This window comes from Sphingomonas sp. Leaf22 (genome assembly GCF_001421715.1).
GTDB lineage: Bacteria > Pseudomonadota > Alphaproteobacteria > Sphingomonadales > Sphingomonadaceae > Sphingomonas.
The window spans coordinates 241799-299469 of the sequence record NZ_LMKP01000001.1 but is presented as its reverse complement, the minus strand read 5'-3'; the positions used below and the strand labels follow the sequence as shown (position 1 = coordinate 299469).

The following is a 57671-nucleotide window of genomic DNA, read 5'->3' as shown; positions in this document are numbered from 1 at the left end:
AGACTGGTGGATATCGCTGAAGCCAAACGGCGGGCTCAGGTCGGGCCGAAAGCCTTGCTGGCGCGGCGCGCCTTCACGCTGACGATCTCGCTGGTATCGACGTTCACTATCGCCCGGCTGGTGTCGCCGACCGACTATGGTCTGGCGAACATGTCGCTCATCATGCTCGCCTTCGCGGTCACGCTGCGCGATTTCGGCATGACCAACGCGTTGATGCGCAAGGGCAGCATCAGCCAGGCGGAAATGAGCTTCGTCTTCTGGTTCAATTCGACGACCACCGTGCTGCTGACCGTCGCGATCGGGATCGCATCGCCGTGGATCGCCGAATTCTACGGCCAGCCGATCATCGTCTGGACCATCCTGGCGTCGCTGGTCGGGTTCCTGTTCAGCGGGATCGCGTCGCAGTACAAGGCGATGCTGTCGCGCAACCTGCAATTCAAACGCCTCGCGCTGATCGATTCCGCATCGCTGTTCATCGGCTTCCTGTCGACGCTGGTGCTCGCCTATCTCTACCGCAACGTCTGGGCGATCGTGCTGGGCAACGTCGCGCAGCTGGTCAGCGGCGCGATCATGTATGTCGGCAGCAACCGGTGGAAGCCCGATCGTCCGGCCAGGCCCGACAATCTGCGCGAGTTGCTGGCATTCGGTGCCAATACCTCGATCTATTCGCTGGCGCTGTTCGCTGCCGGCAACGCCGCCCCGATCATCATCGGCCGGTTTCTGGGGGCAGCACCGCTCGGCCAGTTCAACCGGGCCCAGGCGCTGTTCCAGATCCCGACGCTCAACATCGTGCAGCCGATCGCACAGGCCACCCTGCCCTTCCTCGCCCGGATGCGCCCGCATCCCGACGAATATCGCACCGCCTATCTGGGGCTCGTCCGGCGGCTGTGTACCTTCCTGATCCCGGCATCGGCGGCGCTGTGCATCGTCGCGGTGCCGCTGGTCCGCACGCTGCTCGGCGACCGCTGGCATGATGCCGGGCTGGTGCTGGCGCTGCTCGCCCCGTCGCTGGCGGCGGTCGGGTTCGGCTATGCCGCCGGCGACCTGTTCGTGTCGCAGAACCGGTCGAGCGAGCTTCGGACGCTGGGCGTGGTCGACATGATGGTGCGCATCGTCGCCATCCTGATCGGCGTGCAGTTCGGCATCGCCGGCGCGGCGGTCGGGTTCAGCGTGGCGTCGATCTTCATGGCGTTCGTCCGCGTCTTCGCATCGGGCCGGACCGGGCCGGTCGGCGGCCGGGACCAGCTTCGCTCCGGCCTGCCGGGCCTGTTGCTCGGCATCGTCGCCGCGACCGGGGCGGCGCTTGGCCTGCTACTGTCCTATCAGTTCCTGTGGTCCGATGCGGTCACGTCGATCGTCGGCTTTGCGGTCGGCGGCGTCTGCACGCTGACGTTTGGCCTGATCGTCCGGCCGACGCGTGTCGCGCTGATCGATCTGTTCGATGCGATCGGGCTGGGCAAGATCGTGACGCTGACCGGTCTGCGGCGGTTCGCGGTGAAGTAACAGCCCCCGCGGCCCAAGGAGAACCGGACCATGAAGATCGCCCCGCTCCTCCTCGCGCTGTCGATATCGGCCATACCGGCCGCCGCGGCACCACGCCGCGACAGCCATGCGTTTCTGGAGCAGGGCCGGTGGTGGGGCGTGAACGTCAGCGGTCTGGAGTTCAAGGAATCGCTGCCGGTCAGGCCGCAGGACATCGATTTCTACGCCGATGCCGGTGCGAAAAGCATCCGCCTGCCCGTCAAGCGCGCCCGGCTCGACACACCGGAAACGCTAGCGGCGCTCGATGCGCTGATCAGGCGCGGGACGGCACGCGGCATGTTGATGGTCATCGACGAACACAGCTATGGCAATATCGGCGACCCGGAGATCCGCGACTTCTGGCTGCGGATGGGACGCCGGTATCGCGGCCAGCCGCTGGTCGCGTTCGACCTGCAAAACGAACCGAAGGGCGGGACATGGGTTAGCTGGGGCCCCGACGCCCGCGACCTGATCCATGCACTGCGCAAGGCGGGGGTCGACAACCAGCTGATCCTCGAATGGCGCGGATGGTCGGGGTTCGGCCGGGCCGATCGCGGCGAGCCGCCGAAACGGGCCTGCGAAAGCGCTCTGTGCAGCCTGAACCGCGGCGGTATCTTCACGCTGGCCGATCTCGACCCGCTGAAGCGTACCTGGCTGTCGCCGCACCGCTACTTCAATCGTGGCGGCTCCGGCGCGACGCCGGAATGCCGCCCCTATCCGGCGACCGGGCCACTCGGCAATTCCGTGAAGGCGGCGCGTAAGCTCGGCATGCGGCTGTATGTCGGCGAATTCGCGTTCGGCCGGGCCAAGACGGTGCCGAAGACGTGTCAGGCGATGGTCGACGACATCGTCACCTTCTTCCGCGCCACGCCGGAAGTGGTCGGAGGCGCGGCATGGGGCTGGGGTCCGCGCTGGTCGAAAACCTATCTGTTCCGGGGCGAGAGCATCGGCGACCGTGCGAAAAGCTGGGACACCGAAAATGGCTGGCTGATCCGCTCGCTCTGGGCGAAATAGCGCGCTGTCCGCCAGGCGGGACACAGCATCGTCAGCGTATTCACGGCCGCTCCCGATTGATCAACCGTTAGCGATGCGGCGCGACGGGTCGGCATCGCGCATCGCCGCGCGGCGGATTGCCGCTGCCAGCGTATCGGGTGCGCTGGGCTTCGGACACACCATCGCCTGCGGATAGCGTTGCCGCAGATCGGCATCGTCGGCATGACCCGAATGGAAGATCAGCGGTACCCCGGCGGCGTGGAGCCGGTCGGCCGCCTCGAACACCGTACCATCGGCCAGACGGACATCGAGCACCGCAGCGGCGAATGCGGCGTTGAAGCGATCGACCGCCTCCTGCGCCTCGACCAGCGTCATGCACGGCCCTTCGACCGCGAAACCCGCCGCTTCGATCGTCGCCTGTACGTCCAGCGCGATGAACAGCTCGTCTTCGACGAGCAGGACCGGATCAGTCATGCAGCAACACTGCGGTCGGCAGGCGGATTTCCAGCCGGAACACCCCATCCTCGACCATGTTGTGCATCGTGCCGCGAAGCTGCCGCACGCTCGTTTCGACCAGCACGGACCCGAAACCGCGCTTGCCCACTGCCGGCTTTTCGATGCCGTCCGCTTCCTCGGTCCATGTCAGTTCTATTCCCCCGTCCCCAACCCGCCACCGGACCCGAAGGCCCCGTAGGCCGTCGCTGCCCAACGCCCCATATTTCACCGAATTGGTTGCCCATTCGTGTAGAACGAGCGCCAGCGGCGAAAGGCAATTACGATTGAGTGCAACGACCGGACCATCGATTTCGATCCGTGCATGATCGCGATACGGCGCAAGGGTCGTTTCGACGATGTCGTCCAGCCCCACCGCCTGCGGCTGACCCGCCGGCGACGCCAGCGAATGCGCCGACCCCAGCGCCGCGATCCGGCGACGGATATCGTCCGCAAAGCCCGGCACGTCGTCATAACTGCGCGACGCGATCGTGATCATGCCCGCGATGACCGCGAACAGGTTCTTCACCCGGTGGTTCATCTCGCGCAGCATCAGTTCGCGCGTTTCGGCGACGACATATTCGGGCGTCACGTCGATCGACACCCCGACCAGCCGTTTCGGCGCGCTGCCAGCGACGATCCGCCCGAACCCCTTTACCCAGCGCGTCTCCCCATCGGGCCCACGGACGCGAAAGGTCGCCTCGTAATCGCCGCTGCGTTCGATCGCGCGGCGCAGCGCCGCCTCGACGTTGCTCCGGTCGTCCGCGTCGATCCGGTCGAGCAGCGTCGCGATATCGTCGGCATCGTCGTCGTTCAGCGAGAACAGGGCGCGCTCGACCGGATCGAGCACCAGTTCGCCGGTTTCGGGCGCATATTCCCACACGCCGATGCCCGCCGCCTTGATCGCGATGTCGAGCCGCTCGCGCTCGGCGGCCAGTTGCCGTTCCAGCGTCAGCGCATCGGTGATGTCGGTCAGCACCAGCGTGGCACCATCGACGGCACCGCTCTGTTTGCGATAGGGCAGGACGCGCATCGAGAAGACGTGCTGGCCATCGACGGTGTGGACCCGCCGCTGACGAGGCGCGGCACCGCCAACGACCGCGCGGGCATCGTCGAAATGATCGGACCCCTGCAACCGGCTGGCGACGTCGGTCAACGGCCGGCCGCGATCGGTGGGTTTCAACGGGAAGATCGTCGTCGCCGCGTCGGTGTAGCTGCGGACCTTCATCTCGGCGTCGAGCACCACTACCGCGAGTTCGGTCGATTCGAAGAAGTTGCGCAGGTCGGAATTGGCGACGGTAAGCTGGTCGACCTTGCTCTTCAATTCGTCGTTGACGGTCGACAGTTCCTCGTTTGTCGACTGAAGTTCCTCGTTCATCGACATCATTTCTTCGTTCGAGCTTTTCAGCTCCTCGTTCGCCGTCTCCAGTTCCTCGATCGCCGAGCGCAGGCGGTGGCGGGTGAGGCGCAGATCGTCCTCCAGCGCCTCCATATGGTCCTGCCCCGCCTCCAGATCGCGCAGGTCGTCACCATCGGCCGGGCGGAACGAACCGGTTTCGCGGAACACGAACAACAGCGTACCGTCGCCCAGCGGGTCGCAAATCACCTCGATCGGCTGCGTCCCGTAATCGGTCTCGACGTCGACATCGCGCGCGACCGTGCGCCGCTTTTCGTCTCGCGCCTGCCGCAACAGCGGGCCGATGACGGTGCGCAATCCCGGCCGCGCCAGATTGACGGCGCTGCTGCCCCCGGTTCGCGTCACCGGAAATTCGAAATAGCGGCTAAGCTTGCCATAGGCCGACACAATGCCCCCGTCCTGATCGACGATCAGGCTGGGCGGTGCATAGCGTTCGACCATGCGCCGGATCGCGGTCGCCTCGCTGCCCAGCGACCGGCTGTCGGTCCGGTCGCCGCGTTCGCGCCGGACGACGGGTGGATAGGTGTTGGCCGGCAGGTCGATGGGATAGCTGGTCGCGCCCGCTGTGCGGACGAACACCCGCGCCGATGGATCGACCGCCTGGAACAGATGTTCGAACCGGCCGACGCTTTCCGATGGCCCGAGGAACAGATAGCCGCTCTCGCGCAACGCGAAGTGGAACAGTGGCACGACCGATTGCTGCAGCCGATCGTCGAAATAGATCAGCAGGTTGCGACACGACACCAGGTCGATCCGCGAAAACGGCGGGTCCTTGACCAGGCTGTGGTTGGAAAACCGGATCATGTCGCGGATTTCCGGTGTGATCGAGAACCGGTCCGTATGCGGCACCGTGTAGCGTTCGCGCAGCGCCGGCGGCAGGTCGACCAGTGCCGAGATCGGATAATTGCCTGTACGGGCGATGCCCAGCATCTGTTCGTCGATATCGGTCGCGAAGATCTGCACCGCCAGCGGCTGGCCGCTCGCGCGGGCGGCCTCGGCGAACAGCATCGCGATGGTATAGGCTTCCTCACCGCTCGAACAGCCAGGGACCCAGACGCGCAGATCCTCGTCGCCCGGACGCTGCGCCATCAATGGTTCGATGACGCGCACCCGCAATTGCTCGAACGCTTCGGGATCGCGGAAGAAGCGGGTGACGTTGATCAGCAGATCGCGGAACAGCGCCTCGCATTCGCCGGCATCGCCGCGCACCCGCGACAGATACGCACGCCCGGTATCGATGCCCAGCACATGCATCCGCCGTTCGACCCGGCGGACGAAAGTCGATCGCTTATACCCCGAAAAGTCATGGCCGATCGTCGATCGCAGTACCCGGCACAGTTCGTCGACATGATCGGCGACGACACCGGCCTCGCGCTCGGCCGGATCGCTGCGCCGCCGCTGGAAAAAGCGTTGCAGGCATTCGAGGATCTCGCCCGGCGGCCGGACGAAATCGGTCATGCCGGTGCCCACCGCCGACAGCGGCATTCCGTCGTACCGCGCGCTTTCGGGCTGTTGCACGACGCAGACGCCGCCATTTTCCTTGATCGCGCGCAGCCCGGTGGTGCCATCGGCACCGGTGCCCGACAGGATCACGCAGGCGGCGTTCGATTGCTGGTCGCTGGCCAGCGACAGGAAGAAATCGTCGATCGGCCGGCGAAGCCCGCGCGGCTGCTGGAATTCGGTCAGCTCCAGCACGCCGTCACGCACGGCAAGGCCCCGGCCGGGCGGAATGATGTAGACGGTATCGGCCTCGATCCGTTCGCCGCCCGCACTTTGCAGCACCGGCAGCACGGTGGTGCGGTCGAGCAGTTGCGCCAGCATGCTTTCGTGATTGGGGTCGAGGTGCTGGACGATGACGAAGGCAAGCCCGGTCGGCAGCGTCGCCGGAGCCAGCATCTCGCGCAGGGCCTCCAGCCCGCCGGCCGACGCACCGATGCCGACGATCGGCACCGCCGTCTGCGGCGCGGCATCGGGCCGCGACGTCGTCACATCATGCACCGGGGGCGGACTCCAGATCGGCGAGCATCATTTTCGCCTGTGCCACGATCGCGGCGCTGTTGGCGATGGTCAGCAACGTACCCTCGATCACGATTCCGGCATCGCCCGCGATCGGGACCAGCTTGCCCAGCGTCGCGCGCAGTTGCTCGTCATACTCGGCCAGCAATTCGGGCTGCGACCGGCTGACGTCGAATTGCGACGCGAAGACGAAATCGCACCGCCCGTCGATCCCGCGCAACCGCGACATATATAACAGGTTGACGAATGGCCGCCCATCCTTGCGGAAGTTGACGATCGGCGTCCGCACGTTGGTCTGGTCGGACTGCGCCAGAAACTCGCGCAGCCGCGCACGCGGCTGGACGTTCGTCGCCTCGCGCTGGAGCAGCCGGCAATTGCGGCCGACCACATCGTCGGCGCTATAGCCGGTCAGCGCGGAGAACGGATCGTTCACCATCAACAGATGGTGGTCGTCATGCGCCGAAGCGACGGCCAGAGCGACGCGCGACTGTAACAGATAGTCGACGAGCGACCGGGGCAGTTCCTGTTGCACGGGCACTCCTTCTTCGGTCGCGGATTACCCGCAAAGCCGGAGGGATAACAACCCGCGTCGCGGATGTGGACGGAACCGCGTCGCCGATGGACATGCCATGACCGCAAACCCGGCGAATGAGAATTTAATCCGGATCATATTTGCGGTAGGAACATTACATATAGCGAGCATTTACTGGCGAAACCGGCGGGCCATGCCCAGATCAGGATCACCTACCCGCATGTTGGACATTCCCGCCGCGTCGGCGCTGGATACGCAGGCCCTGCCGGGCTTCCTAGCCGGTAGCGGGGACTGTGCCGCGCTGATCGCGGCGCATGACTGGTCGCGGACGCCGCTCGGACCGATCGATGGGTGGCCGCAGCCCCTGCGCACGACGCTCGCCCTCGCGCTCCGCTCACCGGTTCCGATCGTGCTGTTGTGGGGCGCGGACGGGGTGATGTTGTACAACGATGCCTATTCGGTCTTTGCCGACACGCGGCACCCACGGTTGCTGGGGTCGAACCTCCGGGAAGGCTGGCCGGAAGCCGCCGCCTTCAACGACCATGTCATGGACGTCGTGCTGGCCGGCGGGACGCTGCGCTACCGCGATCAGGAAATGACGCTGGCCCGCAGCGGCCGGCCCGAACGGGTCTGGATGGACCTCGATTATTCGCCGGTACTCGACGAAGCGGGGGTGCCGGCGGGCGTCCTCTGCATCCTTGCCGATACGACCGAACGGTTTGCCAGCGTCCGCCACAGCCAGTTCCTGCTGTCGCTGTCCGACGCGCTCCGGCCGCTAACGACGCGCCGGGACATCACGACCGTCGCCTCCGAACGCATCGCCGAATGGCTCGATGCATCGCGGGTATTCTATGCCGAGATCGGCGTCGATGGGCGGATGGTCGTCGAACGCGATTATTGTCGCGGCGTGCCGTCGCTCGCCGGCGTCCATTCGCTCGACGCGTTCGGCCCCGGTCTGCTCGACGCCTATCGCAGCGGCGTGCCGCTGGTCGTCGCCGACGTGGCGGGCAACATGGCCCTGAACGACGAAGCCCGTGCCGGTCTGGCCGAACGGCAGGTCGGGGCGTTCGTCGACGTCATGCTGTTCGACAAGACCGATCGCGTCGGCGTGCTGGCGGTCCAGTCGGCCCACCCCCGCGCGTGGACGGCGGCCGAGGAACATCTGGTCCAGGAGGTTGGCGAGCGGGTCAAGAGTGCGGTCGAACGCGCCCGCGCCGAGGAAGGGCTGCGCCGGCTGAACGAGACGCTGGAGGAACAGGTCGCGATCCGGTCCGCCGAGCGCGACCGGCTGTGGAACCTGTCGCAGGACATGCTGGCCCGCGCCGATTTCGCGGGCATGATGTCGGCGGTCAGCCCGGCATGGACGCAGATCCTGGGATGGAGCGAGGCCGAACTGCTGTCGCGCAGTCATGCCAGCTTCACGCATCCCGACGATATCGCCCACACGGCGGCGGCGATCGCCGGCATGGCGAGGACGCGCCAGCCGACCCGGTTCGAAAACCGGTTCCGGACCCGCGACGGCGACTGGAAGCATATCGAATGGACCGTCGCGCCCGAAGCCGATGGTAGGAACTTCGTGGCGGTCGGCCGCGACCTCACCACCGCCAAGGCCCGCGAAGCCGATCTGGAAGTGGCGCGCGAGGCATTGCGGCAGAGTCAGAAGATGGAGGCGATGGGCAGCCTGACCGGCGGCGTCGCGCATGATTTCAACAATCTGCTGACCCCGATCATCGGCTCGCTCGACATGCTGGTCCGCAAGGGCGTCGGCACCGATCGCGAGCGGCGGCTGATCGGCGGTGCCCTGCAATCGGCCGAGCGTGCCAAGACGCTGGTCCAGCGCCTGCTGGCCTTTGCCCGCCGCCAACCGTTGCAACCGACCGCGGTCGATGTTGCAAGGGTGATCGACAGCATGGCCGGGCTGATCGGATCGACGCTGGGCCCGACGATCGCGATGCGCATCGATCTGGCCGACCTGCCCCCGGCGCGCGCCGACCTGAACCAGCTCGAAATGGCGTTGCTGAACCTGGCGGTGAACGCGCGCGACGCGATGTCCGACGGCGGCACGCTGACGATCAGCGCGCGACACGAAACCGTCGTTTCGGCAACCAGGGGCGATTTCGCGCCGGGCCGGTATGTCCGGTTGAGCGTCGGCGACAGCGGCATCGGCATGGACGAGGAAACCCGTCGCCGCGCGATCGAACCGTTCTTTTCGACCAAGGGCGTCGGCAAGGGGACCGGGCTGGGACTGTCGATGGTCCATGGCCTGACCGCGCAGCTGGGCGGCGGGCTGACGATCGACAGCACCCCCGGCCACGGGACGGTGGTCAGCCTGTGGCTGCCGGTCAGCGAGACGGCGATCTGCGCCGACGAACCGATCGTCGACATCCAGCCGCTATCGGGGCGGCGCGGCACCGCCCTGCTGATCGACGACGAGGAACTGGTCCGTATGAGCACGGCGCACATGCTGTCCGACCTCGAATACCGCGTGGTCGAAGCCGCGAGTGCCGAAGATGCGTTGCGGATGATGGGCGACGGGCTGTGCCCCGATATCGTCGTCACCGATCACCTGATGCCGGGTATCAGCGGCGCGCAACTCGCCCGGATGCTGAAGGTCACCCATCCGCTGCTGCCGGTCCTGATCGTATCGGGCTATGCCGAGGAAGACGGCATCGATTCCGATATCCCGCGCCTTACCAAACCGTTCCGCAACGACGAGTTGCAGGCGAGCCTGACGGCGCTCTCCGCGACGGTCGCGGCCAGCGAGGACCTGATCCGGATCATCGAACTGGCCTGATCTGGTCGGTGGTCCGCGCGGCGACGGTCCGCCGAAAGGCGACCATGACCGGCGGCGGACGACGGCTACCGGGTCGGGCGTGAGAGGATGTAGGCGGCGCAACCCGCCATCAGCACCGCCACGCCGCCGCCGAGCAGCAGGCCCGGCCGCGCGCTCCACAGGAACATCGCATAGCCGATCGCGATGCCGCCACACGCCATAGCCTTCGCCCGTCGGCCGACCGCCCCGTGCCGCCGCCATGCGGTCAGCGTCGGCCCGAAGCGCGGATGATCGAGCAGCCACCGCTCCAGCCGCGGCGACCCGCGCGCGAAACAGGCGGCGGCCAGAATCAGGAAGATCGTCGTCGGCATCACCGGCAGCAGCGCGCCGATCACCCCCAACAGGACGAAGCACCAGCCAAGCACGATCCAGCCGAACCGCACCAGCCGTATCCGGCGCTTCATCGGTTCAGGAAAAACGGGCGGCACCATGATCGACACCCTACCGCGTGCCCAACGATCCCGATACCGCCGAAGCTGAACGGAAGGTTGATCCGGCAGGGCTAAAGACGATTCGCGACAATCGCGCGACGCCAGTCATGGTTTAAATCGATTAACACCTGCCGATTTCATCGTTTCGGCCATGGATTGATCGGATACCGCGAACGCTTCGTCGCCGATGAACGGCGGTTGCGTTGACACGTCGTCGCATCACGGCGAAGAGCCGGTCCGAGTTTAGCCGGTCCGGCGATTTGCGCTTTCGAGAAGCAGGTAACGGACGGCGAGACGTGGGGGTTCCTGACGGCCGCTCTATTTTGTCCGCGTTTCTGCGGCCGATGGCGGGCACCCTTGCGCACTAGCAGTGAGTGGGAATGAATAAGCGCTGGTCCGTACTGGTTTTGTGGAGCCTGACCGCAGTAAGCGGCGTCGCGAGTGCCCATGTCGCGATGAGCACGGATTCCGAACCAGCGGTTGCCCTGCAACCGACACCAGTTGCCGACGTCCCTGCCCCCGTCGCCTTTGCCGCACCCGTCCCGGTGGTACAGGCCCTTCCCGAGGCCGAACCGGCCCTCTCCGAAACCTCCAGCCTCGACAAGCGCGAAGTCGAATGCATCGCCAAGGTCGTCGTGCACGAAGCCGGCAACCAGCCGCATCGTGGACAGGTCGCCGTGGCGCAGGTCATTCGCGCCCGCATCAACAGCGGCCGCTTTGCAGACAGCGCCTGTGGCGTCGTCAAGCAGCGCGGTCAGTTCTTCAACGTCGACGCCTATGACCCCCCGCGCAACAATGGCCGCTGGGACAACGCCGTCGACATCGCCAAGCGCACGTTGAGCGGCAAGGGTGAAGACGTTGCCCCCGGCGCACTGTTCTTCCATTCGGCCGGCGCGTCGATGCCGAGGCGCACGCGCGTCACCCAGATCGCCGACCACACCTTCTACCGCTGATCGACGCCACCTGCCCCGGCAGGATCGCGTTTCCGCAACGCCCGCGCTGAGCCACGCTCGAGCGGGCGTTGCTGTTTGCGGGGTAGCGCGGTGACCCTAGCGCCTTTCATTGCCGTCACCGTTCGGCGTCTTTCCCTCTCCCTGCGGGAGAGGGAGCGAGCGGCGCAGCCGCGGAAGGGTGAGGGCGATCACGTCTGACCGAACGGGACTTCGGAAGAGAAACGGACACCCCAAGCCCGTCCTCAGCGCGCGCTGCCATCCTCGCCCGGCTGCTCGTCGCCGAACCGTGCCGCCTGCGCCGCTTCCCAGCGCCTGCACACCGCCGCGCGTGGCGCGTCGAACCCGAGCTTCCCCGTCAGCGCCACCCATGACGCGATCGGCGCGCGCAACGGCTCGGTCAGCGGCGACGGCGGCAGTTCGTCGAACCACGCCCCGATCGCGTGTGCGTTGAAGACGCTCAGCAGCAGCGTCGCCGTCGCGATGACGCCGGTCATCCAGCGCCACGGCCGCACCGTGTCGATCGGGTCCGCCGGCACCAGCACCGGCGATCCGACTTCGGCGATCTCTCCCTGTTCGGCACCGGTGGTCATCCTCGTGCTCCGTCAGAACTGGTAATAGATGAACGGCGCGACCCCTTCGGGACGCATCGCGTCGACGATCAGGATCAGGGCGCCCAGCGCCAACCCTATGACCGGCGCGGCATGGGCCCGGACGCGCACCGCGATGCCCGGCAGGATGCCGACCGGCACGGCATGGATCGCCAGCCCCAGCGCGACCAACCCCAGCGACAGCGGCGTCACCAGCGTGTTGCGCCAATCGCCGGCGAACAGCTGACCGAGATAGGCGAACGCCTCCCCCTCCCCCTGCGCACGGAAGAATATCCAGCCAAGCACGACAATGTGGAAGGTCAGCAGGATGCCGGCCCAGCGCGGTGCCACCGGCAGTCCGGCCGGGCGATGCCGCGACCAGAATCGTTCGATCGCCAGCCAGCCGCCATGCAGCGCGCCCCAGATCACGAAGCTCCAGCTGGCACCATGCCACAGCCCGCCGAGCAACATGGTCAGTAACAGGTTCAGATAGGTGCGCACCTGCCCCTTCCGACTGCCGCCCAGCGGGATGTAGAGATAGTCGCGCAGCCAGCTCGACAGGCTGATATGCCAGCGCCGCCAGAAATCCTGCAACGAGGCGGCACGATAGGGCTGATCGAAATTGCGCGGAAAGGTATAGCCGAGCAGCGCCGCCAGCCCGATCGCCATGTCGGAATAGGCGGAGAAGTCGCAATAGATCTGCACCGCATAGCCATAGGCCCCCATCAGCAGGTCGAGGCTCGACCGGCTGACGGGATCGAAGAACGCCGGGTCGACCAGCGCCCCGGCCAGCTGCGATGCGATCACCGCCTTCTTGAACAGGCCCCACAGGATCAGCAGCAGGGCGGCGGCGGCGGTGCCGCGATCGATCGTCGGCACGCGGCGAAACTGCGGCAACAGGTCGGCACCGCGCACGATCGGCCCGGCGACCAGATGCGGGAAGAACGACATCAGCAGCGTCAGGTCGAGCAGGCTCGCCGCAGGCACGCGTCGGCGATGCACGTCGACCAGATACGATATCGCCTGAAAGGTGAAGAAGGACACGCCGACCGGCAACACCACCTGCAACAGCGGCAGGTCGCGGCCGAACCCCAAGGGCTGCAACAGCGTGGCCAGCTGTTCGAGGAAGAAGCCGGCATATTTGAAATAGCCGAGCACGCCCAGATTGGCAGCGACGCCGATGGTCACCAGCGCCCGGCCGCGCCGATCCTCGCTGCGCACGATCGCCGCCGCCAGCGCCCAGTTGACGAACGCCGACACGAACAGCAGCGCGACGAACCGCGCATCCCATGCCCCGTAGAAGAACCAGCTTGCCAGCAGCAGCGCGATCTTGCGCCACTCGTTCGACCGCCCCAACGACCAGGTGATCGCGTAGACGATAAGGAAGAACAGCCCGAAGCTGAGCGTGGGAAACAGCATTTAACGAACCGTCAGCGCAGGAACCGTGGGTGCCGTCAGGCTGGTCATGGCAAGGTCGAGATCGGCTTGCAGCAGCCGCGCGATCTCGGCCCCGCCCCGGCTGGTGAAATGCACATGGTCGCCGCGCATCAGCGGCGTCGCCCCCTGTGTCCAGCCATCGGCGACGCAGCGCCCGCCCATCGCCTGTGCCCAGTCCCAATAGGCGATGCCGAACGCCCTTGCCTGCCGCCGCTGGATCGCCTGAACCGATGCCAGTGCCGCCGTCGGACGCCACAGCGCGGGAGAAGCGCAGGGCAGACTCGCGCCGCTCTCGCCGACCTGCAGACTGGGGATGCGGGTCGCGGAATCGGGTGCGCCGAACAACAGCATCGGCACGCCGGGGGCCAGCTGTCGCAACCGGGTCAGGTCGGCGCGCAACGTCGCTTCATAGGCCGCGGCGGAAAAGCCGGGGCGGAATGCCTCGTTGGTGCCGAACGCGACGACGATCAGGTCGGGGCGATAGGCGGCGAGTTCGGTCGCGACGACGCGGTCGTCGGTACGGTCGAAATGGGTGAATTGCGCACCGACGGTGCCCAGGTTCGACAGGATCACCCCGCCGCCCCAGGCGCGTTCGGTGCCCCATGATGTCAGCGTCACCGGTCCCGACACGACGGTGACCGACGCGGTCGCGGCATCGGCCCCGGCATCGAGCGTGCGACAGCGGCTGCCGGGTTCGATCGCGACCAGCGGCCAGTCGACGACGGCAGCACCGATGGCGAGTTGCACCGTTCCCGCCCCCGGTCCGGTCAGCGCGCAGACGGTCAGCCGGTCGAACGTCCGTCCGCCATCGGCACCCAAGGTGATCGAGGCACCCGGCGTGTAGCTGGTGAGGCTATAGGCGCTGACGCCCATTCGCACACTACTGGCCGATTGATAGGCCGAACCGAAAATGCCGTTGACGCTCCAGCCGGCCGACTGGGTCGCGGTGATGTCGCGTGTCAGATATCCGGCGTAAGGCCTTCCGGGAGCGAGCATTCCGCGTCCGGCCCGACCGTAGCGATCTTGCAACAGCGTCCGCCAGCTGCCGGTGATCTGATCGCCCGCGGTGTGGCTGTCGCCGATCTGAAGGATGCGGACCGGTGCCGGGCTGCTGCGCGCGGTGGCCAGCTTTTGCAGGAACGGGCGGATGCGGTCGGCGTCGCACAGTGCCCCTTGGCAGGTCGCGGTCGCGGCGGCCTGCGCCATCGCCCATGCGAGCAGCGCGGACATCAGTTGGCGCTCCCGGTCGGCGTCGCGGTCGGTGCCGGACGGCCGACGGCCTGTCGCACCCGATTTGCATAGCGCCGCAGGTCGGTGGCGACGCCGTTCGTCAGCCGCTGATACCCGACGCCGATCATGTGCAGCCCGTCCCCGGTCCGCATCAGCACCGGCTTGCCGGTTTTCAGGTCGGGCAGATAGGCATTGTACTTGCCCCCGGCATCCAGTGTCAGCGGCCGCGAATCAATGAACGGCACGCCCAGACGACGCATACGCTCTTCGTAGAACGCGTCCATCGCTTGCATATCGGCATCCAGTTGCGCGTCCCGCATCACCGGCAAACCGACCCAGTAAACGACCGCACCGGTCGAACGGACCGCCGCCACGAAGCTGTCGATGCGGTCGCCGATCACCTGTTTCCAGCCATCGCTCATCAACGGATGGAGATGCCCGTCGGCAAACACCGCCTGATTGTCGTTCGCGCCGAAGCTGATGACGACCGCATCGACGGGCTGCTGCCGCAACTGTTCACGGGCGCGCTGTTCGAGATCGAGGGTGCGATACCGCGTGAAACCAGTGGCTTCCTTTGCGAACTTCAGAATTTCGAACCCGTCGCTCTTCGGCAATTGTCGGTACAGTGCGTCCCAGATGCCATTGCCGAAACTGTCGCCGAAGACGCCCACCCGCAGCACGCCGTCCCGCCGCATCCGGCCGATCACGCGCGGGTCGAGCGCGCCGTCGACGGTACGCGCCGTGGTCGCAGGGAGAAGCGCTGCCGGGGCGACGGTATCGCGCCCGGTCGATGACGCGCCGGGCACCTGCGGCGGCATCGGTGCGGTCGTCGGCGCGGGTGTGTCGGGCAACTCGATCCGCCCATGCCCGGCAAAGGACAGCCCGACCACGAACCCCGCGATCAGACCAAGGACGAGGACCGCCATCCGGTCCCCCAGCCACCACAGCCTGGAATCCGTCGCGCGAGAGACAGCAGTCACGTTCGATACTCGTTCAGGTCAGGAATAGGCGCGCATCGCAGCGCGCGGGTAGTGCGATGCGCGTACCCCGTCCCGCAAATTCCGGCAAGCAGACCGAGCGCGGTCCAACCGGCGGACCGGTCGATCCGTCTTTGACTGGGACTAGGCCGGATCGACATTCAGTTCGCTGGGCGCAGGAATAGCGTTCCATCCCCTCTCGTCACTCCCGCGCAGGCGGGAGTCCATATACGCCAGCGTCGCGGATCGAGCCAAACCCTCGGCGTCTATGGATTCCCGCCTGCGCGGGAATGACGAAATCCCGTGGTTATCGTTGAATGTCGATCGGTCCTAGCTGGACGACGATCGGACATGGCGTGCCAGCAGGAAGGGGCCGACGCATCGCCGGCGGAGGCATGGTTGGCACTCGATCGCCAACAGTCGGAACGCGATCTACCCGATACTTGGCCAACCGCCGATCGGACCGATTGTGATAGCGGTATCGGGGTGGTGATTCGGTGGGGGTGTTAGGGATGAGGATGTTCAACCGGTTGGGCGCGGCTGCCGCGCTGGCGACGATGGCGATGCCGGCGCATGCCGGACCGTGGGTCGCTGGCTGGACGACGTCGCCGGTCAGGCCGAGTGCCGAACAGGCCCTGAGCGACGCGCAATATCGCGGAGCGACGGTGCGGCAGGTGGTCCGGGTGACGATCGGCGGACGGGCGGTGCGGGTGCGGTTTTCGAACCGGTTCGGCGCGACGCCGTTGCGCATCGCCGGTGCCGGCATTGCCCTGGCGACCGGGCCGGCGGCCGCATCGATTCGTGAGGATAGCCACCGGGCTCTGACGTTCGGTGGAAAGGCGGCGGTCGAGATTCCGGCGGGAGCGGATTTCTGGTCCGATCCGGTCGCGTTGCCGGTCACCGCGCTCGCCGATCTGGCGATCAGCACCCGCTTCGCCGACCTGCCGCTGCAACAGACCGGCCATCCGGGCGCGCGGACTCGCAGCTGGATCGCGCAAGGCGAACGGTTGTCCGATACCGCCTTCGCCGGTGCGGCACCGGTCGAGCGATGGTTCCAGATCGCGGCGGTCGACGTCGACGCCGCACCGACCGCGCGCGCCATCGTCGCGCTGGGCGATTCGATCACCGACGGGTACGGCGTGAAGGACGGTCGTAACCAGCGCTGGACCGATGGCCTTGCCCGACGGCTGGCGGCGAACCGGGCGACGCGTGGCGTGGCGGTGCTGAACCACGGGATCGGCGGCAATTGCCTGCTGGTCGAATGCCTTGGCCCCAATGCGCTGTCGCGGTTCGACAGCGACGTGCTGAGCCAGCCCGGTGCGCGGTACCTGATCCTGCTCGAAGGGATCAACGACCTGGGCGGGCTGGCGCGCGAAACGCCGGCCAGTGCCGAGGAACGACGCGCGCATGTCGACCGGATGATCGCCGGCTATGCGCAGGTCGTCGCCCGCGCCCGTGCCAAGGGGCTGAAGGTCATCGGCGGCACGGTGATGCCGTTCATGGGCAACGCCTATTACCACCCCGATACAGCGGCCGAGGGTTCGCGGCAGACGGTCAATGCGTGGATCCGTACGCCCGGCAATTTCGACGCGGTGATCGATTTCGACCGCATCGTCCGCGATCCCACCCAGCCCGACCGGCTGTTGCCGGCCTATGACTCGGGCGACCATCTCCATCCGTCGATGGCGGGGTATCAGGCGATGGCCGACGCCGTCCCGCTGGCGTTGTTCGCGAAGTGACGGTTCGCGAAGCGACGCCGACGCTCGATCGCGACGGCGCGATGCTGATACCGGGCGTGGTGGCGAGCGTCCTGCCGACGATCGAGGCGGCGCTGGCCACGGTACCAATCGAACGGGCGGGGGTGCGGCTGCACGGCGTTGCGGCACTGCGCGACCTGCTGGCACCGGGCGGCGCGATCGGTGCGATCGCGGGTGACGTGCTCGGGCCTGAAACCCGGCCGGTCCGTGCCCTGCTGTTCGACAAGTCGGCGGCGACCAACTGGGCGCTTGGCTGGCATCAGGACCGGACGATCGTGGTGCGCGAAGGGCGCGACGTGCCGGGTTTCGGTCCGTGGACCGTCAAACAGGGGTTGCAGCATGTCGCCCCGCCCTTCGCACTGCTCGAAACCATGGTGACGTTGCGGGTTCATCTTGACCCGGTTCCGCTCGATAACGCTCCGTTGCTGGTCGCGCTCGGGTCGCACAGGCTAGGACGGATCGCCGAGAGCGTGGTGGAGGCGGTCGTCGGTGCCAGCCACGTCCATGCCTGCCTCGCGCAACGTGGCGATGTCTGGCTTTATGCGACGCCGATCCTGCATGCCTCCGACGCCGCCAAACGCCCGACCCGGCGGCGAGTGTTGCAGGTCGATTTCGCCGCGCAGCCGCTTCCCGGCGGGTTGGCGTGGCTGGGTGTCTGACCCTTGGCGCAGGCGGGAGCGGCCCCCATGTGCGGCGCGAACCAATCGGAGCCTGCTTCATGATCGACCTGCACTACTGGCCGACGCCCAATGGCCACAAGATCACGCTGTTCCTTGAGGAAGCGGGGCTGCCCTATACCATCCACCCGGTCGATATCGCCAATGGCGAGCAGTTCCGTCCGGAATTCCTCGCCATTGCCCCCAATAACCGGATGCCGGCGATCGTCGATCACGAACCGGCGGGCGGCGGCGGTCCATTGGCGATCTTCGAATCGGGGGCGATCCTGTTGTATCTGGCGGAAAAGACCGGCCGGTTCCTGCCTGCCGATCTGCCGGGGCGGTATGACGCGATCCAGTGGCTGATGTGGCAGATGGGCGGGCTGGGGCCGATGGCCGGGCAGAATTTTCATTTCAACGTCTATGCGCCCGAGAAGATTCCCTACGCACAGGACCGCTATATCCGCGAAACGACGCGGCTGTACGGGGTGCTCGACAAGCGGCTGGCCGACCGGGCGTTCGTCGCGGGCGACTATTCGATCGCCGACATGGCCGCCTATCCGTGGATCGTCCCGCACGAGGCGCAGGGGCAGAAGCTGGACGACTTCCCCCATCTGAAACGCTGGTTCGATACGATCGCCGCGCGTCCGGCGACCATCGCCGCCTATGAGAAGGGCAAGGCGGTCGGCTATCGCGAGCAGCCGATGACCGACGAGCAGCGTCGCGTGCTGTTCGGAACGCCCGCCCCGCGCTGAACGGGACCTGCGACAAACTGCGACAAAAAGGGGCGGCGGCGACATAGGCTGACGACAAGTCGCAGCGATATGGGGGCATCATTCACCGGGGGTGCCCCCGTTTTCGAAAGGTTCGTCATGCAATCGTTCATCGTCGCCGCTTCTTTGGCCGCCATCACCCTGCCCGGCATTGCGTTCGCCGCACAGACCCCGCCGCCCGGCCCCGACCGTGTCGTCACCCGCGCCGAGGCGATGGCGCGCGCCGACCAGCGCTTCGATGCGCTCGACACCGACCGCGATGGCAAGATCAGCGCGACCGAACGCGCCGTCGCGGCAGGTCCCGCGGGCGAGGACGGGTCGCGCCGCCGCCGCGGTGGCCGGATGCTCGAACGGGCCGATGCGAACCGCGACGGCGTCGTCACCCGCGGCGAGTTCCGCGCGATGGCCGCTGCCGGGTTCGACCGGCAGGACGTCAATCGCGACGGCAAGGTCGATGGGGCCGAACGCCGTCAGGGGCGCGAACAGCGGATGAGCCGGCGGGGGCAGCAGGGCGGCACCATCACCCGCGCCGCGTTTCAGGCGCGCGCGCTCGCCCGGTTCGAGCGCATGGACGTGAACAAGGACGGGCAGATCGATCCGGCCGAACGCTTCATGGTGCGGGAAAAGCGGATGCAGCGGCGCGCGCCGCATGTCGCCGGCTGATCCCGCGCCGGACGGCGGGTGTCGCCCGCCGTCCGGCGTTCCTTTCAGGAGCTTCCGCGCATAGCATGTCCGACATGGCCGATATCCCGCACCTCCTGCTGGTCGACGACGAACGATCGATCCGCGAACCGCTTGCCCAATATCTGACGAAACAGGGGTTTCGCGTGACCCAGGCGGGCGATGCCGAGGGGGCGCGGGCGCGGCTCAACGCCTATGCCATCGATCTCGCCATCCTCGACATCATGATGCCGGGCGAGGACGGGCTGTCGCTGTGCCGCCACATCCGCGAGACCAGCGAGACGCCGGTCATCCTGCTGACCGCGCGGACGGAGGAGACCGACCGGATCGTCGGGTTGGAGATGGGAGCCGACGATTATGTCGTGAAGCCCTTTTCCCCGCGCGAACTGGCGGCGCGGGTCAAGGTGGTGTTGCGGCGGACCGCCGGCGGTACGGTCCGGCAACACGCCCCGGAGGCGGGATCGTTCGCCTTTGCCGGTTGGGTGCTGAAGACCGGCGAGCGGGCACTGGTCGATCGCGAGGGCGTGTCGGTGCCGCTGTCGACCGGCGAATATAATCTGCTCCATGCGCTGGTGACGCGGCCGCGGCAGGTGTTGACCCGCGACCAGTTGCTCGACCTGACCCAGGGGCGCGAGGCCGCCGCCTTCGACCGGGCGATCGACAATCAGGTCAGTCGGCTGCGCAAGAAGATCGAGACCGACGTCCGCAACCCCGACATCATCAAGACCGTGTGGGGCGGCGGCTATACGCTGGCGGCCGAGGTGACCCGCCTGTGAGGCGCTTGGGGCCGACCAGCCTGCCCGGCCAGATCGCGCTGCTGGTCGCGGTCGCGCTGTTCGTGGCGCAGGCGCTCAATTTCACGCTGTTGCTGCGCGAACGCCGCGCGTTCCGCTTTGCCGAGATCACCCTGCCCGCCGTCACCCGCCTGATCGATGCGGCGGAACGGACCGGTGCGCCGCGCCGGACTGGCGACGACCGGATGCGCGGCGTTCGGCTGGTGACCGACCGGGTGCCGCCTTTGCGCGGCGCGGTCGAGACCGACGTCGAACGAACGATCCGCAGCAATTTCGCGGAAGCCGGCATCCGCGTCGGCCGGATCGCCGCCCGCATCCGCCCGATCGACGAAGCCGAAATCCGCGATCGCGGCATCGGCGGACGGCGGGCGGAGCGGTTGCGGCGGATGGGCGCGTTGCTCGACGCGGCGGTCGAACTGCCCGGGCGCGGCTGGCTGGTATCGCATACACCGTGGCCAATGGCCGAGCGCGGGCTGTTGTGGCAGCTGCTGGCGCAGACCTTTATTCTCTACGTCATCGTCCTGCTGCCGGTGTTGTGGATCGGACGCCGCATCGCCAAGCCGCTGCGACGGCTGGCGATGGCGGCACGGGCGTTTCATCCCGGCCGCCCCCTGCCCGCGATCGAGCCGTCGGGGCCGCAGGACGTGCGGCTGCTGATCTCCGCGTTCATCGATCTGGGGCAGCGGGTGAATGCGATGGTCGATGAGAAGGACCGGATGCTGGGCGCGATCGGCCATGATCTGCGCACGCCGCTGGCCGCGCTGCGCGTCCGGATCGAGTCGGTCGAGGACGATACCGACCGCGCGCGCATGGCGGAAACGATCGACGAGATGAACGCGACGCTCGACGATATCCTGTCGCTAGCGCGGCTCGGCCGACCGAGCGAGGCCGCGACCGATGTCGACGTGGCCGCGCTGGTCGATGCGGTGGTCGACGATTTCCGCGACCTCGGCCACGACGTCGATTTCGTCGAGGCGGCGCGCGTACCGCTGCACCTGCGCCCCAATCTGATGCGGCGGGCGGTGCGCAACCTGATCGAGAACGCCATCAAATATGCCGGGGCGGCGGAGGTGCGGGTCGAAACGGGCGCGCACGCGGTGACGATCGTCGTTGCCGATCGGGGGCCGGGCATCCCGGTCGACCGGCTGGACGCCGTGTTCGATCCGTTCATCCGGCTGGAAACGTCGCGCAACCGCGATACCGGCGGGATCGGTCTGGGACTGGCACTGGCGCGGGCGATCGTTCGCGATGCCGGTGGCGAGATCGCGCTGGCCAACCGCGACGGCGGCGGGCTGAACGCGACGATCCGGTTGCCGCGCTGAACGGCTGCGAAACGAAATACGATACCGCGACGTTGTGCGCTGAACGATGATAAAAGTAGCCAGCTACAACATACGCAAGGCGATCGGCACCGATCGTCGCCGGATGCCCGAACGGACGCTGGAGGTGCTGCGCGAGATCGATGCCGATATCATTGCCTTGCAGGAATGCGACCGCCGGCTGGGCGAACGCGCCGGAGTGATTACGGCCCATCTGCTGGACGAACACAGCCCATGGGTCGCGGTGCCGCTGGCGATCCGGGCGCAGTCGATGGGATGGCATGGCAACGCCCTGCTGGTCCGCAAGGATGCGAGCGTCAGCGGGCAGCGACGGATCGAGATCCCCGCACTCGAACCGCGCGGGGCGGTGCGCGCCGACGTGACCACCCATGGCGTGACGCTGCGGGTGGTCGGCATGCATCTCGACCTGTCGGGGCTGTGGCGGCGCAAGCAGGCGCATGCGATCCTGAGCGAGGTCGATGGCTGTACGCCGAAACTGCCGAGCGTGTTGATGGGCGACCTGAACGAATGGATGCCGCGGTCGGGCTGCCTGCGCGATTTCGGACGGACGCATAGCTTTGCCGAGACCGGCCCCAGCTTTCACGCGCGCCATCCGGTCGGGCGGCTCGACCGGATCATGGTGTCGGGCGAACTGACGATCGTCGATGCCGGCGTCCATCACAGTGCGGCGGCGCGCAAGGCGTCCGACCATCTGCCGATCTGGGCGACGCTCGCACCGGCATGAGCGACGCGCCGCTGCACGAACGCGAACTGCGCCTTGCGCTGGTCTGCTATGGGGGGATCAGCCTTGCCGTCTATATGCATGGGCTGGTCAAGGAAATCTGGCACATCGCCCGCGCCAGTCGGGCGGTGCAGGAAGATGGCGATCCGCTGACGGGCAGTGCGGGGGTGTATCAGGCGATGCTGGCGGATCTGTCGGCGTCGACCGGCATCCGGCTGCGCGTGCTGGTCGATATCGTCGCGGGGGCCAGCGCGGGCGGGATCAATGGCGTGTTTCTGGCGCAGGCGGTGTCGACCGGCCAGTCGCTCGATCCGCTGACCGACCTGTGGCTGAACGGTGCCGATATCGAGGCGCTGATCGATCCGGCACAGGGTCCGGCCAGCGCCTTGTCGCGGCCATGGGCGCGGCCGATCGCGTGGATGGCGCTGGGCCGTGAGGGCGAGGACGCGTCGAGCGTCGATATCGCCGCGCGCGACGAACTGCGCGCCAAGCTCGATCGCTTCGTCCGGGCGCGCTGGTTCGAGCCGCCCTTTGGCGGGCGGGCGATGGTCGACATGCTGCTCGATGCCTTTGCCGCGATGGCGGCGGCACCCGCCGGGCCGCGACTGTTGCCGCCCGGCCAGCCGCTCGACCTGTTCGTGACGGTTACTGACTTCGCCGGTCATCCCGAAGTGCTGCGGCTCAATTCGCCGAAGGAGGTGGTCGAGACCGAACATCGGCTGGTCATCGGGTTTCACGACCATGGCGGCGACCGGCTGGCCGATGCCGCCGAACTGGTGTTCGCGGCGCGGGCGACGTCGAGCTTTCCCGGTGCGTTTCCGCCGTTCCGGGTCGGGGAACTGGATGCGGCGCTGGCCGATCGCGACGTCGACTGGCCGGGACGCGACGCGTTTTTGCGCCGGGTGCTGCCGCGCCAGTCGGCGGTGGGCATGGCGGATCAGGCGACGCTGATCGACGGGTCGGTGCTGGCCAACGCGCCGTTCGCGCCCGCCATCGATGCGCTGCGCGAACGGCCGGCGCGGCGGCAGATCGACCGGCGGTTCGTCTATCTCGACCCGGCACCCAACCATAAATTCGGCATCGGCACCGCCGCCGACGGGCCACCCGGCTTCTTCCAGACGATTCTCGGCGCGCTGTCCGAACTGCCGCGCAAGCAACCGATCCGCGACAATCTGGACGCGATCCAGCGGCGGTCCGAACGGATCGAACGGATGCTGGCGATCGTGGACAAGCTGCGTGCCGGGGTCGAAGCGGAGGTCGAGCAGTTGTTCGGCTATACGCTGTTCCTCGACTGGCCGACCCCGGCGCGGCTGGCCGGCTGGCGGCAGCGGGCGCAGGTACAGGCGGCGAAGCGTGCCGGATACGGTCATGCCGCCTATGGCCTGTTGAAGGTCGATCAGGTGCTCGACCGGCTGGCCGATCGCGTCGCGACGCTGGCCGAGGATGCGTCGCCCGACCGGGTCCGGCGGTTGCGTGAGGGATTTGCGCAGGTCGTCGCCGACAGCGATGCCGGCCGGTTCGACGGCGACGGCGCGTCGGAAGCGGCCATTGCCTTTCTGCGATCGCACGACCTCGCCTTTCGCATCCGGCGGTTGCGGTTGCTGGTGCGGACCCTGTCCGCGATGGAACCCGAGCAGGATGCGGCGGCGCTGGCCCCGGTGCGCGAGGCGATCTTTGCCAGCCTGACGCCGTATCTGGCGTGCGAGAATGCCGACCATTTCGCCGGGGTGCGGACGCTGGTCGAGGACAAACGCGCCGATCCCGGTGCATTGCTGGCGGCAATGGCCGAGGCGATGGACCTGACCACGCTCGACGCGCGGACCGATGCGCGATTGTCGGAGGCGCTGGCCGCCGCCCCGCGCGACATCCGGCGGCCGATCCTGCTCGCCTATCTCGGCTTTCCGTTCTTCGACATCGCGACCCTGCCGCTGCTCGGCGGCGAAGGGCTGGACGAATTCGATCCGGTGCGGGTCGATCGGATCGCGCCCGACGACGCGCCGTCGATCCGGGCGGGCGGGGCCGAGGCTACGCTCAAAGGGATTCGTTTCAACAATTTCGGCGCGTTCTTCAGCCGGTCCTACCGCGAGAACGACTATCTGTGGGGGCGGCTGCACGGGGCCGAACGGATGATCGACATCGCGCTGTCGACGCTGCCCGCCGAGGTCCGCCTGCCGCCCGGCTGGATCACGCGGCACAAGCGCGCCGCGTTCCTCGCCATTCTGGACGAGGAACAGCCGCGATTGCAGGCGATCCAGCCCCTGTTCGACGAATTGCGCGCCGAAATCGGCTGACCCTGTCGCCTATTGGAAAAGCCGCCACGACGGGCGTAAGGAAGGGGCGACGACAACGACGAAGGCCGCCCGAGCGATGCAGTTCCTGAAAACCCTGTTCTGGGCATTGCTGGTGGGGGTGATCGTCGCCTTTGCGCTCAACAACATGACGATGGTGCCGCTGAAGCTGTGGGGCACGCTGTATGCCGATGTGAACCTGCCGCTGCTGCTGCTCGTCACGTTTCTGGCCGGGTTCCTGCCGACCTTCGTCGCGCTCCACCTGACGCGCTGGCGGCTGCGGCAGCGGATCGTGGCGACCGACCGGACGCTGGCCGACCTGCACCGGGTCGAGGCGACGCCGACGCATGCCGTCGATCCCGCGCCGACCGTTACGCCGGGAGGGATCGTATGAGCCGTTCGCCGATCTATGTCGCGATCGACACGCCCGATCTGGACCGGGCCAAGATGCTGGCGCAGGCGGTGCGCGGGCATGTCGGCGGGCTGAAACTGGGGCTGGAATTCTTCATGGCCAATGGCCGGGCGGGTGTTCGGACGATGGCCGATCTGGGCCTGCCGATCTTTCTCGACCTGAAATTCCACGATATTCCGAACACGGTCGCCAAGGCGATCCAGGCGCTGGGACCGCTCGACCCCGCGATCCTGACCGTCCATGCCGCCGGCGGGCGGGCGATGCTGGAGGATGCGAAGGCCGCCGCGCCGCTGGGGACCAAGGTGGTGGCGGTGACGATGCTGACCAGCCTCGACGCGCACGACCTGTCGTCGATCGGCCTCACCCCCGATCCGCATGAGCAGGTGGTGCGGCTGACCGAACTGGCGAAGAGCGCCGGGATCGACGGCGTCGTCTGTTCGGGGGCCGAGGTGGCGGCGGCGAAAAAGGCGTGGCCGCAGGGGTTCTTCGTCGTGCCGGGGGTGCGACCGGCAAACGGACCGGTCGGCGACCAGAAGCGGGTGGTGACCCCGCGTGCTGCGCTGGACGGCGGGGCGTCGGTGCTGGTGATCGGACGACCGATCACCCAGGCCGAGAACCCGGATCAGGCGGCGAGGGCGATCGAAGCGACGCTCTGACGCGCCGGCAGAGGTCGAGCGAAGCACGACCGCGCCCCACGAGGCGCGTCCGGCCGGCGGCGCGAGAAGCGCCGACCGACGACGCGGGCTTTGCCCGCGGCGCGCCCGAAGTTTGCGAAGTTGACACGGATCGAGTTGTTGGGGCGGTGTGGTCGCTCGAGAAAAACGTTCTCCTCCAATTACTTACTGGGGCAACGGTGTAAACTTCGGTCGTGAAAGTTTGCACGAAATTGCCGGATGCGGGGCCGATAGTTACGGATGAGAGCGGTCGTTCGGATTGCTCCCCTCCCTKRYMAGGGAGGGAATAAGGTCCAAGGACGTGGCTAAGGGCTTGAACGGTTCAAAGAGCGCGAGCCGGCGACCCGGTCGACGCCGACCATGCCACCGCCCCGCCGTGTAGGAAACCGATCAGCCGCCGACGCGCACCCACAGGGCGGTGGCGTCGTCGCTGACCTTGAACCGGGCGAAGCGCAGGCAGGCGGCATCGTCCTGTTCGATCTGGCGTAGGTCGACGCCGAGCTTTGCGAGGCCGCCGGTTCGGACCGCCGCGAACAGGCCGTCCGCGTCATGGACGCCGTACGAATCGACCAGCGCCACGAAGCCGTCGGTCATCAGCAGCAATTCATCGCCGATCGCGATGTCGAACCGGGCCGTGGCCATTACCGCCGCGCTGGCGGCAGCATCGACCCCGAGCACGCGCTGGCCGGCGCGCGAGCGCGATGCGCGCCGATCGGCCAGCACGTCGGCGCTGCGCAGCTTCACCGCGCCGATGCCGGGGCCGAGCGCGGCGGCCTGTGCGCGTTCGCTGGTTCGGCTGGGTACCGGGGTGCGCCACGCCACCCTGTCACCTGAGGCGTGGAGGATCGAACAGTCGCTGGCCCATGCCACGTCCAATCCGGAATCGACCAGTTGGATGGCGGCAAAGGAGGCGCGGGGCAATTCCCATGGCCCCTGCGGTTCGCGCTGCCGCTGTCGGGCATAGGCCGCCTCGACCGTGGCGAACACCCGATGACAGGTGTCACGCAGGTCGCCACCCTCGATCGCGGCGAAGGCGGCGTCGGCCGTCGCCGCAAGCCACGCCGCCCCGCCCTGTGCCCCCAACAGCCCCGGCGGCGACAGGTCGGTCGCGCCGTCGATCACCCAGGCGTGGCGCGCCCGTACCCCGGCGCGGTCGTCGTTCGGAACCGCCGGATCGCCGCACAGGCCGAGCGATTGAATCAGGTTGAAATACATGCTCGTGCTGTAGACGAAACCCGGCCGGCCCTCCAGACGAACATGGGGCGTACCGCATCCCCTATCGCCGTGCCCGATCGCCCGCTAAGCCGCGCGGCATGACGCTCATCAAGATCTGCGGCCTGTCGACGCCCGAAACGCTGGCCGCCGCGCTGACCGCCGGGGCGAGCCATGTCGGTTTCGTGTTCTTTGCCCCCTCCCCCCGCAATCTGGCGTTCGATGCGGCGGCGGGCCTGGCGCGGCAGGTGCCGGGACAGGTCGCGAAGGTCGGCGTGTTCGTCGATCCCGACGACGCGCTGATCGATGCGGCGCTGGCGGCGGCGCGGCTCGACGCGATCCAGCTGCACAAGACCGCGCCGCAGCGGATCGCCGCGATCCGGGCGCGGACCGGCAAGGAGGTCTGGGGCGCGGTCGCGGTCAAGACGCGTGCCGATCTGAACGCCGCACGGACGCTGGTCGGGGCCACCGACCGGGTGCTGTACGATGCGAAGACGCCGCCGGGGGCGGCGCTCCCCGGAGGCATGGGATTGCGGTTCGACTGGGGCCTGCTCGACGGGTTCGTCCATCCGCTGCCATGGGCGTTGTCGGGCGGGCTGGATGCCGGCAATGTCGTGGAGGCGATCCGGGTGACGCGTGCGCCGCTGGTCGATGTATCGTCGGGCGTCGAGAGCGCCCCGGGGGTCAAGGACGCCGGCCGGATCGCGGCGTTCGTGCGTAGCGTGACCGGCGGCTGATACTCGACAGCGCCCGCCGCCGGGCGTAACGAGCGGCGTATGAACGCTCCCAACAGCTATCGCGCCCAGCCCGACGATCGTGGTCATTTCGGAGCCTTTGGCGGCCGGTATGTCGCCGAGACGCTGATGCCGCTGATCCTCGACCTCGACCGCGAATATAAGGCGGCGAAGGTCGATCCGGCGTTCGCCGCGCAGTTCGACGACCTGATGACGCATTATGTCGGCCGGCCCAGCCCGCTCTATCATGCCGAACGGCTGTCGGAGACGCTGCGCGCATCGGCCGAGCCGGGCATGGGGGCGCAGGTGTGGTTCAAGCGCGACGAGCTGAACCATACCGGCGCGCACAAGATCAACAACTGCATCGGGCAGATCCTGCTGGCGATCCGCATGGGCAAGACCCGGATCATCGCCGAGACGGGCGCCGGCCAGCATGGCGTGGCGACGGCGGCGGTCTGTGCGCGTTTCGGCCTGCCCTGTGTCATTTACATGGGCGCGAAGGACGTCGAGCGGCAGCAGCCCAACGTGTTCCGCATGAAGCTGCTGGGGGCCGAGGTGCGTCCGGTGACGAGCGGTGCGGCGACGCTGTCGGACGCGATGAACGAGGGTCTGCGCGACTGGGTCGCGAACGTCCACGACACCTTCTACATCATCGGCACGGCGGCGGGGCCGCACCCCTACCCGGAGATGGTGCGCGACTTCCAGAGCATCATCGGGCGCGAGGCGCGCGCGCAGATGCTGGAGCGGACCGGCCGCCTGCCCGACCTGCTGGTCGCGGCGATCGGCGGCGGATCGAATGCGATCGGGCTGTTCCATCCGTTCCTCGACGATCCGGACGTCGCGATGCTGGGCGTCGAGGCGGCGGGCCATGGGCTGGACAAGGACCATGCCGCTTCGCTGGCCGGCGGGTTCCCGGGCATTCTGCATGGGAACAAGACGTACCTGTTGCAGGATGAGGACGGGCAGATCGCCGAGGGGCATTCGATCTCTGCGGGCCTCGATTATCCGGGGATCGGACCGGAACATGCATGGCTGCGCGATATCGGGCGGGTCGAATATGACAGCGCTACCGATGTCGATGCGTTGGATGCGTTCCAGATGCTGTGCCGGACCGAGGGGATCATTCCCGCGCTGGAACCCGCGCACGCGATCGCGGCGGTGGCGCGGCGGGCGAAGACCATGCGGTCGGATCAGATCATCCTCGCCAACCTGTGTGGGCGGGGGGACAAGGATATCTTCACGGTGGCGAGCGCGCTGGGGGTAGAGATCTAAAAGCCCTCTCCCCTTCAGGGGAGAGGGTTGGGAGAGGGGAATGCGCGACGCTTCGTTGATTGAGCGGGCGAAGGCTGCGCGCAAGGCACCTACCCCCGCCGAGCAGAAGCTGTGGTTCGCGTTGCGGGCCGAGGGGTTCGCGGGCGTGAAGTTCCGGCGGCAGAAGGTGATCGGGCCGTATATAGCAGACTTTGCGGCTAACTCTCCGAAGCTGGTGTTGGAACTCGACGGCCACTTGCACGGCGACACCGCCGCTTACGACGCCGAACGCACCGCCTATTTGACGCAAGCCGGCTATCGGGTAGTGCGGTTTACCAATGCCGATGTGATGTACAATCTCGACGGCGTGTTGAGACAGTTGGAAGACGTTGTGAACAATCCCCTCTCCCAACCCTCTCCCCTGAAGGGGAGAGGGCTTTGACCGTCCGCCTTGCTGCTGCCTTCGCGAAAGGCCGGCCCGCGCTCGTGTGCTTCGTCACCGCCGGCGATCCTACGCCTGACGCGACGCCCGCCATTCTCGACGCGCTGGTCGCGGGGGGTGCGGACGTGATCGAACTGGGTATGCCGTTCACCGATCCGATGGCCGATGGCCCCGCGATCCAGTCGGCGAATATCCGGTCGCTGACGGCGGGGACGCGCACCATCGAGGTGTTGCGGATCGCCACGGAATTCCGGAAGCGCCATCCCGACGTACCGCTGGTGCTGATGGGCTATGCCAATCCGATGGTCCGGCGCGGGGCCGACTGGTTCGCGCAAGCCTGCGCCGCCGCTGGCGTCGACGGGGTGATCTGCGTCGACATCCCGCCCGAGGAAGACGACAGCCTTGGCGAACAGTTGCGCGAGCACGGTGTCGCCGCGATCCGGCTGGCCACGCCGACGACCGACGCCGCGCGGCTGCCGCAGGTATTGGCGGGGGCCGGCGGCTTTCTGTATTACGTTTCGGTCGCCGGGATCACCGGCAAGCAGCAGGCGGTGCAGGCGTCGATCGACGATGCCGTCGCCCGGCTGAAGGCCGCAACCGACCTGCCGATCGCGGTCGGCTTCGGCGTGCGCACGCCGGAACAGGCGGCGAATATCGCCCGCGTCGCCGACGGTGTCGTCGTCGGATCGGCGATTGTTGAAATTGTCGCTGAATACGGCGCGCAGGCCGCCGCCCCCGTCCAATCCTATATCGAAAGCCTCGCCGCTGCGATCCGCACGGCGAGCAGGAAACCCGCATGAGCTGGCTCAATCGCGTCCGCAACGCCCTGCCCTTCGTCGCTCGCAAGGAAACGCCCGATCACCTCTGGCATAAATGCAAGGGGTGCGGGCAGATGATCTTCAACAAGGAGTGGGAAGAGAATCTGCACGTCTGCCCGCAATGCGACCATCATGGCCGCATCGGGCCGAAGGAGCGGTTCCAGCAGCTGTTCGATGCCGGCAGCGTCGAGATCCTGCCCAATCCGAAGGTCGCCGAGGACCCGCTGAAGTTCCGCGACAGCAAACGCTATGTCGACCGGCTGAAGGCGGCGCGGACCGATACCGGCGAACAGGATGCGTATCAGAACGCCTATGGCACGATTGCTGGCCGGGCGTGCGTGATCGGCGTGCAGAATTTCGCGTTCATGGGCGGGTCGATGGGCCAGTTCGTGGGCGAGGCGTTCATCGCCGGGGTAGAGGCGGCGATCGCGCGCGGCGTGCCGTACATCGTCTTCACCGCCAGCGGCGGGGCGCGGATGCAGGAGGGCATTTTGAGCCTGATGCAGATGCCACGCACGACCGTGGCGATCGAGATGCTGCACGATGCCGGACTGCCCTATCTGGTGGTGCTGACCGATCCGACGTCGGGCGGGGTGATGGCGGCGTACGCGATGCTGGGCGACGTGCAGATCGCCGAGCCGAAGGCGACGCTGGCGTTCACCGGACGGCGCGTGATCGAGAGTACCATTCGTGAAAAGCTGCCCGACGATTTCCAGACGTCGGAATATTACCGCGACCATGGGTTGATCGACCGGGTGACGCATCGGCGCGATCTGCCCGCCGAACTGGCGCAGTTGATCGAGTTTCTGGGGCGCAAGGAAGCGGCTTGACGTTTTCGTTCCTCCCCGTTTCACGGGGAGGGGGACCATGCTCAGCATGGTGGAGGGGGATCGCCACGGGCGGAGCGTGTGCGGCGACGCCCCTCCACCACCGCTTCGCGGCGGTCCCCCTCCCCGCGTAGCGGGGAGGAGTTGCAAGTGCCCGATTTCGCTGTCTCGACCGATCCTGCGGTACAGACGCAGCTCGACCGGCTGACGTTGCTGTCGCCGGGGGCGGATATTCTCGGCCTCGACCGCATCACCCGGCTGCTGGCGCGGCTGGGCGATCCGCATCGCCATTTGCCGCCGGTGTTCCATGTCGCGGGCACCAATGGGAAGGGTTCGACCTGCGCCTATCTGCGCGCGGCGATCGAGGCGGCGGGGTTGCGGGCGCATGTCTATGCCAGCCCGCATCTGGTGCGCTTCAACGAACGCATCCGGCTGGCGGGTACGCTGATCGACGATGTCGCGCTGGCGGCGCTGCTGGGCGAGGTGCTCGATGCCGCCGACGGGATCGGGGCGAGTTTCTTCGAGATCACCACCGCCGCTGCGTTTCTTGCCTTTGCCCGGACGCCCGCCGATGCGTGCGTGATCGAAGTGGGTCTGGGCGGGCGGCTGGATGCGACCAACGTCCTGCCGGCACCGGCCGTCTGCGGCATTGCGGCGCTGGGGATCGATCACGAGGCGTTTCTGGGGTCGTCGCTGGTCGACATTGCCGGCGAGAAGGCGGGGATCGCCAAGCGCGGTGTGCCGGTCGTTACCCTCGCCTATCCGCCCGAGATCGCAGCGCGGATCGAGGCGACGGTCGATGCCGCGGGCGCGACGCTGCTTGCGCGGGGGTCGGCATGGGAATCGATCGACGGGCGGTACCGGGATGCGATGGGCACGCTCGACCTGCCCGAACCCGCGCTGGCCGGGGTGCATCAGCGCGACAATCTGGCGCTGGCGGCGGCGATGGTGCGACATCAGTCGGCGCTGGCGGTCTCCGATGCGGCGATCCGCACCGCCGCCAGTACCGCGCGCTGGCCGGCGCGGATGCAGCGCCTGCGCCCGCGCGGGCCGCTGACCGGGCGGGTCGATCCGCGCCATGGCGTGTGGCTCGACGGGGCGCACAACGAGTCCGCCGCGATCGAGGTTGCGCGGTGCTGGCCCCGGATCAGCCGGGGCGAGCGATCGGCGCTGGTGCTGGGAATGCTCGCCAACAAGGATGCCGGCGCGGTGCTGCGGCATCTGGGCGAGGTGGTCGACCATGTCGTCGCGGTGCCGGTGCCGGGTCATGCGCATCATGCACCGGCCGTGCTGGCGCGGCAGGCGCGGGCGATGGGGTTGCAGGCCGATGTCGCGACCGATCCGGCGGCGGCGCTCGATCTGTTGGCGCGGTCGGAACCGGAGGCGGTGTTGATCGCGGGGTCGCTGTATCTCGCTGGAACCGTGCTGTCGGCGAATGACGAGGTGCCGGTTTAGGTTTGTTCATGCGGAGGCGCGGAGACGCGGAGAAGAAGATATTTTCGCGCAGAGGCGCAAAGGACGCTAAGAAACAGTGTTTGCGGCGATAGCGGCTCGCCCATACTTTCTTGCGCGAAAAGGCTTCGCCGGGACCATGACGCCGGCCCGGAACACACCTTCTCAGCGTCCTTTGCGCCTTTGCGCGCTAAAAACCTTCTCCGCGTCTCCGCGCCTTCGCGTGAATCAACCCTTCCGAAGCTCGCGCCGCCACCGCACCCATTCGAGCAGCACGAACACCACCGCGACCAATCCCAGCGCGGCGGTGAAGCGGAACACCGGGGCATAGCCCATCTGTTCGACGGCCTCGCCCAGCCCCGCCCGGCCGAGCGAGCCGACCAGCAGAGTGAGCGACGACAGCAGCGCATATTGGACCGCGCTATGTTCCTTGCTGGCGATCGAGGAGAGATAGGCGACGAAGGCCGCGCCGGCCAAGCCGCCGGCGATATTCTCACCCGAGATCGCGACCATCAACCGCATCATCCGCGCATCGACGCCGAGGTTCAGCAGCCCGGTCGCGCCCGCCACCGCATCGATCACCGGCGCGCCCGATGCCAGATCGGCATAGAGCAGGTTGCTGGCCGCCGCGACGATCGCGCCGATCAACAGCGTCGGCATCCGCCCGAGTACCGCGAACAGGATGCCACCCAGCGACACGCCGAGGATGGTCATGCCGACGCCGAAGATCTTGGAGGCGAAGGCGACCTCGGCATTCGTGTAGTGGAGTTCCTCCAGATAGAAGGGATAGGCGAACGGCCCCCAGATCGAATCGCACAGGCGGTAGCTGAGGATCAGCCCCAACACGACGACCGCGCCGAACCCGAGCCGCCCGACCAGTTCGGACAGCGGCAGGATCAGCGCGCGATAGCCATGTTCGATGAAGCCGGACGTCGGTGCCGCCGCCCCGTCCCGGTTCCAGCCGAGCCATTCGGCCAGTTGCGCCTGCCGGTTCAGCCATGCCGCGGCCAGGGCGGGCACGACGACGGTGATGACGATGATCCACGGACCGGTCAGGCGGGTGAAATCGCCGACGCTGGGCGGGGTTTCGCCGGGCGCGACGTTCAGCACCCGCACCATGAACGCGCCAATGGTGAGGATCGCCCAGCCCCAGCACAGGCCGACGATGATGAGACCGGTGCGCTTGTCGCGGGCACTGGGGCCGATCGTCCCATCGACCGCCTGCTCGACGGCCGGGCGCGGCGTGTCGGGGGCGAACAGCGTCCCGACCAGCAGCGCGGCCATGAACAGGCCCATCACCGCATAGACCATCGGCCAGGTGATCGCATCGGCCAGCACCAGCGCCAGCGCCCCGCCGATCAGGGTCGCCAGCCGGTAGCCGAGCTGGTAGATCGACGACAGGATGCCGAGCGTCGCGCGTTCGTCGGCGACGTCGATCCGCCACGCATCGATCACGGTGTCCTGCGTCGCGGCGGCGAACGCGCCGACGACGGCGACCAGCGCGAACCAGCCGATCGCGACCGCCGGATCACTGAGCGACAGGGTGAGGAACGTCGCGACCAGCACCGCCTGGCACAGCAGCAGCCACGACTTGCGTCGTCCGAAGCGTTCGAGCAGCGGCAGGCGCAGCCGGTCGACGACCGGCGACCACAGGAATTTGAACGCCGCGATCAGCCCGATCCACGACAACAGGCCGATGGTGGCGAGGTTGATCTTCGCCTCCGCCAGCCAGGCGTTGAGCGTGCCGAGCAGCAACGTGAACGGCAGCCCGGCGGCAAGGCCGAACGCGAACATCGCCGCCGTCTTGCGATTGCCCAGCCCCATACGGATCAGCGCCAGCCCCTTGGGCGCGGCTTCGGTCATTCATGTCCTCCCGGAAGGGGCGCGACCGTAGATGGGGTTGGCGATGGCGGCAAGGCGGGGGCTACACCCCTCCGCCGACCCGATCCGTTTGGTTCGAGTAGCGATCGAGCCTGTCGAGAGCGCGTATCGAGAACGGGGTTCCGCTGGGGTGACCTATGACTGGACCGCTTGGGGCCAAACGTTCTCGACGGACGCTTCTCGACAGGCTCGAAGCTGCTCGAACCAAGCGGGAGTGTGGGGGAGGTATCGGCCGGCGAAAGCTACGCTGCCGTACGGAACAGGTTGAACCCGCTCGGCAACCGCCTCGGTAGTTTAGCCCCGCCGATGACCGCGTCGATCGCATCGATCGCGCTCAACAGGTCCTTTTGCGGATAGGGTTTGGCGAGACAGCCGGCCGCAAACACCTGCGCATCCAGCGGGCAGGCACCGGTCACCAGCAGGACCGGCATGCCGCGTTCGTGCGCCGCGCGCGCGACGTCCAACCCGCTGCCGTCCGACAGGTTGATGTCGACCAGTACCAGATCGAGATCGACACCGGATTGTAGCGTCGCCAGTGCGCCGGCGACGGTATCGACCGTCGCCGCGATCTCGAAACCCGACGCCCCGAGGAAGTGTTCGGTATCGAACGCGACCAAGGGTTCGTCCTCGACGACGAGGATCCGGTTGATGTGCCGCTTCTTGCGCCCGAACAACATTGCCCCACTCGCTTTCCACCGGGATGCATACAGCTTATACGAACCCACAAACTCGCGAAGGCGACGAAGGTACCGCTTCGGCTGAAACTTTCGTCACATCGCCGCAAACGGAAACCCTGACCATCGTTACCCCACCCGAATCCACGACCGAATCCCCCCGCGAAGGCCAGCGAATCGCCAAGCTGCTGGCGCGTGCCGGCGTCGCGTCGCGACGCGACATCGAACGCATGATTGCTGCCGGGCGCGTCGCGCTGGACGGTGTCGTGCTCGAAACGCCGGCGACCATCCTGTCCAATCTGAAAGGGGTGACCGTCGACGGCGCACCCGTCGCCGCGCCCGAACCGACCCGGCTGTTCCGATTCCACAAGCCGGCCGGAACGCTGACCGCCGAACGCGACGGTGCCGGGCGTCCGACCATCTACGATCGCCTGCCACGGGACCTGCCGCGGCTGATCCCGGTCGGACGGCTCGACCTGAATACCGAGGGGTTGTTGCTGATGACCACCGACGGCGAGTTCAAACGCCGTCTGGAACTGCCCGCGACCGGGGTCGAGCGGACCTATCGCGCGCGGGCCTATGGCGAGATCAGCCAGCAGCAGCTCGAAGACCTGATGATGGGGATCGAGATCGAGGGGGTGCGCTATGGCCCGATCAACGCCAATCTCGAACGCCGCACGGGGACGAACACCTGGATCGAGATGACGCTGACCGAGGGCAAGAACCGCGAGGTTCGCCGCGTGCTCGAACATCTCGGGCTGAAGGTGTCGCGCCTGATCCGTACCCGCTATGGCCCCTTCAATCTCGAAGACCTGCCCGAGGGCGAGGTCGACGAGATCAAGCAGCATGAACTGGTCGCGTTCCGCAAGACGCTGACCAACAAGCCGACCAGCAAGCCCGCGCCGGAAGGTGCCGATCCGGCGGCGCTCAAGGCGTGGAGGCGCGCGACGCCGCTGCCGCGTCCCGAACCGGTCGCGACGTCGCGCTTCGACGAACGCCGTCCGCGCACCGAGCGGGACGGACAGCGGTCGGGCTTCAGCGGTCGCCGTCCCGATCGCGACGGTCCGAACCGGGCGCAGGGCGACGGTGAGCGGAGCGGCTTCGGCGCACGGCCGCAGGGTGATGGCGAGCGGCGCAGCTTCGGCGCGCGGCCGCAGGGCGATGGCGAGCGGCGCAGCTTTGGTGCGCGACCACAGGGCGATGGCGAGCGGCGCAGCTTCGACGCGCGGCCGCAGGGCGATGGCGAGCGGCGCAGCTTCGGGGCGCGACCACAGGGCGATGGCGAACGGCGCAGCTTCGGCGCGCGGCCGCAGGGCGATGGCGAGCGGCGCAGCTTCGGCGCACGGCCGCAGGCCGATGGCGAACGACGCAGCTTCGGCGCACGGCCGCAGGGCGATGGTGAGCGGCGCAGCTTCGGCGCACGACCGCAGGCCGATGGCGAACGACGCAGCTTCGGCGCACGGCCACAGGGCGATGGCGAACGCCGGAGCTTCGGCGCGCGACCGCAGGGCGGCGGCGATCGGCCCGGCTTTGGCGACCGTCCGCAGCGCGCCGATGCGCGTCGCGTCGGCCCCCGCACCCATGCCACCGAGCGGCCGGTCGACCGCCGCGACGGCTTCGATCCGCTGGCGCAGGCCGGGCAGACGCCTGCCGAGCGGCGGCAACCGGGGCTGGGCGACCGCCGCGCCTATGGCGATCGGCCTGACAATGCGCGCACCCGCCGCGCCTCGGCCCATGCCGAGCGGCCGGGCTATGACGGGGTCGCGCGCCGGCCGCACGTCGAGCGTACGACCGAAGGCCCGCGCGGTCCGGTCGAAAAGCGGATGACGCGCGAACAGGCGTCCGATGTCGACCGGGCAAGCTTCGTCGAGCGGCCGAAACGCAAGCCGACCGGCTGGGCCAAGGCCACGCCAACGACCAAACCGGTCAAGGGCAAGCCGAAGGGCGGTGGCCGTCCCGGCGGGGGCAAACGCTGATGCGGGTCATTTCGGGACTGTGGCGCGGACGGCCGATCGTCGCGCCCAAGGGGGACGCGACCCGTCCGACGGCCGATCGCACGCGCGAGGCGCTATTTTCGATGTTGGCCAGCCGGGTCGGCAGCTTCGACGACCTGGCGGTCGCCGACCTGTTCGCCGGATCGGGCGCGCTGGGGATCGAGGCATTGTCGCGCGGTGCCGCGACCTGCCTGTTCGTCGAACAGGACCGCGCCGCGCTGGATGCGCTGCGTGCCAATCTGACCAAGCTGGACGCGGCGGGCGGCGACGTGCGGGCGACGTCGGTACTGGCGCTGGGACCGGCACCGCGTCCGCTCGACATCGTGATGATGGACCCGCCTTATGGCAGCGGGGCCGGCGCGGTGGCGGCGGACAAGCTGGCGCGGCTCGGCTGGATCGGGCCGGCGACCTGGGTCAGCATCGAGACCGCCAAAGCCGAGGTGCTCGACCTGCCGCGCTTCACCATCGATGCCGAGCGCGTCTATGGCAAGGCGCGGATCACCCTGTTGCGGCTGGCCGACGAAACCGAGTGACGATTAACCTTTTAGCGGTGAAGCTTCGCTAGGTCGAAGCCATGGCGGAACGAATGGAAACGGATCGATGGACAGCGCGCTCTACGCTCTGATCGTCAATGCCGTGGTCGCGGGGCTGTTCGCAGTCGCCTTTGCGATCATCCGCCTGTCCTATCCCGGACAGCGTCATGTGACGTGGTTCGTGCTGACCTATCTGATCGGCGGGCTGACGCCGATCAGCGAGATCGGCGTGCGGCTGACGCCGTTCACCACGCCGTTCATGCTGTTGAGCTATGGGTCGTTCCTGTGCAGTATCGCGTTGTTGCCGTTGGGAATGGCGGCGATGGCGGGGCGGCGACGGCCATGGCGGTGGGCGGCGCTGCTGGTGCTGCTCGGCATCGGGGTACGCGCCGCGATCTGGAACGGACCGCGCAACGAACTCTGGTATGAATTTGCCTATCAGGCCCCGTTCGCGATCGGGTCGGCGCTGGCGACGGCGCTGGCGGTCGATGCGGTCCGGCGGCGGCGTGGGCGATTGTGGCTGGCGCTCGGCATCGCCACCGGATTGATGACGCTGCATTTTCTGATCAAGCCGCTGTTCGCCGTGCTGTTCGGATCGGGGGCGTCGGCAAAGGAATATGCCGCAAGCAGCTATGCGCTGTTCTCGCAATCGATCGGCGGGATGCTCATCGTCTCCGTCGGGCTGCTGACGCTGTTGCTGGTCGTGCAGACCGCGCTGGGCCGGTCGATCGCTGAGGCGGAGACCGACCCGCTGACCGGTATCGCGAACCGGCGCGGCTTCGACCGGCGGGCGAAGGCGATGATCGCCGACGCGCGCACCGGTGACCAGCCATTGGCGGCGATCCTGTTCGACCTGGACCATTTCAAACGGGTCAACGATCAGTACGGGCACGCCACCGGCGATGCGGTGCTGCGTGCCTTTGCCCGGCTGCTGGTCGACCGCCTGCCGCGATCGGCGGCGATCGCGCGGCTGGGGGGCGAGGAATTCGTCGCGCTGCTCGACCGGACGACGTTGCGCGGGGCGTGGCTGGGCGCACAGTCGGTGCGCGCGACGCTGCCCGAAATCGCCAGCCACCTGCCGGCGATCACGATCAGTGCCGGACTGGCGGAATTGTCGGCCGACGACGATCTCGACCGTCTGCTCGAACGCGCCGATCGCGCTACCTATGATGCCAAGCGCGCCGGCCGCAACCGCATCCTGCCGGTGCCCGATCCGGTCAGCGCATGGGCCGACAGCGCCGGATGACGCCTAGAGCGTTTTTCGATCAGGTTGGATCATCGTCACGGTGGCGATTTCGGTTCGTGGAAAGGCGCAAGGAGGGCACGATGCCAAAGCATCGTGACCGACGAGCAACTCCGCCACGGACTGGAAGCGGCCCGCCGCGTAGCGGTCGCCCGCCGGGCGATGACGATGGTGCAACATGGTCGAAAACCGCTCTAACGGTCGCGCGGAACCAGTGCCAGCCCGATCAGGCTCGCCACCCCCGCCCCGGCCAGCACCACGCCGACCGACCACAGGCCGTAATCGATCGACAGCGCCTGCGCGATGCTGGGGGTCAGGCCGCCGCCGATCACGCCGCCGACGTTGAAGCCCATCGACGCACCCGTGTAGCGGACCCGCGCCGGGAACAGCGCCGGCAACCACGCGCCGAGCGGGCCATAGACGAACCCCATCATCAGCAGCGCGAACGAGAGCCATGCGCCGATCACGAACAACGACCCCGCCCCGACCATCGGCCCCAGCAGACCACCGGCGACGACGACGCCGATGCACCCGCCCGCCAGCACCCGCGCCGGGGTCGACCGGTCGGACAGCCAGCCCGCCAGCGCGATGCCGGCGGCCATGAACAGGATCGCGATCAACTGCGTTTGCAGGAACGCGCCGCGTGCATAGCCGAGCGTGTTCGTGCCATACCCTAGCACGAAGGTCGTCGCGATGTAGTAGAGCGCGAAACAGGCGACGACGCCGAAGGTCCCGGCCAGCGTCGCCCGCAAATGGCTGCCCGCCAGTTCGGCGATCGGCACGCTCGGCGGCGCTTCGTGCGCCAGCGCCTTCGCAAAGGCGGCGGTTTCGGTCAGCTTTACCCGCACCCAGAGCCCCAGCCCAACCAGCGCGACGCTGAACAGGAACGGCAGCCGCCAGCCCCAGGCGAGAAAATCCGCCTCCGACAGGGTCAGCCCCAGCAGCAGGAACAACCCGTTGGCGGCGATGAAGCCGACCGGCGCGCCCAGTTGCGGCACCATGCCGAACCGACCGCGCCAGCCCGGCGGCGCATTCTCGACGGCGAGCAACGCCGCCCCGCCCCATTCGCCGCCCAGCCCCAGCCCCTGCGCGAACCGGAGGGTGCACAGCAGCAGCGGCGCAACCCAGCCGACCTGCGCATAGGTCGGCAGGAACGCGATCAGCAGCGTCGAGCCGCCCATCAGCATCAGCGACGCGACCAGCGTCGATTTGCGGCCCAACCGGTCGCCGAAATGGCCGAACACGACCGCACCCAGCGGCCGGGCGATAAAGGCGAGGCCGATCGACAGGTAGCTCGCCATCAACTGTGCCGACGTGCTTTCGAGTGGAAAGAACAGCGATCCGAACACCAACGTCGCGGCGGTGGCATAGATATAGAAGTCGTAGAATTCGACCGAGGTGCCGATCAGGCTGGCGATCAGGATACGACGATGGGCGCGCATGGGATGTGGTTGGGCCATGCGCCCGCCTAGCGGGTTGCCGCCGGGGCGCAAGAAGGTTTCGTTGATGCCCGCTACGACGCAACTATCGCCACGAACGGCAAACGCACCCCTGCCCCGGCAGAGGTGCGCTGCTTCCGTCGTACCGTCCGTGCTTACTTGACGCTGGCAACCGCCACCGGCTGGAGTTGTGCGACTTGGACCTGCGCGTCGCGGCGCATTTCGGCGCGGCAGCGGTTTTCGTCGGCATAGCGACGCAGGCCGGACGCGCTCGAACGGCAGGCCGTCGTTGCGGCACGGTCGATGCGTGCGTCGAGGACGCGACGATGTTCGATCTTGGTCAGGTCCAGCCCGGCATAGGACACATGGACCGACACCGGCTCACGCACTTCGGCGTTCGCGGCCGACGACAGGCACGCGAAAGCGGTCGCCGCAAGGGCGATGATACGGATGTTCATGATGGTAGCTCCTGCGAAATCGGTGCCCGTCGCAGCGGCGGTCGCCCGCGGTTCGGGTGCCGCCGTCCACCGGCACCGCGCTGGTACTGCGCGATTATTGCAACGCAGCGAAGCGCCGATGGCAGGACGATGACGGTTCCGAAACAATTTCCTTGCTTGTCGCTTTACGCTTCGTTCCCTACCTGTTCGACGATGTCGCTTGCCCCTACCCCTGCCGATCCGCCCTATCTGCGCGGGCTGAACGAACCGCAGCGTGACGCGGTGCTGACCACCGACGGCCCGGTGCTGGTGTTGGCGGGCGCGGGTACCGGCAAGACGGCAGCGCTGACCGCGCGGCTGGCGCATCTCCTGTATACGCGCAAAGCCTATCCGTCCGAAATCCTGTCGGTGACCTTCACCAACAAGGCGGCGAAGGAGATGCGCGAGCGGGTCGGGCGGCTGGTCGGCGATCTGGTCGAAGGGATGCCGTGGCTGGGCACGTTCCACGCGATCGGCGCGAAGATGCTGCGGCGGCACGCTGAGTTGGTCGGACTGCAATCCAATTTCACCATCCTCGACACCGACGATCAGTTGCGCCTGCTGAAACAGCTGATCCTAGCCGCCGATCTCGATGAGAAAAGGTGGCCGGCGCGCAGCTTGGCCGGGCTGATCGACGGATGGAAGAACAAGGGGATGACCCCCGCCGATGTCGATGCGGGGGAAAGCGAACGGTTCGCCAATGGCCGCGGCGGCGAGATGTATCAACAATATCAGGACCGGTTGAAGGCGGTGAACGCCTGCGATTTCGGCGACCTGTTGCTGCACGTGCTGACGATCCTGCGCACCGACCGCGAGGTGCTGGCGCAGTATCAGCGGCGGTTCCGCTACATCATGGTCGACGAATATCAGGACACCAACAGTGTCCAGTATCTGTGGCTGCGGTTGCTGGCGCAGGAACGGCGCAATTTGTGCTGCGTCGGCGACGACGACCAGTCGATCTATTCGTGGCGGGGCGCGCAGGTCGAGAATATCCTGCGTTTCGAACGCGACTTTCCCGGCGCGAAGATCGTCCGCCTCGAACAGAATTACCGGTCGACGCCCCATATCCTCGGCGCGGCATCGGGCGTGATCGCGCATAATGGCGGACGGCTGGGTAAAACGCTGTGGACCGAATGCGATGTCGGCGAGAAGGTCCGCGTCATCGGCGTGTGGGACGGTCCCGAGGAGGCCCGCCGCGTCGGCGACACGATCGAACAGGTGCAGCGGGCGGGCAAGACGCTCGACGACTGTGCGATCCTCGTCCGCGCGCAGCATCAGACGCGCGAGTTCGAGGAACGCTTCATCGGCATCGGCATGCCGTATCGCATCGTCGGCGGCTTCCGCTTCTACGAACGCGCCGAAATCCGTGATGCGCTCGCCTATCTGCGCGTCGTCAACCAGCCTTCCGACGACCTCGCGTTCGAACGGATCGTCAACGTGCCCAAACGGGGGCTGGGCGACAAGGCGGTGCAGACGATCCATCGATACGCCCGCGCCACCGGATCATCGCTGATGACCGCCGCCGCGCGCATCCTCGATACCGATGAACTGACCGGGGCGGCGCGCAAGTCGCTCGGGCGGCTGGTCGGCGACTTCGCCCGCTGGCGCGACATGGCGCAGGGCCTGCCCCATGCCGAGCTGGCGCGGCAGTTGCTCGACGAAAGCGGCTATACCGCGATGTATCAGGCGGAAAAGACGGCGGAAGCGGCCGGGCGGCTGGAAAACCTGACCGAACTGGTCCGGGCGATGGAGGAATATGAGTCGCTCGGCGCGTTCCTAGAACACGTGTCGCTGGTCATGGACAACGAGGCGTCGGTGGAAGAGCCGAAGGTCACGATCATGACCATCCACGCCGCCAAGGGACTGGAATTCGACACGGTGTTCTGCGTCGGATGGGAGGAAGGCTTGTTCCCGTCGCAGCGCTCGCTCGACGAGGGCGGGACCGCGAGCCTCGAGGAGGAACGCCGCCTCGCCTATGTCGCGATCACCCGCGCGCGGCGGTTGGCCATGGTGTTCCATGCCGCCAATCGCCGCATCTATGGCCAGTGGAATTCGTCGCTGCCGTCGCGCTTCGTCGGCGAACTGCCGGCCGAGCATATCGATACGGAAACGACGATGGCGGGAGGCGAAAGCCTGTGGCGGGCGAATTGGAGCGAACGCGCCGATCCGTTCGCCGATGTCGCGCGCGGCACCGGGCGGGGTCCGGGCTGGCAGCGCGCCGCGTCGCAGGGGTCGACCTTCACCACCACCCCGGCACGCGTCGTCGAGGCGCGGGCGAGCGCGATCAGTCTGGGCAACAAGGGCCGCAGCGACCTGTCGACCGGGCAGCGCGTCTTCCATCAGAAGTTCGGGTATGGCACGATCGAGACGATCGAAGGCAACAAGCTGGAGGTATTGTTCGAAACCGCCGGTCAGAAGCGGGTACTGGACAGCTTTGTCACGCCGGGCTGAAGAGACGCCGCGACTGAACCTGTGCTTAACGTATGTCAGCGACCGGATAACCGGTTCGGTGTATGGAAAGGTCCACCACGTACGGACGGGAAGGAGGACCAGATGTCGATCGTCGACAACGCCGAATATTACCGCCGCCGGTTGGGCGAGGCGCGCACGCGGGCGGAAACCGCGCAACTGCCCGAAGTGCGGCGGGTGCATCGCGAGATGGCGGACCGCTATTCGGTCATGCTGCGCGATGCCGAACACGGCGGCATGCCCCGCCCGACGCTGGGCATCGTCCCGCGCGATTGACCGGTTGCGCCGACGGTCGCGAAGCGCAGGCAACCGCCGCGCGTGTCGGTCGTTCAGGTCGGACAATTTCCCGACGAGGATCGATCGATGCCCTATGTAAAGACCCGCGACGGTACCAGCCTGTTCGTGAAGGATTGGGGACAGGGTCGCCCGGTCGTACTGATCCATGGCTGGCCACTGTCAGCCGACAGCTGGGACCCGCAGGCGATGGCATTGGCCGATGCTGGCTATCGCGTCATTGCCTATGACCGGCGCGGTTTCGGGCGGTCGGACCAGCCCTGGTCGGGCTATGACTATGACACGCTGTCGGACGATCTGGCCGATGTCATGGCCGACACCGGCGTGACCGACGATGCCGCGCTTATCGGTTTCTCGATGGGGGGTGGCGAGGTCGCGCGCTACATGTCGCGCCATGGCGGCAAGGGCGTGACCCGCGTCGGCTTCATCGGGTCGGTCGTGCCGTACATGCTCCAGACCGACGACAATCCCGATGGCGTGCCGCAGGACCAGCTTCAGGAGATCGCCGACAATATCAAGGCGGATCGCGCGAAGTTCTTCCGTACCTTCTTCGACCAGTTCTATGGCGTCGGCTTCATCACCAGCCCGGTGAGCGAGGAAGTGCTCGACCTGTCGTGGAACACGGCGATGCTGGCGGGGCTCAAGCCGACGCTGGCCTGCGCGGAGTCGTTCGGGACCACCGATTTCCGGCCGGACCTGCCGTCGATCACCGTGCCGACGCTCATCATCCACGGCACGTCGGACCAGACCGTGCCGATCGACGCGACCGGGCGGGCTTTGGCCAGGGCGCTGCCGAACGCCGATCTGATCGAATATGACGGCGCGCCGCACGGCCTGTTCGCGACCGAGAGCGACCGGCTGACCGACGACCTGCTGGCGTTCCTCGGTCGGCGGTAAGCCAGTACGTCTCTACCCCCGTCATTCCCGCGCACGCGGGAATCCATAGACACCGTGGTCGCGATTGATCGACAACGCAGCGTTTATGGACCCCCGCCTTCGCGGGGGTGACGCGGGGGACGGCATGAAGTCGCTTCACAATACCCCCCAAGCCGATCTGCATTGCCCCAGCCCAACAGCGGACCTAAACCCCCACCTCATGTCCGCTTCTCCGCATCCCTTTTCCATCCCCGCGTTCCGCGCCTATTTCCTTGCCCGGCTGTCGAACACGCTGGCGCAGATCGCGATGGTCGTCGTCATCGGCTGGCAGGTGTACGACATCGCGCGCGAGACGATGACGATCCGGCAGTCGGCGTTTCAATTGGGGCTGATCGGCGTCGCGCAGTTCCTGCCGCTGCTGGTCCTGTCGCTGGTCGCGGGATGGGTCGCCGACCGGATCGACCGGCGCTGGATCGCGCGCGGGTCGGTCGCGCTGGAGGGTAGCTGCGCGCTGCTGCTGGCATGGCTGACCTATAGCGGCGCGATCACCCTGCCATGGCTGTTCTTCGTCGCGGCGATGCTGGGCGTCGCGCGCGCCTTTGCCGGGCCGGCGTTGCAGGCGCTCGCCCCCAATCTCGTCCCCGCAGCCGTCCTGCCCACCGCGATCGCGATGAGTTCGATCGCGTGGCAGGGCGGATCGGTGCTCGGGCCGGCGATGGGCGGCTATCTGTACGCGGCGGGTCATTACATTCCCTATGCCGTGTCGGCGGGGCTGTTCCTGTTCGGGCTGATCATGCTGTTCCTGATCCCGCCGATCCCGCGTGCGGTGATCGCGGGGAAGGCCAATCCGTGGCGGCAGATGCTCGACGGATTATCCTATGTCCGCCGCAACCGATTGGTGTTCGGCGCGATTTCGCTCGATCTGTTCGCGGTGTTGCTGGGCGGCGCGACGGCGATGCTGCCGATCTATGCCCGCGACATTCTCCAAATCGGCGCGGACGGCCTCGGCCATCTCCGCGCCGCGCCGGCGCTGGGCGCGGTGGTCGTTGCCGCCGTGTTCGCGGTCAAGCCGCTGTCGAAGGATGTCGGTGCCAAGATGCTGTTGTCGGTGATGGGCTTCGGGGCGGCGACCGCGCTGTTCGGGCTGTCCGCGCCGCTGCTGCTGCCAATATTCGGGCAAGCCGCGATCGGCAGCGACTTCGCGCCGGCCGTGCTGCTGGCGCTCGCCGCCCTGTTCGTCGTCGGTGCGACCGACATGGTGTCGGTCTATGTCCGCCAGTCGCTGATCCAGTTGCATACGCCCGACGCGATGCGCGGGCGGGTCGGCGCGGTGTCGACGCTGTTCGTGTCGGGATCGAACGAACTGGGCGAGGCACGCTCGGGCTTCCTCGCCGCGCTGGTCGGGCCAGTCGTCGCGGTTGCCGGCGGCGGCATCCTTGCGATCGGCGTCACCATGCTCTGGTCGCGCCTGTTCCCCGAATTGCGGGCCGCGCGTAGCTTCACGCCGCCCGAAGACCTCGAAGTCATCCCAAAGGAGACCCAGCCATGAAGGCCGATACCATCCTGCAAACGATCGGGAATACGCCGCATATCCGCGTGAAGCGGCTGTTCGGCGATGCCGAGGTGTGGATCAAGTCCGAGCGTTCCAACCCCGGCGGGTCGATCAAGGACCGCATTGCCCTTGCCATGATCGAGGCGGCCGAGGCATCGGGCGACCTGAAGCCCGGCGGTACGATCATCGAGCCGACCAGCGGCAATACCGGCGTCGGTCTGGCGATGGTCGCGGCGGTCAAGGGCTACCGGCTGGTACTGGTCATGCCCGAAAGCATGAGCATCGAGCGTCGCCGGCTGATGCTGGCCTATGGCGCGACCTTCGACCTGACGCCCCGCGAAAAGGGCATGAAGGGCGCGATCGAGCGCGCGCACGAACTGGCAGCGCAAAGCCCCGATGCGTGGATTCCCCAGCAGTTCGAAAACCCCGCGAACATCGACGTCCATGTCCGTACGACCGCACAGGAAATCCTGAACGACTTCGCCGATACGCCGATCGACGTCATCATCACCGGCGTCGGCACCGGCGGTCACATTACCGGCGTCGCCGAAACGCTGAAGGAGAAATGGCCGGAGCTGAAGGTCTATGCGGTCGAACCGGACCTGTCGCCGGTGATTTCGGGCGGGCAGCCGGGGCCGCACCCTATCCAAGGGATCGGTGCGGGCTTCGTCCCTGCCAACCTGCACACCCGCGCGATCGACGGCGTTATCAAGGTCGATGCGGCGGTCGCCAAGGACATGGCCCGGCGTTCCGCGAGCGAGGAAGGGATGCTGGTTGGCATCTCGTCGGGCGCGACGCTGGCGGCGATTCTGCAGAAGCTGCCCGACCTGCCCGATGGCGTGCGCGTGCTCGGCTTCAACTACGACACCGGCGAGCGTTATCTGTCGGTTCCCGACTTCCTGCCCGAACAATGAGCGAGCCGGCGGTGGTCGAACGGAGCAGGATCGGCAGCGGATCGATCGCGATCGACGGCGTCCTCGTGGCACTGTCGGTCGCGGCCGTCGCCGTGCCTGCGATCCTGATCCGGCCGACCCCGCCGATCCGGCCGGCGGCGCATTCCGCCGGACCGGGCCGCCAGAGCGTTGCGCAGGCCCCGGAAGCGCCGCCGCCCCCGGTGGAGCCGATCGAGTATCGCGCGCTGGAACCGGAGGACGCCCGCGCCTTCAATGCCAAGGTGCCGTTCGTTACCGGCCCCAACCCGGCGGCGCGACCGTTCCGCTTTGCTGGCGACCTCGACAATCGGTCCCGCGCGACCGACTGCCTCGCCGCCGCCGTGCTGTACGAGGCCGGCGACGATGCGAAGGGGCAGCGCGCCGTCGCACAGGTCGTGCTGAACCGACTGCGCCACCCGGCCTTTCCCAAAAGCGTGTGCGGCGTGGTGTTTCAGGGGTCGGAACGCACCACCGGTTGCCAGTTCACCTTCACCTGCGACGGGGCGTTGGCGCGCGCCTATCCGCAAGCCTATTGGGACCGGGCGCGCAAGGTCGCGGCGGCGGCACTGGCGGGCAACGTGTTCGCGCCGGTCGGCTATGCGACGCACTATCATACCGACTGGGTCGTCCCCTATTGGCAGTCGAGCCTCGACAAGATCGCGGCGGTCGATACGCACCTGTTTTTCCGCTGGGCCGGATGGTGGGGCACGCCCGGTGCGTTCCGCCGCGTCGTCGGCACGGTCGAACCGCGCATCGAACAGCTCGCTCCCTATTCCGCCGCGCACAAACTGCCCGAGGTACTGGCGGTCGAGCAGGAGGCCGGCGTGCTGACCGGCAATTTCGCGTCCGCCGCGCTGCCGCGTCCGAGCAGCGACGATCCGGTCACCTTCCTCGTGCCCCTCGATACGCTGACGCCCGACAAATGGCCGGCCTTCGCGCAAGCCACCTGCGGCGAACGGACGCGGTGCAAGTTCCTCGGCTGGCGCGATCCGGCGGCAGTCCCGGCCCGCGCGGGGCTGGCATGGGAACCGGCCGCGCTGAACGCGATGTCGTTCAGCTATCTGCGCGACCGGGGCGCGGGCGTCGAAAAGCAGTTGTGGAATTGCCAGCTCGTATCGCGGCCCGCTTCGTCGTGCATGCGTCGCGCGATCCCCGCGCCGCCAATGCCCGCCGCGACCGTCCGCGGCGATACGCCGCCGCTCACCGGCGTCCGGCGTAGCGGTGATCCGGCCCCTGCCCCGCCCCGTCAGCGCAGTAGGGCGGCCGACAGTCGATCGGCATCCTCGACCGCGACATCGACGACGTTGGGTCGGCCCATCCCCTTGGCACCGGCGGTATCGACATGCACCGTCGCCAGCCCCAACAGGCGCTGGAGCGGCGAGCGGCGCACCGACACCGCCTGGATACGGGCCAGCGGCACGATCCACACCTGCTTGGCCAGCACCCCGCGCATCACCTGCAACGTGTCGCCGACGATCGCATAGCGGTGTCGCCGCCGCGCGAGGATCGCCAGCACCACCGGGATCGGGACCAGCAGCAACGCCAGCCCCGCCAGCGGCACGAAGAACGCGGCGACGGTCACCGCGATCAGCGGCACCCCGCCCCGCACGATGCCGGTCCGCACGACATGCCCGAACGCAACCGGACGCAGCGGAAGCGGATCGAACGGCGCATAGCCCGCCGCGGCGAGCACCTGCGCAATCTCCGCTTCGCGGGCGAACGGCGCGACGCTCTGCCGCCCGCCGACATCGTCGCTGCCGCCCAGCGTCTGCAACCGCAGGCCCGCCCAGCCCAGCCGTCCGCTGACCATGCCGCGTTCGATCAGTGCCAGCTGGACACGGCGCAGGCTGAGCGCGATTTCGGTCCGGGTGGCCAGCCCGCGCACGCGGCGCAACCGGTCGCCTTCGCGCTCCAACCGAAATCCATGCTCGACCAGCAGCGTGCGCAGGACGCCGCTGATCGCGCCGACCAGCAGCGCGACGACGGCCGCCATGGCCGCGAACAACGGCGTGGCCCATGCGATCGCCTCGCGCCGCGCGACGCCGGCCCAGTCGCGGACATCGACCCAGTTCCACCCGATCAGATCGCCGACCTGATTGAGGCCGGCGAACAACACCCCGACCCAGACCAGCGAAAAGCCGAACAGGCCCATCGTCAATACGCGGCCGGGCGACATGGCGAAGACGATGTCGCGCGCCGGTTCGCGGGGCCCCGCGTCGGTCGGGCCCGTCTGCGGAACTGCCCCGCGCAAGATCGCGCGCAGCCGGGCCGCCTCGGCCAGCGTCACGCTGTCGAGCTTCGCCTCGTCCGCCTCGCCACCACCGGTCTCGACCCGCACCCGCGCCAGACCGAACGGGCGGGCCAGCAGCTTCTGGTCGATCGAAACGTCCTGAATGCGGTCGAACGGGATCGATCGCCGCTTGCGGTTCAGCACCCCGTCCGCAATCACCAGTTCGCCGTCGCCGATCGTGTACGTGAACGCCCGCCACCGTATCCACGCGAACAGCGCCGCCCCCACGATCAGCACCGAAACGATGCCGATCATCGGCCACACCCCGCTACGCGATGTGGCGGCGGCGAGCGCGACCAGCCCGGCGATTTGCTGTGGCGCGCCCGAGACGATCCGCAGGGCGATGGTGCCGGGGTGCAGCCGGCGCGGACCTTCGGTCACCATGGCGACGCCTCGATCGCGCCACGGATACGGTCACGCACCGCTTCGGCCTGATCGCGGGCGAGGCCCGGCACCGTGACCCGACTATGGTCAGTGCCGGCGGTGTGCAGCACCAGCGTCGCGACGCTGCAGCCGCGCTCGATCGGCCCCTGTGTCAGGTCGATATGCTGGACGCGGCCGATCGGCACGATGGTATGTACCCGCGTCAGCCAGCCATGACCGATGTGCAGTTCGCGCTCGTCGAGTGCGAAGCCCCAATGCGCGAAGCGGCGCGGCGGGGCGATGGCGACCAGCCAGATTGCGATCAGCACCGCGAGGCCCGCGGCGATGCCGTTCGGCAGATCCTGACCGTACAGGATCGCCTCACCCACGCCCGCCAACAGCAGCACGACCAGCGCGACGACCGCCGCCCGCCAGCGCAGCACGGTAACGAACCGACGGTCGAGCGGCGCGAGCGAAAGGGGCATAGGGTCCATGGCAGTGTGATAGGCAGGCAATACGGCGCACTCAAGCGAATCCCGATGCGATCGCCCCGCGCCTCTTGTGCGCGGGCGCGGGCGGGGCCATAGCGCCCGCGACAAACCCCATTCGGACTTGAGGCAAGCTGCATGAAACTCCGCATCGTCGTGACGCTCAAGAACGGCGTACTCGATCCGCAGGGCAAGGCGATCGAACACGCGCTGGCCTCGCTCGGCTTCGCGGGCGTCGGCGAGGCACGGGTCGGCAAGCTGATCGAGCTGGACGTCGCCGACGGCACCGATGACGAAACGATCGACGCGATGTGCCGCAAGCTGCTCGCCAATACGGTCATCGAAAACTATCGGGTCGAACGCGCATGAAGACCGCCGTCATCGTCTTTCCGGGGTCGAACTGCGACCGCGACATCGCGGTGGCGCTGGAATCGGTCACCGGTACCGCGCCGACCATGGTCTGGCATCGCGAAACCGACCTGCCCGACGATATCGGTCTGGTCGCCGTGCCCGGCGGCTTTTCCTATGGCGACTATCTGCGATCGGGTGCGATTGCCGCACGGTCGCCGGTGATGCGCGCCGTGGTCGATGCGGCGGGCAAGGGCCTGCCGGTGCTCGGCATCTGCAACGGGTTCCAGATCCTGACCGAAGCAGGACTGCTGCCGGGCGCATTGATGCGCAACCGGGGCCTGTCCTTCGTCTGCCGCGACGTGGCGCTGCGCGTGGGGGAGGCCAGGTCGGCCTTCACCAGCGGATATCGCGCGGGCGACACGATCCGCGTGCCCGTCGCGCATCATGACGGCAATTACGTCGCCGACGACGCGACGCTCGACCGGCTGGAGGGTGAGGGTCAGGTGGCGTTCCGCTATGCGGAGCCGGTCAACGGCTCGGCACGCGACATTGCCGGACTGGTCAATGCCGAGGGCAATGTGCTCGGCATGATGCCCCACCCCGAACGCCGCATCGAAGCGGCACATGGCGGCCGCGACGGTCGCGCCCTGTTCGAAGGATTGCTGGCACGCGTCGGCGTCTGATCTAGCGCGACCGCCTGCTTCCCGCGAATGGGGAGAAGTCGGTCGCGGCATCGAACACATCGACCCCCTCGCGCCGCTTCAGCCAGCCGACCACGGCATAGGTGACCGGCGTCAGCACGATTTCCCAACCGACCTTCATCGCCCAGTTGGTGACCAGGACGGTCAGCACCTGCCCGGTCGGCCAGACGCCGAAGAACGCCAGCGGGTAGAAGATCGCGCTGTCGACCGCCTGGCCGACGACGGTCGACCCGACCGTCCGCGTCCACAACGCCCGTCCGCCGGTCCAGATCTTCATGCGGGCGAGGACATAGGCGTTGACGAATTCCCCCGCCCAGAACGCGGCGATCGAGGCGAAGACGATGCGCGGCACCTGTCCGAAGACCGCTTCATAAGCACCCTGCCCCGTCCAACCGTCTGCGGGCGGCATCGCGACGACGACCGCCGCCATGAACGCCATGAACAACAATGCCGCAAAGCCGACCCAGATGCACCGCCGCGCCCGGGTATAGCCATAGACTTCGGTCAGCACGTCGCCGATGACATAGGATACCGGAAAGAACAGGATGCCCGCGCCGAACACGAACGGCGCACCGCCAATGTCGATCGCCGCAACCTTGCCCGCGCCGATGATGTTCGACAGCAACAGGATGGCGACGAACGCCGCCATGACGATATCGAAATGGCGGAACCCCCGCGCCGGAAGCGTAGCGGCGTCGATTCGGGGCAACGCGGTATCGGACAGTTCGAGCATGGCCGCGTTATGATAGCGGTTCCGGTTTGCCGCAATGCACGCTAACGAAGCGGCGGGCACCCGTAGCTCAGCTGGATAGAGCAAGGAGCTTCTACCTCCTTGGTCGGGGGTTCGAATCCCTCCGGGTGCGCCATTTTCATATGTCCTTTGCCACAACCGACCGGCATTTCGTCCGACGTGGTGGACCGCGGTGACACCCACTGACCTGCCCCAACGATCATCGAGCGGACCCATCATCCCCGAACGTGGCAAGGGTGACGTTGCCGATCGGACAGGCTTGTACGGCAATCCGTTCGCTGACGTGGCGGCTTGGACACCAAGATTGGCTGACACCCTGCCAGCACCGCACAATTCGAATCGAACAGCACAAGGCATTAAATAAATTCAATATTGCCTTGCTCGGAAACAATTATCATATATTTACGAACAAACGATTGCACGCGAGGCGGTCGGCAGGAGGGGGTTGCGATGAAGCTGAGCCGTGTGCTTCTCACCGGACTGATCGGGGTTTCCGCAACGACGCCTGCCGTTGCGAAGGTGACGGCCCCGCAGGATGCCCGCGTTTTTCGCCTCGATGGCGGCGGCGTGACCTATGCGCTCGGTGTCGACGACAAGGGATATCTGCAGCCGCTCTATTGGGGGGCAACGCTCGCGGCGGGCGATCCGCTGGTTGCGACCGATCCGGTGAAGACCGGCGATCCCGTGCTGGTAAAGGCCCCTGGCGAACTGTCCGGCTTCGATCCCGCCGGTTCGGTGACGTTACAGGAATATCCGGGTCAGGGCGAAGGGCTGGTCAGCGATCCGGGCATCAAGACCATTTTTGCCGACGGCAATCGCGACCTCGTGCTCAAATACAAGTCCCACCGGGTGCAGGGCGAGACGCTGCTGGTCGAACTGGTCGATATCCGGCGGCCGCTCGGCATTACGTTGCGCTACACGATCGATCCTGAAACCGGCGTGCTGGCGCGATCGGCATCGGTCCGCAACGGCGATCGGCGTGCGGTGCGCGTCGACCAGATCGCCTCGGCGGTGTTCACCCTGCCGGTCGGCGACGATTACCGGCTGCACTATCTGACCGGTCGTCATGCTGCGGAATGGACCAGGAAGGACGTGGCGATCACGCCGGCGCTGACACTGCTGGAAAGCCGGCGCGGTTCGACCGGCCACGGCAACAATCCGTATTTCGCGATCGGTCGCGAAGGGATCACCAGCGAGGACGCCGGGCCGGTATGGTACGGCGCGCTGGCATGGTCGGGATCGTTCCGGATCAGCGTGGGGCAGGACAATCTGGGTCGTGTCCGGGTCATGGGCGGCTACAACCCCTATGACTTCTCGTGGTCGCTGAAGCCCGGCGAGACGCTCGACACCCCCGTCTTCTACGCGGGCTATTCGGACGGCGGTATGGGAGGCGCATCCCGCACCTTCCACCGTTTCCAGAACGCGCACATCCTGCCCGGTGGCGAACGCGCCAAGCCGCGCCCGGTCGTTTACAACAGCTGGGAAGCGACCGCGTTCGACGTGACCGAGGCGGGACAGGAAGCGTTGGCGGAGAAGGCAGCCAAGATCGGCGTCGAACGCTTCGTCGTTGATGACGGCTGGTTCGGTGCGCGCAACAGCGACAAGGCAGGGTTGGGCGACTGGACCGTCAACCGCACGAAATTCCCCAATGGTCTGAAGCCGTTGATCGACAAGGTCCATTCGCTCGGTATGGATTTCGGTCTGTGGGTCGAACCGGAAATGGTCAATGTCGACAGCGACCTGTACCGCGCCCACCCCGACTGGGTGCTGCAGTATCCCGATCGTCCCCGGACCGAGGGCCGCAACCAGCTGGTGCTCAACCTCGCGCGGACCGATGTCCGCAATCATCTGCTGGCAGTGCTCGACAGGCTGGTCGCGGAGAACGACATCGCCTTCCTGAAATGGGATTACAACCGCAACTGGACCGAAGCCGGATGGCCGGCGGTGCCGGTGCAGGATCAACAGCGCGTATATGTCGAATATGTCCGCAACCTGTACCACATCCTGTCCGAACTGCGGCGACGTCACCCGAAGCTGGAGATCGAAGGCTGCTCGGGCGGCGGCGGTCGTGTCGATCTGGGCATCCTCGGTTTTTCCGACGAAGTATGGCCGTCGGATAATACCGATCCGGCCGACCGGTTGATGATCCAGGACGGCTTTACCCAGGCCTATCCGGTATCGGTGATGATGGCGTGGGTGACCGACAGTCCGAACTGGGCGAACACCCGCGCGACCTCGCTCGACTATCGCTTCCTGTCGTCGATGCAGGGCGGGCTCGGCATCGGGGCCAATCTCGACAAATGGCAGGCCGAGGATTTCACCACCGCCGCCAAATGGGTCGCGGCCTACAAGACCATCCGTCAGACCGTGCAGCGCGGGCAACTCTATCGCATCGATCCGCCGACCAAGGATAACGCATCGTCCGCGACGATGTATGTCGGACAGGACCGGAGGCAGGGCGTGATGTTCCAGATGCTGCATTCGTCGATGTGGCGCGACAATCCGGTCGCCGAACATCCGCTGGGGCTGGACCCGGCACAGACCTATACCGTCCGCATCCTTGGTGGCGGCAAGCTGCCCGAAGGTGTGCCGGCGCGGGCCAGTGGTGCCTACTGGATGGAGCGCGGTCTGCGCGCACCGCTCAAGGGCGACTTCGTGGGGTCCGCTTTCGTGTTCGACGCCGTGACATAGTCGATACTACCGAGGGGACAGAGCCCATCCAGAAGGCTCGCCCCTCCCCGATCACCATCATTCTCAAGGGGAGGATATCTATGCGTATGTCATTCAAGACCGTATTGCTCGCAGGCGGAATGCTGCTGGCCGGACCCGTGTTCGCGCAGGACGCCACCCAGCCCGAAGCGGGCGCACCGCAGACCAGTCCCGCCGGCACCGTGCAGGAACCGACACCCGTTGCCGCACAGGTCGGCCCTGACACCCCCGAGGTCGCCGACGATATCGTCGTTACCGGCATCCGCAGCAGCCTCGCGTCGTCGGCACGGGTGAAGCGGGAGTCGCAACAGATCGTCGATACGATCTCCGCCGAGGATGTCGGCAAATTCCCCGATGCGAACATCGCGGAATCGCTGCAACGGATCACCGGCGTCGCGATCGATCGGTCGGGCGGCGAAGGCCAGTTCATCACCGTTCGCGGTCTCGGGCCGGAATTCAACACCGTGCTGGTCAACGGCCGGGTGATGGCGACCGACAATCCGGGTCGTGAATTCTCGTTCGACGTCCTGTCGTCGAACATGATTCAGCGCACCGACGTGTACAAGTCGAGCGTTCCCGAATTGCAGGAAGGCGGCATCGGCGCGACGGTCAACATCATCACCGCCCGGCCGCTCGATGGGCGCAGCGGCTTCCACCTCGCCGCGTCGGCCGGTGGCATTTACGACACGCTGCGCGAGAAGCTGAGCCCCGACCTGTCGGCGGTCACGTCGCTCACCAACGATGCCAAGACGATCGGCATCGTCCTGTCGGGATCATACACCGACCGTCGCAGCCAGCTGGATTATGTGCAGACCGATGGCTGGCTGTTCGGGCCGCAGAACGTCGTCAACGGCAATGCGAATTCGACCGGGCTGACCACCGCCGCGCTCGGCAATACCGGCGCGACGGTCAACGTCCCCCAGAACCTCGCCTTCGCACGGCAGGAGGACCGGCGTAGGCGGATCAATCTGGCCGGTGCGTTGCAGGCGAAGCTCGGCGACCAGTTGCTGCTGACCGTCGACGGCATCTTTTCGAAGTTCGACGTCTTCACCCACCGCAACATCTTCGCGAATTTTTATTCGTCGCCCTATATCGGGTTGCAGGTCGACGATACCGGTACGGCGACCGGGTTCAACCGCCCCGGACAGCAGTTCCTTGCCGCCAATCCGTTGCTGTCGCAGCGGGTGTCGCTGTCGCAGAACGACAATATCGTCAACAACAACGATCGCCGTACCGAAACCTATCAGGTCGGCGGCAACCTGAAATGGAACCCGGCGGACGATGTCGAGGTTCGGTTCGACGCGTCGACGTCGAAGGCGAAACAGCGCAACCCGACCCAGTTCGTCGTCGTCGGGTCGCTCGCACAGACCAGCCCGCGTTTCGACCTGAACAAGGGCGAGGACCTGCCGACCGCATCCAACTTCGGCAACATCACCGATGCGTCGCTGATGCGGGCGCATTACACCGGCGTCGAAAACAACCGGGTCAGCGACCGCAGTTCCGAATTCCACCTCGATACCGACTATCAGATCCAGAACAGCATCCTGAAGACGGTCCGGATCGGCATGGCCTATTCGGACCGGACGAAGCAGCGGCGCTTCTTCAACAACTCCGACGGCGGTTGCGCGTACTGCGGCTACGACATTCCGATGGATACGTCGCTGCTGTCGCCGTTCAAGCTCGACAACTTCCTGCCCGGCGTATCGGGCAGCCAGAACGTGCCGCAGCAATTCTTCACCTATGACCCGAATGCCGTCATCGCGTTCCTGTCGAATCCGACGAACCTCGCCCGGGCGCGTCAGGGGCGGACGGCGGCCGAACAGGCTGCGGAGGCTGCACGGCTGCTGGCATTGCCCGGCGGTCCATACGGGGTCCGCGAGAATCCCGGCAGCCAGTTGAACGTCAACGAACGGCTGCTCGCGACGTACATCGCCATGTCGTTCGGTGGCGATAACTGGAGCGGCAATGCCGGTGTCCGCGTCGTGCGGACCCAGACGGAGTCGCGCGGCTTCGCGCAGCCCGTACTCGACATCACCAACACCCGCGGCGACGATACGCTGGTCTTCACCTATGGTGCGTCGACGCCGGTCTCGGTCGGCAACAGCTATGTCAACGCGCTGCCGTCGGCCAACATCAAGTTCAATGTCACCGACAAGCTTATCACCCGTGCCGCCTTCTCCCAAACGGTGACGCGGCCGACGCTGACTGACCTTGGCGTCGACAACTCGTTCGGCGGCCGCATTTCCGTGCCGCAGTCGAGCGGCGGCAACCCGACGCTGGAACCGTTCAAGTCGACCAACTACGATATCTCGGTCGAATATTATCTGAACTCCATCAGCTATGTCAGCGCCGGCGCGTTCTACAAGAAGCTCGATAACTTCCTCGAACTCCAGACGCTGCCGATCCAGCGGTTCGGGCGGACGTTCCAGGATACCCGGACCCGTAACGGGCAGACCGGCTATATCCGCGGTATCGAAGTCGGGGGCCAGTACACGTTCGACTGGTTGCCGAGTGTGTTGTCGGGCTTCGGTGTGGCCGGCAACTATACTTATGTCGACAGCAAGGCCGAGCGTGACTCCGCGCTGGCGGATTACGAATGCGGTTATAACGGCCTGTCGCCACATTCGGCGAATGGCAGCGTGTTCTTCGAGAAATACGGCATTTCGGCACGGACGTCCTACAATTGGCGCTCCGAATATCTCCGCGCATGTCGTTCGGACCAGGGTCGCCCGCGCAATCGTTCGGCCTATGGGCAGCTCGATTTCAACGTCGGCTATGACGTCACGTCGAACGTGCAGGTCTATGTGCAGGGGGTGAACGTCACCAACCAGCGGATCCACGAATGGTCGGCGATCGAAGACCGCTTCCTGCTGCTGCAGGAGACGGGCGCGCGGTATAATTTCGGCGCGCGGGTGAAGTTCTGACGAACGGACACCCGCCTGCCGTTCGCGGGCGGCCGGCGGGTGTCCCGATCGGTCGCCGCGTTACCGTGATCGGTCAGGCATAGGCGTAGGTGCCGCCCGCCTTCAGTGCTGCCTGATAGGCGGGACGGGCGTGGATGCGATCGAGCCACGCGATGGTGCGGGGGCGGGAAGCGTCGAGGCCGGCGCGGCTGCGTGCGGCTTCGAGGGGAAAGCTCATCATGATGTCGGCGGCGGTCATCTCGTCGCCGGCGAACCATTCGTTCGCGGCGAGATGCGATTCTACATAGTCGAGATGGACGTCGATCATCGGCTGAATCTTCTTCTGCGCCGCCTTTCCCAGCAGCGGCACGCGACCGAGCACCAGCTTCACCAGCAACGGCGGCATCAGCGAGCCTTCGGCATAATGGAGGAAGTGGCGGTAGTGGAGCGCGGCGCGGCGATGGGCGGGCGTGCCCAATCGGCCATCGGCCCGCTCGACCA

At 67.1% G+C, this 57671-nt stretch carries 49 protein-coding genes, 1 tRNA gene and 1 pseudogene (1 of these 51 cut by a window edge); 34 read left to right on the top strand and 17 right to left on the bottom strand.

From position 1 onward, the window contains the following. Nucleotides 1-6: 6 nt before the first annotated feature. Complete coding sequence (locus ASE70_RS01415) at nucleotides 7-1503, top strand: lipopolysaccharide biosynthesis protein (protein ID WP_056403771.1); 1497 nt, start codon at nucleotides 7-9, stop codon at nucleotides 1501-1503. Between the two features lie 30 nt (nucleotides 1504-1533). Then, nucleotides 1534-2535, top strand: a complete 1002-nt coding sequence (locus tag ASE70_RS01410; protein ID WP_056403774.1) for a glycoside hydrolase family 5 protein — start codon at nucleotides 1534-1536, stop codon at nucleotides 2533-2535. A 60-nt stretch (nucleotides 2536-2595) separates the two neighbouring features. Here the strand turns inward: ASE70_RS01410 and ASE70_RS01405 are convergent, their stop codons facing one another. Genes ASE70_RS01405 through ASE70_RS01395 form a run of 3 tightly spaced genes read right to left on the bottom strand, consistent with a single transcriptional unit; the run spans nucleotide 2596 to nucleotide 6971 of the window. Next, nucleotides 2596-2988 carry a response regulator gene (locus ASE70_RS01405; RefSeq protein WP_056403777.1) on the bottom strand — a complete coding sequence of 131 codons (393 nt, stop codon included), beginning with the start codon at nucleotides 2986-2988 and terminating at the stop codon, nucleotides 2596-2598. Continuing rightward, nucleotides 2981-6421 (bottom strand): CheR family methyltransferase, encoded by a 3441-nt coding sequence (locus tag ASE70_RS01400; RefSeq protein WP_268795529.1) that lies wholly within the window; start codon nucleotides 6419-6421, stop codon nucleotides 2981-2983. The genes ASE70_RS01405 and ASE70_RS01400 overlap by 8 nt, the downstream gene beginning before the upstream one ends. Continuing rightward, nucleotides 6414-6971, bottom strand: coding sequence for a PAS domain-containing protein (locus ASE70_RS01395; protein WP_056500569.1), 558 nt, complete (start codon nucleotides 6969-6971; stop codon nucleotides 6414-6416). The genes ASE70_RS01400 and ASE70_RS01395 overlap by 8 nt, the downstream gene beginning before the upstream one ends. Nucleotides 6972-7191: 220 nt before the next feature. Between ASE70_RS01395 and ASE70_RS01390 the strand changes: the two genes are divergently transcribed. Beyond that, a complete protein-coding gene (locus ASE70_RS01390) occupies nucleotides 7192-9765 on the top strand; it encodes an ATP-binding protein (RefSeq protein ID WP_056500567.1) in 2574 nt (857 codons plus the stop codon). A gap of 65 nt (nucleotides 9766-9830) precedes the next feature. Here the strand turns inward: ASE70_RS01390 and ASE70_RS01385 are convergent, their stop codons facing one another. Beyond that, complete coding sequence (locus ASE70_RS01385) at nucleotides 9831-10208, bottom strand: YbaN family protein (protein WP_056500563.1); 378 nt, start codon at nucleotides 10206-10208, stop codon at nucleotides 9831-9833. 407 nt (nucleotides 10209-10615) lie between these two features. On the opposite strand from ASE70_RS01385, the gene ASE70_RS01380 reads away from it, so the two are divergent. Further along, nucleotides 10616-11188: a cell wall hydrolase gene (locus tag ASE70_RS01380; RefSeq protein WP_082450490.1), complete on the top strand. Its 573-nt coding sequence runs from the start codon at nucleotides 10616-10618 to the stop codon at nucleotides 11186-11188. A 242-nt stretch (nucleotides 11189-11430) separates the two neighbouring features. On the opposite strand, the gene ASE70_RS01375 is transcribed toward ASE70_RS01380, so the two are convergent. From ASE70_RS01375 to ASE70_RS01360, 4 genes are read right to left on the bottom strand one after another with little or no spacing between them, the layout of a single operon-like run. Further along, entirely contained in the window at nucleotides 11431-11778 is a 348-nt protein-coding gene (locus ASE70_RS01375) for a hypothetical protein (RefSeq protein WP_056500556.1), read from the bottom strand. Nucleotides 11779-11790: 12 nt separating this feature from the next. Further along, on the bottom strand, nucleotides 11791-13194 hold the full coding sequence (locus ASE70_RS01370; RefSeq protein WP_056500553.1) for an MBOAT family O-acyltransferase: 1404 nt from the start codon (nucleotides 13192-13194) through the stop codon (nucleotides 11791-11793). Then, nucleotides 13195-14442 (bottom strand): GDSL-type esterase/lipase family protein, encoded by a 1248-nt coding sequence (locus ASE70_RS01365; RefSeq protein WP_056500550.1) that lies wholly within the window; start codon nucleotides 14440-14442, stop codon nucleotides 13195-13197. Then, the gene (locus ASE70_RS01360; protein WP_156355894.1) at nucleotides 14442-15422 is read right to left on the bottom strand and encodes an SGNH/GDSL hydrolase family protein; all 981 of its coding nucleotides are present in this window, start codon (nucleotides 15420-15422) and stop codon (nucleotides 14442-14444) included. Before ASE70_RS01360 ends, ASE70_RS01365 begins: the two co-directional genes overlap by 1 nt. A 509-nt stretch (nucleotides 15423-15931) precedes the next feature. On the opposite strand from ASE70_RS01360, the gene ASE70_RS01355 reads away from it, so the two are divergent. The 10 genes from ASE70_RS01355 (at nucleotide 15932) to pyrF (ending at nucleotide 25497) form a co-directional block, all read left to right on the top strand. After that, the gene (locus ASE70_RS01355; RefSeq protein WP_082450487.1) at nucleotides 15932-17158 is read left to right on the top strand and encodes an SGNH/GDSL hydrolase family protein; all 1227 of its coding nucleotides are present in this window, start codon (nucleotides 15932-15934) and stop codon (nucleotides 17156-17158) included. After that, nucleotides 17155-17835: a phytanoyl-CoA dioxygenase family protein gene (locus ASE70_RS01350; RefSeq protein WP_443024819.1), complete on the top strand. Its 681-nt coding sequence runs from the start codon at nucleotides 17155-17157 to the stop codon at nucleotides 17833-17835. Before ASE70_RS01355 ends, ASE70_RS01350 begins: the two co-directional genes overlap by 4 nt. A 59-nt stretch (nucleotides 17836-17894) precedes the next feature. Next, nucleotides 17895-18587: a glutathione binding-like protein gene (locus ASE70_RS01345; protein WP_056500538.1), complete on the top strand. Its 693-nt coding sequence runs from the start codon at nucleotides 17895-17897 to the stop codon at nucleotides 18585-18587. Nucleotides 18588-18704: 117 nt separating this feature from the next. Continuing rightward, nucleotides 18705-19268: an EF-hand domain-containing protein gene (locus ASE70_RS01340; RefSeq protein ID WP_056500536.1), complete on the top strand. Its 564-nt coding sequence runs from the start codon at nucleotides 18705-18707 to the stop codon at nucleotides 19266-19268. A gap of 74 nt (nucleotides 19269-19342) precedes the next feature. Continuing rightward, complete coding sequence (locus ASE70_RS01335; protein ID WP_056500831.1) at nucleotides 19343-20062, top strand: response regulator; 720 nt, start codon at nucleotides 19343-19345, stop codon at nucleotides 20060-20062. Continuing rightward, nucleotides 20059-21402 (top strand): sensor histidine kinase, encoded by a 1344-nt coding sequence (locus ASE70_RS01330; protein ID WP_056500534.1) that lies wholly within the window; start codon nucleotides 20059-20061, stop codon nucleotides 21400-21402. Before ASE70_RS01335 ends, ASE70_RS01330 begins: the two co-directional genes overlap by 4 nt. 46 nt (nucleotides 21403-21448) lie before the next feature. Next, nucleotides 21449-22144 carry an endonuclease/exonuclease/phosphatase family protein gene (locus ASE70_RS01325; protein ID WP_056500532.1) on the top strand — a complete coding sequence of 232 codons (696 nt, stop codon included), beginning with the start codon at nucleotides 21449-21451 and terminating at the stop codon, nucleotides 22142-22144. Next, the gene (locus tag ASE70_RS01320) at nucleotides 22141-24432 is read left to right on the top strand and encodes a patatin-like protein (RefSeq protein WP_056500531.1); all 2292 of its coding nucleotides are present in this window, start codon (nucleotides 22141-22143) and stop codon (nucleotides 24430-24432) included. The genes ASE70_RS01325 and ASE70_RS01320 overlap by 4 nt, the downstream gene beginning before the upstream one ends. A 76-nt stretch (nucleotides 24433-24508) precedes the next feature. After that, entirely contained in the window at nucleotides 24509-24823 is a 315-nt protein-coding gene (locus ASE70_RS01315; protein ID WP_056500526.1) for a lipopolysaccharide assembly protein LapA domain-containing protein, read from the top strand. After that, nucleotides 24820-25497, top strand: coding sequence for an orotidine-5'-phosphate decarboxylase (gene pyrF / locus ASE70_RS01310; protein WP_056500523.1), 678 nt, complete (start codon nucleotides 24820-24822; stop codon nucleotides 25495-25497). Before ASE70_RS01315 ends, pyrF begins: the two co-directional genes overlap by 4 nt. Before the next feature lie 408 nt (nucleotides 25498-25905). On the opposite strand, the gene ASE70_RS01305 is transcribed toward pyrF, so the two are convergent. After that, complete coding sequence (locus ASE70_RS01305; RefSeq protein WP_056403828.1) at nucleotides 25906-26730, bottom strand: hypothetical protein; 825 nt, start codon at nucleotides 26728-26730, stop codon at nucleotides 25906-25908. Nucleotides 26731-26828: 98 nt separating this feature from the next. Here ASE70_RS01305 and ASE70_RS01300 point away from each other — a divergent pair, with 98 nt between their 5' ends. From ASE70_RS01300 to ASE70_RS01275, 6 genes are all read left to right on the top strand, one after another. After that, complete coding sequence (locus tag ASE70_RS01300) at nucleotides 26829-27464, top strand: phosphoribosylanthranilate isomerase (RefSeq protein ID WP_056403831.1); 636 nt, start codon at nucleotides 26829-26831, stop codon at nucleotides 27462-27464. A 39-nt stretch (nucleotides 27465-27503) separates the two neighbouring features. Then, nucleotides 27504-28733: a tryptophan synthase subunit beta gene (gene trpB / locus ASE70_RS01295; protein WP_056403833.1), complete on the top strand. Its 1230-nt coding sequence runs from the start codon at nucleotides 27504-27506 to the stop codon at nucleotides 28731-28733. Nucleotides 28734-28773: 40 nt separating this feature from the next. After that, nucleotides 28774-29154, top strand: a complete 381-nt coding sequence (locus ASE70_RS01290; protein WP_082450484.1) for an endonuclease domain-containing protein — start codon at nucleotides 28774-28776, stop codon at nucleotides 29152-29154. Then, nucleotides 29151-29954 carry a tryptophan synthase subunit alpha gene (gene trpA / locus ASE70_RS01285; RefSeq protein ID WP_056500828.1) on the top strand — a complete coding sequence of 268 codons (804 nt, stop codon included), beginning with the start codon at nucleotides 29151-29153 and terminating at the stop codon, nucleotides 29952-29954. Before ASE70_RS01290 ends, trpA begins: the two co-directional genes overlap by 4 nt. After that, nucleotides 29951-30802, top strand: coding sequence for an acetyl-CoA carboxylase, carboxyltransferase subunit beta (gene accD / locus ASE70_RS01280; protein WP_056500520.1), 852 nt, complete (start codon nucleotides 29951-29953; stop codon nucleotides 30800-30802). Before trpA ends, accD begins: the two co-directional genes overlap by 4 nt. Before the next feature lie 147 nt (nucleotides 30803-30949). Then, on the top strand, nucleotides 30950-32254 hold the full coding sequence (locus ASE70_RS01275) for a bifunctional folylpolyglutamate synthase/dihydrofolate synthase (protein WP_056500825.1): 1305 nt from the start codon (nucleotides 30950-30952) through the stop codon (nucleotides 32252-32254). Nucleotides 32255-32479: 225 nt separating this feature from the next. Here ASE70_RS01275 and ASE70_RS01270 read toward each other — a convergent pair whose 3' ends face one another. Together ASE70_RS01270 and ASE70_RS01265 are read right to left on the bottom strand one after the other, a co-directional pair. Continuing rightward, nucleotides 32480-34114: an AmpG family muropeptide MFS transporter gene (locus ASE70_RS01270; RefSeq protein WP_056500517.1), complete on the bottom strand. Its 1635-nt coding sequence runs from the start codon at nucleotides 34112-34114 to the stop codon at nucleotides 32480-32482. A gap of 260 nt (nucleotides 34115-34374) precedes the next feature. Continuing rightward, nucleotides 34375-34809: a response regulator gene (locus tag ASE70_RS01265; protein WP_056500513.1), complete on the bottom strand. Its 435-nt coding sequence runs from the start codon at nucleotides 34807-34809 to the stop codon at nucleotides 34375-34377. A gap of 227 nt (nucleotides 34810-35036) precedes the next feature. Between ASE70_RS01265 and ASE70_RS19015 the strand changes: the two genes are divergently transcribed. The 3 genes from ASE70_RS19015 (at nucleotide 35037) to ASE70_RS01250 (ending at nucleotide 38579) form a co-directional block, all read left to right on the top strand. After that, nucleotides 35037-36782 carry a pseudouridine synthase gene (locus ASE70_RS19015; protein WP_235519504.1) on the top strand — a complete coding sequence of 582 codons (1746 nt, stop codon included), beginning with the start codon at nucleotides 35037-35039 and terminating at the stop codon, nucleotides 36780-36782. Further along, nucleotides 36782-37333, top strand: coding sequence for a 16S rRNA (guanine(966)-N(2))-methyltransferase RsmD (gene rsmD / locus ASE70_RS01255; RefSeq protein ID WP_056500511.1), 552 nt, complete (start codon nucleotides 36782-36784; stop codon nucleotides 37331-37333). The genes ASE70_RS19015 and rsmD overlap by 1 nt, the downstream gene beginning before the upstream one ends. 67 nt (nucleotides 37334-37400) lie before the next feature. After that, nucleotides 37401-38579: a GGDEF domain-containing protein gene (locus ASE70_RS01250; RefSeq protein ID WP_056500507.1), complete on the top strand. Its 1179-nt coding sequence runs from the start codon at nucleotides 37401-37403 to the stop codon at nucleotides 38577-38579. A gap of 191 nt (nucleotides 38580-38770) precedes the next feature. On the opposite strand, the gene ASE70_RS01245 is transcribed toward ASE70_RS01250, so the two are convergent. Both ASE70_RS01245 and ASE70_RS01240 read right to left on the bottom strand, forming a co-directional pair. After that, on the bottom strand, nucleotides 38771-40018 hold the full coding sequence (locus ASE70_RS01245; RefSeq protein ID WP_056500504.1) for an MFS transporter: 1248 nt from the start codon (nucleotides 40016-40018) through the stop codon (nucleotides 38771-38773). Between the two features lie 152 nt (nucleotides 40019-40170). Next, entirely contained in the window at nucleotides 40171-40473 is a 303-nt protein-coding gene (locus ASE70_RS01240) for a UrcA family protein (RefSeq protein ID WP_056500500.1), read from the bottom strand. Nucleotides 40474-40665: 192 nt separating this feature from the next. Here ASE70_RS01240 and ASE70_RS01235 point away from each other — a divergent pair, with 192 nt between their 5' ends. The 6 genes and pseudogenes from ASE70_RS01235 to ASE70_RS20485 form a co-directional block, all read left to right on the top strand. Next, nucleotides 40666-42942, top strand: a complete 2277-nt coding sequence (locus ASE70_RS01235) for an ATP-dependent helicase (RefSeq protein ID WP_056500496.1) — start codon at nucleotides 40666-40668, stop codon at nucleotides 42940-42942. A gap of 102 nt (nucleotides 42943-43044) precedes the next feature. Beyond that, the gene (locus ASE70_RS01230) at nucleotides 43045-43236 is read left to right on the top strand and encodes a hypothetical protein (protein WP_056403865.1); all 192 of its coding nucleotides are present in this window, start codon (nucleotides 43045-43047) and stop codon (nucleotides 43234-43236) included. An 87-nt stretch (nucleotides 43237-43323) separates the two neighbouring features. Then, nucleotides 43324-44151: an alpha/beta fold hydrolase gene (locus ASE70_RS01225; protein ID WP_056500822.1), complete on the top strand. Its 828-nt coding sequence runs from the start codon at nucleotides 43324-43326 to the stop codon at nucleotides 44149-44151. Nucleotides 44152-44350: 199 nt separating this feature from the next. After that, on the top strand, nucleotides 44351-45679 hold the full coding sequence (locus ASE70_RS01220; protein ID WP_056500493.1) for an MFS transporter: 1329 nt from the start codon (nucleotides 44351-44353) through the stop codon (nucleotides 45677-45679). Beyond that, on the top strand, nucleotides 45676-46596 hold the full coding sequence (gene cysK / locus ASE70_RS01215) for a cysteine synthase A (protein WP_056500490.1): 921 nt from the start codon (nucleotides 45676-45678) through the stop codon (nucleotides 46594-46596). Before ASE70_RS01220 ends, cysK begins: the two co-directional genes overlap by 4 nt. Then, nucleotides 46593-47288 (top strand): annotated as a pseudogene (locus ASE70_RS20485) (cell wall hydrolase); the annotation flags it as partial. The gene cysK and the pseudogene ASE70_RS20485, both read left to right, overlap by 4 nt. 572 nt (nucleotides 47289-47860) lie before the next feature. On the opposite strand, the gene ASE70_RS20480 reads toward ASE70_RS20485, so the two are convergent. Together ASE70_RS20480 and ASE70_RS01200 are read right to left on the bottom strand one after the other, a co-directional pair. Then, complete coding sequence (locus ASE70_RS20480) at nucleotides 47861-49288, bottom strand: PH domain-containing protein (protein WP_056403878.1); 1428 nt, start codon at nucleotides 49286-49288, stop codon at nucleotides 47861-47863. After that, nucleotides 49282-49761, bottom strand: a complete 480-nt coding sequence (locus ASE70_RS01200; RefSeq protein ID WP_082439116.1) for a PH domain-containing protein — start codon at nucleotides 49759-49761, stop codon at nucleotides 49282-49284. The genes ASE70_RS20480 and ASE70_RS01200 overlap by 7 nt, the downstream gene beginning before the upstream one ends. Nucleotides 49762-49893: 132 nt before the next feature. On the opposite strand from ASE70_RS01200, the gene purS reads away from it, so the two are divergent. Together purS and purQ are read left to right on the top strand one after the other, a co-directional pair. Continuing rightward, the gene (gene purS, locus ASE70_RS01195) at nucleotides 49894-50124 is read left to right on the top strand and encodes a phosphoribosylformylglycinamidine synthase subunit PurS (RefSeq protein WP_055999839.1); all 231 of its coding nucleotides are present in this window, start codon (nucleotides 49894-49896) and stop codon (nucleotides 50122-50124) included. Then, a complete protein-coding gene (gene purQ / locus ASE70_RS01190; RefSeq protein WP_056500485.1) occupies nucleotides 50121-50789 on the top strand; it encodes a phosphoribosylformylglycinamidine synthase subunit PurQ in 669 nt (222 codons plus the stop codon). Before purS ends, purQ begins: the two co-directional genes overlap by 4 nt. A gap of 1 nt (nucleotide 50790) precedes the next feature. On the opposite strand, the gene ASE70_RS01185 is transcribed toward purQ, so the two are convergent. After that, nucleotides 50791-51540 (bottom strand): queuosine precursor transporter, encoded by a 750-nt coding sequence (locus ASE70_RS01185; protein WP_200925573.1) that lies wholly within the window; start codon nucleotides 51538-51540, stop codon nucleotides 50791-50793. A gap of 56 nt (nucleotides 51541-51596) precedes the next feature. On the opposite strand from ASE70_RS01185, the gene ASE70_RS01180 reads away from it, so the two are divergent. The 3 genes from ASE70_RS01180 (at nucleotide 51597) to ASE70_RS01170 (ending at nucleotide 57191) form a co-directional block, all read left to right on the top strand. Further along, nucleotides 51597-51673, top strand: a tRNA-Arg gene (locus ASE70_RS01180). 335 nt (nucleotides 51674-52008) lie between these two features. Then, complete coding sequence (locus tag ASE70_RS01175; RefSeq protein WP_082450476.1) at nucleotides 52009-54249, top strand: alpha-galactosidase; 2241 nt, start codon at nucleotides 52009-52011, stop codon at nucleotides 54247-54249. 86 nt (nucleotides 54250-54335) lie between these two features. After that, on the top strand, nucleotides 54336-57191 hold the full coding sequence (locus ASE70_RS01170; RefSeq protein ID WP_056403891.1) for a TonB-dependent receptor: 2856 nt from the start codon (nucleotides 54336-54338) through the stop codon (nucleotides 57189-57191). Between the two features lie 73 nt (nucleotides 57192-57264). Here ASE70_RS01170 and ASE70_RS01165 read toward each other — a convergent pair whose 3' ends face one another. Then, nucleotides 57265-57671, bottom strand: partial view of a glutathione S-transferase family protein gene (locus ASE70_RS01165; RefSeq protein ID WP_200925580.1) — the 3' portion only. It continues 241 nt past the right edge of the window; only the last 407 of its 648 coding nucleotides appear in the window; its start codon lies off the right edge, out of view; its stop codon occupies nucleotides 57265-57267.

Coding starts and splice junctions, on each gene's coding strand:
- ASE70_RS01325 (WP_056500532.1), top strand. CDS start 21,449: ATGATAAAAGTAGCCAGCTACAACATACGCAAGGCGATCGGCACCGAT.
- ASE70_RS01320 (WP_056500531.1), top strand. CDS start 22,141: ATGAGCGACGCGCCGCTGCACGAACGCGAACTGCGCCTTGCGCTGGTC.
- ASE70_RS01305 (WP_056403828.1), bottom strand. CDS start 26,730: ATGTATTTCAACCTGATTCAATCGCTCGGCCTGTGCGGCGATCCGGCG.
- ASE70_RS01220 (WP_056500493.1), top strand. CDS start 44,351: ATGTCCGCTTCTCCGCATCCCTTTTCCATCCCCGCGTTCCGCGCCTAT.
- ASE70_RS01175 (WP_082450476.1), top strand. CDS start 52,009: ATGAAGCTGAGCCGTGTGCTTCTCACCGGACTGATCGGGGTTTCCGCA.
- ASE70_RS01225 (WP_056500822.1), top strand. CDS start 43,324: ATGCCCTATGTAAAGACCCGCGACGGTACCAGCCTGTTCGTGAAGGAT.
- ASE70_RS01265 (WP_056500513.1), bottom strand. CDS start 34,809: ATGTTGTTCGGGCGCAAGAAGCGGCACATCAACCGGATCCTCGTCGTC.
- ASE70_RS01365 (WP_056500550.1), bottom strand. CDS start 14,442: ATGTCCGCGCTGCTCGCATGGGCGATGGCGCAGGCCGCCGCGACCGCG.
- ASE70_RS01370 (WP_056500553.1), bottom strand. CDS start 13,194: ATGCTGTTTCCCACGCTCAGCTTCGGGCTGTTCTTCCTTATCGTCTAC.
- ASE70_RS01270 (WP_056500517.1), bottom strand. CDS start 34,114: ATGACCGAAGCCGCGCCCAAGGGGCTGGCGCTGATCCGTATGGGGCTG.
- ASE70_RS01375 (WP_056500556.1), bottom strand. CDS start 11,778: ATGACCACCGGTGCCGAACAGGGAGAGATCGCCGAAGTCGGATCGCCG.
- ASE70_RS19015 (WP_235519504.1), top strand. CDS start 35,037: ATGATTGCTGCCGGGCGCGTCGCGCTGGACGGTGTCGTGCTCGAAACG.
- pyrF (WP_056500523.1), top strand. CDS start 24,820: ATGAGCCGTTCGCCGATCTATGTCGCGATCGACACGCCCGATCTGGAC.
- ASE70_RS01315 (WP_056500526.1), top strand. CDS start 24,509: ATGCAGTTCCTGAAAACCCTGTTCTGGGCATTGCTGGTGGGGGTGATC.
- ASE70_RS01290 (WP_082450484.1), top strand. CDS start 28,774: ATGCGCGACGCTTCGTTGATTGAGCGGGCGAAGGCTGCGCGCAAGGCA.
- ASE70_RS01385 (WP_056500563.1), bottom strand. CDS start 10,208: ATGAAGCGCCGGATACGGCTGGTGCGGTTCGGCTGGATCGTGCTTGGC.
- rsmD (WP_056500511.1), top strand. CDS start 36,782: ATGCGGGTCATTTCGGGACTGTGGCGCGGACGGCCGATCGTCGCGCCC.
- ASE70_RS01245 (WP_056500504.1), bottom strand. CDS start 40,018: ATGCGCGCCCATCGTCGTATCCTGATCGCCAGCCTGATCGGCACCTCG.
- ASE70_RS01380 (WP_082450490.1), top strand. CDS start 10,616: ATGAATAAGCGCTGGTCCGTACTGGTTTTGTGGAGCCTGACCGCAGTA.
- ASE70_RS01410 (WP_056403774.1), top strand. CDS start 1,534: ATGAAGATCGCCCCGCTCCTCCTCGCGCTGTCGATATCGGCCATACCG.
- purQ (WP_056500485.1), top strand. CDS start 50,121: ATGAAGACCGCCGTCATCGTCTTTCCGGGGTCGAACTGCGACCGCGAC.
- ASE70_RS01250 (WP_056500507.1), top strand. CDS start 37,401: ATGGACAGCGCGCTCTACGCTCTGATCGTCAATGCCGTGGTCGCGGGG.
- ASE70_RS01345 (WP_056500538.1), top strand. CDS start 17,895: ATGATCGACCTGCACTACTGGCCGACGCCCAATGGCCACAAGATCACG.
- ASE70_RS01340 (WP_056500536.1), top strand. CDS start 18,705: ATGCAATCGTTCATCGTCGCCGCTTCTTTGGCCGCCATCACCCTGCCC.
- ASE70_RS01185 (WP_200925573.1), bottom strand. CDS start 51,540: ATGCTCGAACTGTCCGATACCGCGTTGCCCCGAATCGACGCCGCTACG.
- ASE70_RS01355 (WP_082450487.1), top strand. CDS start 15,932: ATGAGGATGTTCAACCGGTTGGGCGCGGCTGCCGCGCTGGCGACGATG.
- trpB (WP_056403833.1), top strand. CDS start 27,504: ATGAACGCTCCCAACAGCTATCGCGCCCAGCCCGACGATCGTGGTCAT.
- purS (WP_055999839.1), top strand. CDS start 49,894: ATGAAACTCCGCATCGTCGTGACGCTCAAGAACGGCGTACTCGATCCG.
- ASE70_RS01200 (WP_082439116.1), bottom strand. CDS start 49,761: ATGGACCCTATGCCCCTTTCGCTCGCGCCGCTCGACCGTCGGTTCGTT.
- ASE70_RS01390 (WP_056500567.1), top strand. CDS start 7,192: ATGTTGGACATTCCCGCCGCGTCGGCGCTGGATACGCAGGCCCTGCCG.
- ASE70_RS01240 (WP_056500500.1), bottom strand. CDS start 40,473: ATGAACATCCGTATCATCGCCCTTGCGGCGACCGCTTTCGCGTGCCTG.
- ASE70_RS01405 (WP_056403777.1), bottom strand. CDS start 2,988: ATGACTGATCCGGTCCTGCTCGTCGAAGACGAGCTGTTCATCGCGCTG.
- cysK (WP_056500490.1), top strand. CDS start 45,676: ATGAAGGCCGATACCATCCTGCAAACGATCGGGAATACGCCGCATATC.
- ASE70_RS01300 (WP_056403831.1), top strand. CDS start 26,829: ATGACGCTCATCAAGATCTGCGGCCTGTCGACGCCCGAAACGCTGGCC.
- ASE70_RS01170 (WP_056403891.1), top strand. CDS start 54,336: ATGTCATTCAAGACCGTATTGCTCGCAGGCGGAATGCTGCTGGCCGGA.
- ASE70_RS20480 (WP_056403878.1), bottom strand. CDS start 49,288: ATGGTGACCGAAGGTCCGCGCCGGCTGCACCCCGGCACCATCGCCCTG.
- ASE70_RS01235 (WP_056500496.1), top strand. CDS start 40,666: ATGTCGCTTGCCCCTACCCCTGCCGATCCGCCCTATCTGCGCGGGCTG.
- ASE70_RS01230 (WP_056403865.1), top strand. CDS start 43,045: ATGTCGATCGTCGACAACGCCGAATATTACCGCCGCCGGTTGGGCGAG.
- accD (WP_056500520.1), top strand. CDS start 29,951: ATGAGCTGGCTCAATCGCGTCCGCAACGCCCTGCCCTTCGTCGCTCGC.
- ASE70_RS01335 (WP_056500831.1), top strand. CDS start 19,343: ATGGCCGATATCCCGCACCTCCTGCTGGTCGACGACGAACGATCGATC.